General features: G+C 53.7%; 51 protein-coding genes, 2 rRNA genes, 7 pseudogenes and 1 riboswitch (1 of these 61 only partly in view). Of the genes and pseudogenes, 42 read left to right on the forward strand and 18 right to left on the reverse strand.

All coding sequences use genetic code 11. The annotated features are described in order from the left end of the window. The 4 genes from ACHHV8_RS02785 to ACHHV8_RS02800 all read left to right on the forward strand — a co-directional run. Positions 1-1,312 (forward strand): 23S ribosomal RNA (locus ACHHV8_RS02785); it begins 1,639 nt to the left of the window's first position. Between the two features lie 107 nt (positions 1,313-1,419). After that, positions 1,420-1,536 (forward strand): 5S ribosomal RNA (gene rrf, locus ACHHV8_RS02790). 377 nt (positions 1,537-1,913) lie between these two features. Beyond that, a complete protein-coding gene (locus ACHHV8_RS02795; protein WP_395156552.1) occupies positions 1,914-3,113 on the forward strand; it encodes an MFS transporter in 1,200 nt (399 codons plus the stop codon). Positions 3,114-3,116: 3 nt separating this feature from the next. After that, positions 3,117-3,242 (forward strand): hypothetical protein, encoded by a 126-nt coding sequence (locus ACHHV8_RS02800; RefSeq protein WP_395156554.1) that lies wholly within the window; start codon positions 3,117-3,119, stop codon positions 3,240-3,242. 110 nt (positions 3,243-3,352) lie between these two features. On the opposite strand, the gene ACHHV8_RS02805 is transcribed toward ACHHV8_RS02800, so the two are convergent. From ACHHV8_RS02805 to ACHHV8_RS02830, 6 genes are all read right to left on the reverse strand, one after another. Beyond that, the gene (locus tag ACHHV8_RS02805; RefSeq protein ID WP_395163407.1) at positions 3,353-4,960 is read right to left on the reverse strand and encodes an IS1182 family transposase; all 1,608 of its coding nucleotides are present in this window, start codon (positions 4,958-4,960) and stop codon (positions 3,353-3,355) included. Then, a complete protein-coding gene (locus ACHHV8_RS02810; RefSeq protein WP_395163696.1) occupies positions 4,842-5,261 on the reverse strand; it encodes a hypothetical protein in 420 nt (139 codons plus the stop codon). Before ACHHV8_RS02810 ends, ACHHV8_RS02805 begins: the two co-directional genes overlap by 119 nt. A 160-nt stretch (positions 5,262-5,421) precedes the next feature. After that, the gene (locus tag ACHHV8_RS02815) at positions 5,422-5,958 is read right to left on the reverse strand and encodes an aldo/keto reductase (protein WP_395156556.1); all 537 of its coding nucleotides are present in this window, start codon (positions 5,956-5,958) and stop codon (positions 5,422-5,424) included. Positions 5,959-5,986: 28 nt separating this feature from the next. Then, positions 5,987-6,295 carry an aldo/keto reductase gene (locus tag ACHHV8_RS02820; protein WP_395156558.1) on the reverse strand — a complete coding sequence of 103 codons (309 nt, stop codon included), beginning with the start codon at positions 6,293-6,295 and terminating at the stop codon, positions 5,987-5,989. 114 nt (positions 6,296-6,409) lie between these two features. After that, positions 6,410-7,045: a DUF2306 domain-containing protein gene (locus ACHHV8_RS02825; RefSeq protein ID WP_395156560.1), complete on the reverse strand. Its 636-nt coding sequence runs from the start codon at positions 7,043-7,045 to the stop codon at positions 6,410-6,412. A gap of 252 nt (positions 7,046-7,297) precedes the next feature. Further along, positions 7,298-8,650: an MATE family efflux transporter gene (locus ACHHV8_RS02830; protein WP_395156562.1), complete on the reverse strand. Its 1,353-nt coding sequence runs from the start codon at positions 8,648-8,650 to the stop codon at positions 7,298-7,300. A gap of 143 nt (positions 8,651-8,793) precedes the next feature. Between ACHHV8_RS02830 and ACHHV8_RS02835 the strand changes: the two are divergent. Both ACHHV8_RS02835 and ACHHV8_RS02840 read left to right on the forward strand, forming a co-directional pair. Next, positions 8,794-9,481 (forward strand): annotated as a pseudogene (locus tag ACHHV8_RS02835) (TetR/AcrR family transcriptional regulator). 186 nt (positions 9,482-9,667) lie between these two features. After that, on the forward strand, positions 9,668-10,465 hold the full coding sequence (locus ACHHV8_RS02840; RefSeq protein ID WP_395156564.1) for a TatD family hydrolase: 798 nt from the start codon (positions 9,668-9,670) through the stop codon (positions 10,463-10,465). 161 nt (positions 10,466-10,626) lie between these two features. Here the strand turns inward: ACHHV8_RS02840 and ACHHV8_RS02845 are convergent, their stop codons facing one another. Beyond that, positions 10,627-11,037, reverse strand: a complete 411-nt coding sequence (locus ACHHV8_RS02845) for a VOC family protein (RefSeq protein WP_395156566.1) — start codon at positions 11,035-11,037, stop codon at positions 10,627-10,629. 243 nt (positions 11,038-11,280) lie between these two features. Between ACHHV8_RS02845 and ACHHV8_RS02850 the strand changes: the two genes are divergently transcribed. Further along, entirely contained in the window at positions 11,281-12,207 is a 927-nt protein-coding gene (locus ACHHV8_RS02850; RefSeq protein WP_395156568.1) for a helix-turn-helix transcriptional regulator, read from the forward strand. A 72-nt stretch (positions 12,208-12,279) separates the two neighbouring features. Beyond that, a complete protein-coding gene (locus tag ACHHV8_RS02855) occupies positions 12,280-12,810 on the forward strand; it encodes a DinB family protein (protein WP_395156570.1) in 531 nt (176 codons plus the stop codon). A 141-nt stretch (positions 12,811-12,951) separates the two neighbouring features. On the opposite strand, the gene ACHHV8_RS02860 is transcribed toward ACHHV8_RS02855, so the two are convergent. Next, positions 12,952-13,251 (reverse strand): hypothetical protein, encoded by a 300-nt coding sequence (locus ACHHV8_RS02860; protein WP_395156572.1) that lies wholly within the window; start codon positions 13,249-13,251, stop codon positions 12,952-12,954. Positions 13,252-13,558: 307 nt separating this feature from the next. On the opposite strand from ACHHV8_RS02860, the gene ACHHV8_RS02865 reads away from it, so the two are divergent. Further along, positions 13,559-14,521: a GNAT family N-acetyltransferase gene (locus ACHHV8_RS02865; protein WP_395156574.1), complete on the forward strand. Its 963-nt coding sequence runs from the start codon at positions 13,559-13,561 to the stop codon at positions 14,519-14,521. A gap of 101 nt (positions 14,522-14,622) precedes the next feature. On the opposite strand, the gene ACHHV8_RS02870 is transcribed toward ACHHV8_RS02865, so the two are convergent. Genes ACHHV8_RS02870 through ACHHV8_RS02880 form a run of 3 tightly spaced genes read right to left on the reverse strand, consistent with a single transcriptional unit; the run spans position 14,623 to position 17,778 of the window. Beyond that, positions 14,623-16,323, reverse strand: coding sequence for a CotH kinase family protein (locus ACHHV8_RS02870; RefSeq protein ID WP_395156576.1), 1,701 nt, complete (start codon positions 16,321-16,323; stop codon positions 14,623-14,625). A 26-nt stretch (positions 16,324-16,349) separates the two neighbouring features. Then, positions 16,350-17,063, reverse strand: a complete 714-nt coding sequence (locus ACHHV8_RS02875; RefSeq protein WP_395156578.1) for a DUF4956 domain-containing protein — start codon at positions 17,061-17,063, stop codon at positions 16,350-16,352. Position 17,064: 1 nt separating this feature from the next. Continuing rightward, a complete protein-coding gene (locus tag ACHHV8_RS02880) occupies positions 17,065-17,778 on the reverse strand; it encodes a polyphosphate polymerase domain-containing protein (RefSeq protein ID WP_395156580.1) in 714 nt (237 codons plus the stop codon). 349 nt (positions 17,779-18,127) lie between these two features. Between ACHHV8_RS02880 and ACHHV8_RS02885 the strand changes: the two genes are divergently transcribed. From ACHHV8_RS02885 to ACHHV8_RS02915, 7 genes and pseudogenes are all read left to right on the forward strand, one after another. Further along, positions 18,128-21,544, forward strand: a complete 3,417-nt coding sequence (locus tag ACHHV8_RS02885) for a response regulator (protein ID WP_395156582.1) — start codon at positions 18,128-18,130, stop codon at positions 21,542-21,544. A 101-nt stretch (positions 21,545-21,645) separates the two neighbouring features. Further along, the gene (locus ACHHV8_RS02890) at positions 21,646-22,563 is read left to right on the forward strand and encodes a carbohydrate ABC transporter permease (protein WP_395156584.1); all 918 of its coding nucleotides are present in this window, start codon (positions 21,646-21,648) and stop codon (positions 22,561-22,563) included. Positions 22,564-22,566: 3 nt separating this feature from the next. Further along, positions 22,567-23,407 (forward strand): annotated as a pseudogene (locus ACHHV8_RS02895) (carbohydrate ABC transporter permease). A 142-nt stretch (positions 23,408-23,549) separates the two neighbouring features. Beyond that, a pseudogene (locus ACHHV8_RS02900) lies at positions 23,550-24,881 on the forward strand (ABC transporter substrate-binding protein). A 200-nt stretch (positions 24,882-25,081) separates the two neighbouring features. Beyond that, positions 25,082-26,746: an MGH1-like glycoside hydrolase domain-containing protein gene (locus tag ACHHV8_RS02905; protein ID WP_395156586.1), complete on the forward strand. Its 1,665-nt coding sequence runs from the start codon at positions 25,082-25,084 to the stop codon at positions 26,744-26,746. 111 nt (positions 26,747-26,857) lie between these two features. Continuing rightward, a pseudogene (locus tag ACHHV8_RS02910) lies at positions 26,858-27,759 on the forward strand (glycoside hydrolase family 43 protein). Positions 27,760-28,132: 373 nt separating this feature from the next. Next, on the forward strand, positions 28,133-29,245 hold the full coding sequence (locus ACHHV8_RS02915) for a metallophosphoesterase (protein WP_395156588.1): 1,113 nt from the start codon (positions 28,133-28,135) through the stop codon (positions 29,243-29,245). A 99-nt stretch (positions 29,246-29,344) separates the two neighbouring features. On the opposite strand, the gene ACHHV8_RS02920 is transcribed toward ACHHV8_RS02915, so the two are convergent. Further along, complete coding sequence (locus tag ACHHV8_RS02920; protein WP_395156590.1) at positions 29,345-30,622, reverse strand: LacI family DNA-binding transcriptional regulator; 1,278 nt, start codon at positions 30,620-30,622, stop codon at positions 29,345-29,347. A 167-nt stretch (positions 30,623-30,789) separates the two neighbouring features. Here ACHHV8_RS02920 and ACHHV8_RS02925 point away from each other — a divergent pair, with 167 nt between their 5' ends. The 11 genes and pseudogenes from ACHHV8_RS02925 (at position 30,790) to ACHHV8_RS02975 (ending at position 39,528) form a co-directional block, all read left to right on the forward strand. After that, positions 30,790-31,698 (forward strand): hypothetical protein, encoded by a 909-nt coding sequence (locus tag ACHHV8_RS02925; protein ID WP_395156592.1) that lies wholly within the window; start codon positions 30,790-30,792, stop codon positions 31,696-31,698. Between the two features lie 97 nt (positions 31,699-31,795). Continuing rightward, the gene (locus ACHHV8_RS02930; RefSeq protein WP_395156594.1) at positions 31,796-32,665 is read left to right on the forward strand and encodes a glycoside hydrolase 5 family protein; all 870 of its coding nucleotides are present in this window, start codon (positions 31,796-31,798) and stop codon (positions 32,663-32,665) included. Further along, positions 32,593-32,961: a hypothetical protein gene (locus tag ACHHV8_RS02935; protein ID WP_395156596.1), complete on the forward strand. Its 369-nt coding sequence runs from the start codon at positions 32,593-32,595 to the stop codon at positions 32,959-32,961. Before ACHHV8_RS02930 ends, ACHHV8_RS02935 begins: the two co-directional genes overlap by 73 nt. Then, on the forward strand, positions 32,903-33,943 hold the full coding sequence (locus ACHHV8_RS02940; protein ID WP_395156598.1) for a type 1 glutamine amidotransferase family protein: 1,041 nt from the start codon (positions 32,903-32,905) through the stop codon (positions 33,941-33,943). The genes ACHHV8_RS02935 and ACHHV8_RS02940 overlap by 59 nt, the downstream gene beginning before the upstream one ends. Before the next feature lie 106 nt (positions 33,944-34,049). Continuing rightward, a riboswitch (cyclic di-AMP (ydaO/yuaA leader) is annotated at positions 34,050-34,199 on the forward strand. Positions 34,200-34,309: 110 nt separating this feature from the next. Continuing rightward, on the forward strand, positions 34,310-34,477 hold the full coding sequence (locus ACHHV8_RS02945) for a hypothetical protein (RefSeq protein ID WP_395156600.1): 168 nt from the start codon (positions 34,310-34,312) through the stop codon (positions 34,475-34,477). 340 nt (positions 34,478-34,817) lie between these two features. Beyond that, positions 34,818-34,946: a cytochrome c oxidase subunit 2A gene (locus tag ACHHV8_RS02950; protein WP_395156602.1), complete on the forward strand. Its 129-nt coding sequence runs from the start codon at positions 34,818-34,820 to the stop codon at positions 34,944-34,946. Positions 34,947-34,971: 25 nt separating this feature from the next. Further along, the gene (locus tag ACHHV8_RS02955; RefSeq protein ID WP_395156604.1) at positions 34,972-35,442 is read left to right on the forward strand and encodes a cytochrome c oxidase subunit II; all 471 of its coding nucleotides are present in this window, start codon (positions 34,972-34,974) and stop codon (positions 35,440-35,442) included. Between the two features lie 27 nt (positions 35,443-35,469). Then, a complete protein-coding gene (locus ACHHV8_RS02960) occupies positions 35,470-37,122 on the forward strand; it encodes a b(o/a)3-type cytochrome-c oxidase subunit 1 (RefSeq protein WP_395156606.1) in 1,653 nt (550 codons plus the stop codon). Positions 37,123-37,250: 128 nt separating this feature from the next. Further along, a complete protein-coding gene (locus ACHHV8_RS02965; RefSeq protein ID WP_395156608.1) occupies positions 37,251-37,697 on the forward strand; it encodes a hypothetical protein in 447 nt (148 codons plus the stop codon). A gap of 48 nt (positions 37,698-37,745) precedes the next feature. Beyond that, positions 37,746-38,400: pseudogene (locus tag ACHHV8_RS02970) on the forward strand (response regulator transcription factor). Beyond that, positions 38,393-39,528 (forward strand): annotated as a pseudogene (locus ACHHV8_RS02975) (PAS domain-containing sensor histidine kinase). The pseudogenes ACHHV8_RS02970 and ACHHV8_RS02975 overlap by 8 nt, the downstream one beginning before the upstream one ends. A gap of 223 nt (positions 39,529-39,751) precedes the next feature. On the opposite strand, the gene ACHHV8_RS02980 reads toward ACHHV8_RS02975, so the two are convergent. Next, complete coding sequence (locus ACHHV8_RS02980; protein WP_395156610.1) at positions 39,752-40,492, reverse strand: Crp/Fnr family transcriptional regulator; 741 nt, start codon at positions 40,490-40,492, stop codon at positions 39,752-39,754. A 342-nt stretch (positions 40,493-40,834) separates the two neighbouring features. Here ACHHV8_RS02980 and ACHHV8_RS02985 point away from each other — a divergent pair, with 342 nt between their 5' ends. Together ACHHV8_RS02985 and ACHHV8_RS02990 are read left to right on the forward strand one after the other, a co-directional pair. After that, positions 40,835-41,380: a DoxX family protein gene (locus tag ACHHV8_RS02985; RefSeq protein WP_395156612.1), complete on the forward strand. Its 546-nt coding sequence runs from the start codon at positions 40,835-40,837 to the stop codon at positions 41,378-41,380. Between the two features lie 361 nt (positions 41,381-41,741). Beyond that, positions 41,742-42,284, forward strand: a complete 543-nt coding sequence (locus ACHHV8_RS02990; protein WP_395156614.1) for a hemerythrin domain-containing protein — start codon at positions 41,742-41,744, stop codon at positions 42,282-42,284. A 49-nt stretch (positions 42,285-42,333) separates the two neighbouring features. Here the strand turns inward: ACHHV8_RS02990 and ACHHV8_RS02995 are convergent, their stop codons facing one another. Next, positions 42,334-43,566 carry an aminopeptidase gene (locus ACHHV8_RS02995; RefSeq protein ID WP_395156616.1) on the reverse strand — a complete coding sequence of 411 codons (1,233 nt, stop codon included), beginning with the start codon at positions 43,564-43,566 and terminating at the stop codon, positions 42,334-42,336. A 325-nt stretch (positions 43,567-43,891) separates the two neighbouring features. On the opposite strand from ACHHV8_RS02995, the gene ACHHV8_RS03000 reads away from it, so the two are divergent. The 5 genes from ACHHV8_RS03000 (at position 43,892) to ACHHV8_RS03020 (ending at position 49,479) form a co-directional block, all read left to right on the forward strand. Beyond that, positions 43,892-44,449, forward strand: coding sequence for a DUF1697 domain-containing protein (locus ACHHV8_RS03000; RefSeq protein ID WP_395156618.1), 558 nt, complete (start codon positions 43,892-43,894; stop codon positions 44,447-44,449). 22 nt (positions 44,450-44,471) lie between these two features. Further along, positions 44,472-44,858, forward strand: coding sequence for a ribosomal maturation YjgA family protein (locus ACHHV8_RS03005; protein WP_395156620.1), 387 nt, complete (start codon positions 44,472-44,474; stop codon positions 44,856-44,858). Between the two features lie 234 nt (positions 44,859-45,092). Beyond that, positions 45,093-46,433 carry an MFS transporter gene (locus ACHHV8_RS03010; RefSeq protein WP_395156622.1) on the forward strand — a complete coding sequence of 447 codons (1,341 nt, stop codon included), beginning with the start codon at positions 45,093-45,095 and terminating at the stop codon, positions 46,431-46,433. A gap of 157 nt (positions 46,434-46,590) precedes the next feature. Continuing rightward, entirely contained in the window at positions 46,591-48,159 is a 1,569-nt protein-coding gene (locus ACHHV8_RS03015; protein ID WP_395163408.1) for an IS1182 family transposase, read from the forward strand. Positions 48,160-48,363: 204 nt separating this feature from the next. Then, complete coding sequence (locus ACHHV8_RS03020; RefSeq protein ID WP_405045396.1) at positions 48,364-49,479, forward strand: ATP-binding protein; 1,116 nt, start codon at positions 48,364-48,366, stop codon at positions 49,477-49,479. Between the two features lie 303 nt (positions 49,480-49,782). On the opposite strand, the gene ACHHV8_RS03025 is transcribed toward ACHHV8_RS03020, so the two are convergent. After that, a complete protein-coding gene (locus ACHHV8_RS03025; RefSeq protein WP_395156626.1) occupies positions 49,783-50,136 on the reverse strand; it encodes a hypothetical protein in 354 nt (117 codons plus the stop codon). A gap of 91 nt (positions 50,137-50,227) precedes the next feature. Then, positions 50,228-50,359: a TetR/AcrR family transcriptional regulator gene (locus ACHHV8_RS03030; RefSeq protein ID WP_395156628.1), complete on the reverse strand. Its 132-nt coding sequence runs from the start codon at positions 50,357-50,359 to the stop codon at positions 50,228-50,230. Between the two features lie 301 nt (positions 50,360-50,660). Here ACHHV8_RS03030 and ACHHV8_RS03035 point away from each other — a divergent pair, with 301 nt between their 5' ends. Genes ACHHV8_RS03035 through ACHHV8_RS03055 form a run of 5 tightly spaced genes read left to right on the forward strand, consistent with a single transcriptional unit; the run spans position 50,661 to position 53,293 of the window. Beyond that, the gene (locus ACHHV8_RS03035) at positions 50,661-51,590 is read left to right on the forward strand and encodes an MFS transporter (RefSeq protein WP_395156631.1); all 930 of its coding nucleotides are present in this window, start codon (positions 50,661-50,663) and stop codon (positions 51,588-51,590) included. Beyond that, positions 51,505-51,849 (forward strand): MFS transporter, encoded by a 345-nt coding sequence (locus tag ACHHV8_RS03040; RefSeq protein WP_395156633.1) that lies wholly within the window; start codon positions 51,505-51,507, stop codon positions 51,847-51,849. The genes ACHHV8_RS03035 and ACHHV8_RS03040 overlap by 86 nt, the downstream gene beginning before the upstream one ends. Positions 51,850-51,868: 19 nt before the next feature. Beyond that, positions 51,869-52,849, forward strand: coding sequence for an aldehyde dehydrogenase family protein (locus tag ACHHV8_RS03045; protein ID WP_395156635.1), 981 nt, complete (start codon positions 51,869-51,871; stop codon positions 52,847-52,849). Between the two features lie 13 nt (positions 52,850-52,862). Next, positions 52,863-53,030 carry an aldehyde dehydrogenase family protein gene (locus ACHHV8_RS03050; protein ID WP_395156637.1) on the forward strand — a complete coding sequence of 56 codons (168 nt, stop codon included), beginning with the start codon at positions 52,863-52,865 and terminating at the stop codon, positions 53,028-53,030. 29 nt (positions 53,031-53,059) lie between these two features. Then, positions 53,060-53,293: an aldehyde dehydrogenase family protein gene (locus ACHHV8_RS03055; RefSeq protein WP_395163409.1), complete on the forward strand. Its 234-nt coding sequence runs from the start codon at positions 53,060-53,062 to the stop codon at positions 53,291-53,293. Positions 53,294-53,358: 65 nt separating this feature from the next. Here ACHHV8_RS03055 and ACHHV8_RS03060 read toward each other — a convergent pair whose 3' ends face one another. Beyond that, positions 53,359-53,700: a hypothetical protein gene (locus tag ACHHV8_RS03060; protein WP_395156639.1), complete on the reverse strand. Its 342-nt coding sequence runs from the start codon at positions 53,698-53,700 to the stop codon at positions 53,359-53,361. Positions 53,701-53,950: 250 nt separating this feature from the next. On the opposite strand from ACHHV8_RS03060, the pseudogene ACHHV8_RS03065 reads away from it, so the two are divergent. After that, a pseudogene (locus ACHHV8_RS03065) lies at positions 53,951-54,598 on the forward strand (Type 1 glutamine amidotransferase-like domain-containing protein). A 162-nt stretch (positions 54,599-54,760) separates the two neighbouring features. On the opposite strand, the gene ACHHV8_RS03070 reads toward ACHHV8_RS03065, so the two are convergent. Continuing rightward, positions 54,761-56,110 carry an Nramp family divalent metal transporter gene (locus tag ACHHV8_RS03070; RefSeq protein WP_395156641.1) on the reverse strand — a complete coding sequence of 450 codons (1,350 nt, stop codon included), beginning with the start codon at positions 56,108-56,110 and terminating at the stop codon, positions 54,761-54,763. Between the two features lie 323 nt (positions 56,111-56,433). Here ACHHV8_RS03070 and ACHHV8_RS03075 point away from each other — a divergent pair, with 323 nt between their 5' ends. Beyond that, complete coding sequence (locus tag ACHHV8_RS03075) at positions 56,434-56,736, forward strand: antibiotic biosynthesis monooxygenase family protein (RefSeq protein ID WP_395156643.1); 303 nt, start codon at positions 56,434-56,436, stop codon at positions 56,734-56,736. A 134-nt stretch (positions 56,737-56,870) separates the two neighbouring features. Next, positions 56,871-57,134: a hypothetical protein gene (locus ACHHV8_RS03080; RefSeq protein ID WP_395156645.1), complete on the forward strand. Its 264-nt coding sequence runs from the start codon at positions 56,871-56,873 to the stop codon at positions 57,132-57,134. Positions 57,135-57,173 lie beyond the last annotated feature (39 nt).

Genomic DNA, 57,173 nt, shown 5'->3' on the forward strand with positions numbered 1-57,173 from the left:
AGAAAAGCCTCTAGCCAGGGAGAAGGTGCCCGTACCGCAAACCGACACAGGTAGGCGAGCAGAGCATGCTAAGGCGCGCGGAAGAACTCTCGTTAAGGAACTCGGCAAAATGACCCCGTAACTTCGGGAGAAGGGGTGCCTCGGTAGGGTGAATAGCCCGAGGGGGCCGCAGTGAAAAGGCCCAAGCGACTGTTTAGCAAAAACACAGGTCTGTGCGAAGCCGCAAGGCGAAGTATACGGGCTGACGCCTGCCCGGTGCTGGAAGGTTAAGGGGAGTGGTTAGGGGTTTACCCCGAAGCTATGAACCGAAGCCCCAGTAAACGGCGGCCGTAACTATAACGGTCCTAAGGTAGCGAAATTCCTTGTCAGGTAAATTCTGACCCGCACGAATGGCGTAACGACTTGGGCGCTGTCTCAACGAGAGATCCGGTGAAATTTTAATACCTGTGAAGATGCAGGTTACCCGCGACAAGACGGAAAGACCCCATGGAGCTTTACTGCAGCTTGATATTGAACTTTGGTACGATCTGTACAGGATAGGTGGGAGCCTGAGAAGCCTGAGCACCAGCTTGGGTGGAGGCGCCGTTGGGATACCACCCTGATCGTATCGGAGTTCTAACCTGGTACCGTGAACCGGTATGGGGACAGTGTCAGGTGGGCAGTTTGACTGGGGCGGTCGCCTCCTAAAAAGTAACGGAGGCGCCCCAAGGTTCCCTCAGAATGGTTGGAAATCATTCGAAGAGTGCAAAGGCATAAGGGAGCTTGACTGCGAGACGAACAGGTCGAGCAGGGACGAAAGTCGGGCTTAGTGATCCGGTGGTACCGCATGGAAGGGCCATCGCTCAACGGATAAAAGCTACCCTGGGGATAACAGGCTTATCTCCCCCAAGAGTCCACATCGACGGGGAGGTTTGGCACCTCGATGTCGGCTCATCGCATCCTGGGGCTGAAGTAGGTCCCAAGGGTTGGGCTGTTCGCCCATTAAAGCGGTACGCGAGCTGGGTTCAGAACGTCGTGAGACAGTTCGGTCCCTATCTGTCGTGGGCGCAGGAAATTTGAGAGGAGCTGTCCTTAGTACGAGAGGACCGGGATGGACGTACCGCTGGTGTACCAGTTGTTCCGCCAGGAGCACGGCTGGATAGCTACGTACGGACGGGATAAGCGCTGAAAGCATCTAAGCGTGAAGCCCCCCTCAAGATGAGATTTCCCAGTAAAGTAAGACCCCTTGAAGACGACGAGGTAGATAGGTTCGGGGTGGAAGTGCCGTAAGGTATGGAGCTGACGAATACTAATCGGTCGAGGGCTTATCCAAGAGAAAGCAAAGAAGAAGGATGTATGCTTGTTTCGTATCTAGTTTTCAAGGTGCAAGTCGCCTTGAAGCAAAGAATTCATGTTTCCTGGCAGAAACATGACACATCGTTTGGTGATGATGGCGGAGGGGAACCACGCGTTCCCATCTCGAACACGACCGTTAAGCCCTCCAGCGCCGATGGTACTTGAACCGAAGGGTTCCGGGAGAGTAGGACGTCGCCAAGCACAATAGAGACCTTTGGATTAAATTCCAAAGGTCTTTTTTGTTAACTCGGCTTTATCCGGCCGAATTCATTCAAATCTGCAGTGCCATTGGGCCGGGAATGCAACCTGACTTATCAAGGTTTTTATTCGCTTGAGAATGCTTACGTTACGCCGCGGCCGCTTTTACGGACGCCCGGTTCTGGCGTTGCATCGGGCTCTCCGGCAGGCGAGAAGCTGGTGGATGCGCTGTCTAACTGGTTATGCGGTATTTTTGCTTTCAATTCAGCTGCAAGAACAAGAAAAAAATAGAAGGACGAACCTTGGTTTGCTACAATAGATAGGGTCTGAACATCATAGATGATTTGCATAGGGAATTGATAGATGAAGGAGATTGACTCATGACGAATCTAGCATTAGGACAGACGAAAAGCCTGTCTCCGGCACTTGTTCTCTTAATGGCCGTCTCGTGCGGGCTTACCGTTGCGAATTTGTATTACAATCAGCCGCTGCTGGCCGATATCGGGCAGACGTTCGGTGTCGATGACCGGCATGCGGGCATCATATCGATGCTTACCCAGATCGGCTACGCCGCGGGCATGTTTCTTTTTATCCCCCTGGGAGATATTTACGAAAAGAGACGGCTGATCACCGCGCTGCTTTTCGCCGTCGGTGTGGCGCTGATCGGTGTCGCTGCCGCTCAAAACTTGACGTGGATCTACATAGCAAGCCTTGCGGTCGGTGTGACGACGGTAGCGCCGCAGATGATCGTGCCGCTCGTTGCGGAGCTCGCTCTCCCGCATGAACGGGGAAAAGCTATCGGCAATGTGATGAGCGGTCTGCTGATCGGCATTCTGCTTGCCAGGACCGTCGCGGGCTTGATCGGCGAGCTGTTTCATTGGCGCGTCATGTTCGGACTTGCAGCTGTGATGATGTTCGGGCTTGCGCTAATTTTGAGATCTTATTTGCCGGGGAGTCAGCAGCAGCTCAAGCTGTCTTACAAGGAACTGATCCGTTCGATGGGACATTTGATCGCAAGCCAGCGTACAATCCGCGAGGCTTCGCTGATCGGGGCGTTCATGTTCGGTTCGTTCAGCGTGTTCTGGACCTCATTGACCTTTTATCTCGAAGGTCCCACTTATCAGTACGGCAGCGCTGTGGCGGGGCTGTTCGGTTTGGTCGGTGTCGTCGGCTCCGCTGCCGCCTCCGTCATCGGACGTCTGGCCGATCGCATCAGCCCGATTCGCATGATCGGTTTTATGATCGCGGCAGCTCTGCTTTCTTATGTATCCTTCTGGCTGCTGGGAAGCATGATCTGGGGATTGGTGGCAGGGGTCATTCTGCTCGATCTAGGGATTCAAGGCGGCCAGGTTTCCAATCAGGCCCGTATTTACAGCCTGCTGCCGGAAGCGAGAAGCCGGATTAATACCATCTACATGGTCAGCTCCTTTCTCGGCGGAGCCGTAGGTTCCGCAGCGGGGGCTTATGCATGGAGCTTGTGGGCATGGGCAGGAACCTGCGCGGTGGGGGGCGGCATGGTTGCGGTCGCTTTCCTGATCTGGCTCGGGCATCGGCAGGGCGGCCGCAAGCAGGCAGCTTAAGCGATGGGAAGATCGAGCCGGCGGTGGCAGGGTTATGCAGCTCAGCGCGAGAAGCTGCACCGGTGGATGGAAGAAACCGGAGATCCTCTTCATGCGGGAGGCAAGATCCCGCGCTGCCGGCAGGAGTGATCGCGAACAAAAGAAGCTGCTTGCCTGGAAACGGACGATTTCGAGTAAGCTGTATAGGCCGGAGGAATCGGGTGTAACAGCTAGCTTGATCAAGAACAATGGCACCTACGTTACATCAGGCTGAAGCCATCACAGGAACAGGCTATGAGGATGGGAAAAAGCGCCGCTTTAGGCCGGAGCACTCCGAGTTCGTGGTGCCGGGCCAACGCCATAGAGCTCTCAAAAAGAAAGAGGCTGTCCAAAAAGTCCCCAAAATAAAAAGGTTGGACGAGAAAACGTAAGGTTTTCCGTCCAGCCTTTTTGTATGCCTGCTTTTGCAGGAATGCAGCGAAGCGGATGCCCGCCACTTTTAGTAGGTTGTGGGCCAAAGCTACAATGCCAAACTCGGTGTGAACCTTATCCAGTCCCCGCAAGAAGAACCGTCGGAACGACCGGTTGCCCTTGATGTGACCGAACACGCTTTCTACCTCGACTTTACCCCGAACATAGATGGCGGATTTCTCGTCATCCTCAAGGGCTTTTTTGGCCTTTGCTTTTAATTCTTCCCACACCGTATTCCAGTGGACCTGGCGGTTCCCCTTTGCTTTCGTGCATGCCGGCTTGAAAGGGCAGTTGCTGCAATCTTCACATTCATACACCTTGAAGCTTTGCTCCAAACCCGATGCGTTTTTCTTCGTTTGGTATTTCTTAAAACGAACGTAACGGCCATTCGGGCAAAGGAATCGATCATCCAACGCCTCGTACGTCCAGTTCGTTGCATGACGGATGTCTTTCTTGTAGCGCCGCGTTCTCTCTTTCATGTAGTTGCCATAGGGAATGAGAAAATCGAATCGCGGTTCTCTTTCTTCGCCCACCGCATACAAGTAGTTTTCCTCACTGCCATAGCCCGCATCCGCAATCACCGTTTTCGGCATCGGCAAAGAAGACGCGGCCAATCGCTCCATATGCGGAATGAAGCAGCGCGTATCCGTAGGTCGCTGATGAAGGCTGTAAAACAAAATGAACTGGTTGTCCGTGGCCATTTGCACATTGTAGCCCGGCTTCAATTGACCATTTTTCATGTGGTCTTCCTTCATCCGCATAAACGTGGCATCCGGGTCGGTTTTGGAGTAGCTGTTGCGATCGCCAAAGCACGCTTTCTGCTGCTCATACTTGGCGAGCCGGGGTAAAAAGTCCCTCCGAATTTGTTTCAGCGGCTGCTTCCAGGCACGGCGCTCTTTGCGCAAGGCTTTCCGCTCTTCACTGCCGTTGGCTTGAGCCATCTGTTCGGTTAAGGTTTCCACTCTTTTTTCCAGCGCGGTGGCTGTTTCTTCGAGCTGGCCAGGAAGCTCATCTGGATCTGCCGCAGCATATTCGCCAGCTTCTTGCTGGGTCAGTGCATGAATATGCGCAAGGGTCTCCTGTACTTTTTTCTTGAGCTTCTCCTCAAAGCGCAGCGTGGATTTTTTCCACACAAACGAATACTTGTTAGCATCAGCTTCGATCTTCGTGCCGTCGAGGAAGTAGTTCTCCATGGTGATGTAGTTATCCGCGATGAGCTTTTGGATCATCGTTTCAAACAATTCGTCCATGCACGCTTTCATGCGCACCCCACGAAATTCATTCAAGGTGCGGAAGTCCGGCTGCTGCATCGCAGCCAGCCACATCGCCGGGAGATTTTCGCGCAGTAGCTTTTCGGTACCTCGGCAAGAGTAGACCTTTTGCGAGTATCCGTACAGAATGACTTTGAGCATCATTTTGGGATGGTAGGAACTGCGGCCTCCACCTGCGGCCTCCACCCGTATAGTGAGCAAACAGCTGCTCATCCGGGATCGCTTCAATCATTTCATCAATGACACGCGCCACATGGTGAGCAGGGATGAATAGTTCCAAATCCAGAATCATCTGAGCTTGCTTATTGTCATAGACTTGAAAGGTAGGGGCCAGATTTCGTTTGGAAACTATCTTTTCTTCTAAATCCCCTAGAGGAAGTGTCAGTTGCATGGTATACTGTTGGGTAGTAGTCGTCGGATTACGCATAAAAACCGTCCTTTTTTAAATGATGGTGTGGTAACTTTCATTTACAGGAAAAGACGGTTTTTTTGTGCCTATTTTTAACATTCCATCCAATCAAAATGGGGCTGTCCAGAAAGTCAGTTTTCACTGACTTTCTGGACAGCCCTTTTCTTTTTGGCTTGTATTATTGCTTCACCGCGTCGGAAAGCAGGGCAAAATCCGCATCGCTCAATTCGATGCCCGCCGCCGCGATATTTTCCTCGACATGGGCTACGCTGGAGGTTCCCGGAATCGGCAGCATGACCTTGGAGCGCTTCAACAGCCAGGCGAGCGCCAGCTGCGATGGCTTGGCTCCATGCTGCTTGGCAAGCGAGTCCAGTGGGCCGCCTTCCTTGGCCAGGGCGCCTGTCGCGAGCGGGAACCACGGAATGAACGCGATGTTGTTCGCTTCGGCATATTCCAGCACGGGCTCTGCATCGCGCTTGGCCAGGTTGTACAAGTTTTGAACGGAGGCGATAGGAGTAATTTCATTAGCCGCTTGAAGCTGTTCCACGGTGACCTCGCTAAGGCCGATATGGCCGATTTTACCCTCCTGCTTCAAGAGCGCGAGCTCGCCAAGCTGTTCGGCCAGCGGTACTTTGGGATCGATGCGGTGCAGCTGGAACAGATCGATCCGTTCAAGCCCCAGATGCCGAAGGCTGAGCTCGGCCTGCTGGCGCAAATACTCAGGACGGCCGACCGGGCGCCAGTCATTCGGAACCGGAGCGCGTCAAGCCGGCTTTCGTCGCGATCACCAGATCTTTGGGATAAGGGTGCAGCGCTTTTTTGAGGAGCAGGTCGGCGACGAAGGGTCCGTAAGAATCGGCCGTGTCGATGAAATTGACGCCGAGCTCTACCGCCCGCTGAAGCACGCGAACCGCCTCGTCGGGATCGCGGGGGTCGCCCCATACGCCCGGGCCGGTCAGCTGCATCGTGCCGTAGCCGAGACGGTGTACGGTTAATTCTCCGCCGATAGTAAAGGTTCCGGATTGCCGTGCTGTGATAGCTTGATTCGACATGCAAAAACCTCCTCCAAATGGTTTATATGCTCATGGCTGCTATAGTCATGTTGAAGGGCTGCTCATTTCGCGTACAGCCTACATGTTGAATTATAATGATTCCGTCCTTGCGTTTCAATTTTTGCCCAGCCTATAGACCTTGCGGATCACAAGCTCGGCCAGCAGGAACAGGGCGGCTATTGCGGCATAAATGCTGATTCTATAGCTGAGCACGTAGTCCAGGCCAAGTCCATCGTTCAAGACATAAGTAAACAAATGAATGAACAGGTTTGTAAAGCAAAAGGCATAGCTGCGGACCATCCATTTCCGGTGCTTGTCCACCCGTTTTTTCCTGATCTGGACAATCGCAGCGATCGTCATGCCCAGCCACACGCTATTCAGCAGGTTGAACGCGACGCTGCTGATCTTGCCTCCAGTGGCATAAGGGGCCATGTACCCCGACGTAAGATCGACCAGCGCAACGGATATCAAATAAATATAGCCGTTGATGCGATGCCCTTTGCGGGAACGCCGTAAAAACCCCTCGTTAAAGTTGATGGCTCCCGAAGCCATGGCCAAGCAGGCAAAAAAGACATGAACATACATCACATTCAGCCAAAGCGTCAACGGGAGAGGGCGCTTCAGGTTAGTTTTATGATTGAGAAAGGCGGCGGCGTGCGGATCGTGGATGAAATTGGCGTAAACGGTATACATAATCAATCCGACGGAGAGCGTCAGCATCAGCACATAGAGCGGATTGCGTTTAAACATAGCCTAGATACCTCTGCTTGGAATGAAATGGCTTTGTCTATGGTATGTTATTCATAATGCGATAGCCATAGGCAGTTTTATTGTACCATGCCGCTGCGCACAACCTTATCCGTGAATATTACAGTCTGATGAATGGTGAACTGTACAATGAATAAAACAACTTTTTGCGGAATTCCTTGCGTATATGGATTATATAAAAAAAGACAGGATCGGGGCCCGCCCACATCCTGCCTTTTTGCATACATAGGTTTTCTACTGTACTAAACCATCCAAATCCGGCTGCAGCTTGGTTCGCAGAACATACAGCATGATGGCGCCCACAAGGAATGCGACGGCATCCGCAATAACGAGCGACCAAACTACCCCATGGAAGCCGTACATATGATTGGCGATAAACAACACGGGAATCAGAGTAACTCCTTGAATGATTGACATAATAAATGCGGCGGTTCCTTGTGCTGTTGCTTGGAAAATCCCGGTAAACAGCGTGGTCATTCCTGTAATGAACAAGGATAAGTACGTCACATGCAGAATGTAGCTGCCCATTTCAATTAATTGCCGGTCATTCGTAAACAAACCGATTAAGTGACCGGAAATCAAATAGACGATGATGCCGAACGCTACTGCTAAAGCCACAATCGCTTTGATCGTAAATCCAACGGTATGCTTCATACGTAATTTGTTCGCTGTAAAAGAGAAGGCAATCAACGGCACGACTCCCTCGCATAAGCCCATCAAAATAAATTCGGGAAATTGCAGTAAACGGGATGAAATTCCGTAAGCCGCTACGGCCTGATCCCCATATTCGACAAGAAAATGGTTAAAGATAAGCGACATGGCACCCAAAAAGATGCTCATAATAAAGACGGGAACTCCGATTTTGAATACATTGCTCAGAATGTCCTTGGAAGCCTTGAACCACTTTATGGAGACCGTTAAGAATTGACTTTTGTATTTCATATGAAAAGCGTAGAATGCACTCGCAACCAGGTTAGAAATGACCGTAGCCGACGCAACGCCGATCACGTCCCAATGGAATACGAAGATGACTAACGCATCAAGAATAATATTGACAACGACACTGAGAATCATACCGGTCATCGAAGTTATGGCCGAACCCTCCGAGCGCACGATATTCTCCAGCGTGAAGAATAAAACGACGAAGGGTGAGCCAATAAGCATAATCGTTACATAGTCCTTTGTGAATCCGAAGGAATCGGACGTTGCTCCCAGGCCATGAACGATAGGATCGATTAAAGGAAGACCCACGGCCATCACGATTAGACCGAGAACTAAACTGCTGTAAAAGGCGAATGAAGATACATGCTTTACAGCATCATATTGTTTCTCTCCTAACAAACGGGAGATGAGGGTGCCGCTGCCGATGCCAATCAAGTTGCCCAGCGCCATAATGATTGCGAATAACGGCAAGGTTAATGCGAGTGCGGTCAACATGGCAGTGTTGTGAAGCGTGCCAAGGAAATAGGCATTCAAGATGGAATAGACGACATTCATCGATGTGCCTAGCATCATAGGTACAGCGAAGTGAGCTACGGCTTTTGCGACCGGTGCTTTTTCAAAGTAATAGATGTTTTCTGCATCCATGTCGGATCACCACTTTCTTTTTTATTTATTTTAATCTTTTTATCTAACGGTGTTAGATTGAACCTTACAGTGTTAGATGATATCATGGACTTAAGAACCTGTAAAGCATAAACTTACACTGTTAGATAAAAGGGCGGATAACGATGAAAAAACAGCAGCCTCAGATTTCGGAGGATAAGATTTTGGAAGCCTCTTGGGAGCTTCTCGGAGAGGAGGGCATCGAGAAATTCAGCATGAGACGATTGGCCGACAGGCTAGGGATTCAGGCTCCCTCTCTGTACTGGTACTTCAAGAGCAAACAGAATCTATACCAGCGTCTGGCCAACCAGGTATCGAAAATAATTCTGGAGGAGTTCCACTCCGAGGGGGATTGGAAGGAGCAGCTGACGGGGCTTGCGGTAACGGTACGCAGCGTGCTCAGCCGGTATCCCTGCTCTACGCAGCTTATGATGATGACGCTGCCCCACGAACCGGACATCATCCGTTTTACCAACCGCATGCTGCTCTGCGTGGAATCGACGCCGCTTGAGCAGGAACAGAAAATGCAAGTGGTTACTACGCTTGTGAACTATGTATTCTATTTCGTACTTGACGATTATCAGCATGAGCGCAATGTCTCCGCTGTTCTTAAGGATCAGGGAGCGCTTCCGGGCGATGAGATGATTCGCCTTCTGGACTCTATGAGCGATACGGATGCGGGACTGTTTCGGAGGATGTTCACGAACGGGCTATTCGAGCTGATGGTGAACCGACCGGGCGTTCGAATTCGGCTTGAAGCTGATTCTGCTCGGGATTGAGCAGGTGATCCAGGAGCAGGAGAGCAGAATGTAAAAAAGTCACCCGCTCCTCCGGATTATCGGCGAGGCGGTTCGACGGGCCTCTGTGTGAGAGTGAGAAGAGAAAGCGGGCTCAAGGAAAGGCTATCCCGCCTATCTCGCCTGCAAGTGAGCGCAAGGATGGCCCTTGACCTGCAGCCACAGCTGGCTCGGTGAACCTGGAAATGAAAGAGAGGCTGTCATGGCAATACCTATCATCGATGCTCACCTGCATTTGGATCTATATGAACAAGAGGAGAGGGAAGCGCTATTGAACTCTCTCGGAGCCTTCGGAGTCAAAGGACTGGTAGCTGTCTCCATGCATTTGGATTCATGCCGCAGTCTGCTTGCGCTGAAGCGGCGCACGGATCAACCGATTTATCCCGCCTTTGGCTACCACCCGGAGCAGGCACTGCCCGATGCTTCGGAGGAAGAACAATTATTTCGATGGATACGAGATCACCGTGAGGAAATGTACGCAATAGGAGAAGTGGGACTGCCTTATTATGCGCGGCTTGAAGCGGAGAAGGCGGGGCGCGGCTTCGATCTGGAGCCGTATATCTGGTTGCTCGAACGGTTTATCCGGTTGGCCGCGGAGCTTGAGAAGCCCATCGTGCTCCATGCGGTCTACGAGGATGCGGATATCGCATGCGATTTGCTGGAAAAGCACGGTGTCGAGCGGGCGCATTTTCATTGGTTCAAAGGCAGCGAAGAAACACTGCAGCGGATGAAGGAGCGGGGCTATTTCATTTCCGTTACGCCGGATGTTGTGTATAAGGAGAAAATAAGGGATATTGTTCGAGCCTATCCACTAAGCCTGCTTATGGTCGAAACCGACGAACCTTGGCCGTTTCAAGGGCCGTATGAGGGGGTTCGGACGCATCCGGGGATGATTCGGGACTCGATCAGGGAGATCGCCGCGATTCACAACAGGTCCGAGGCGGAGACGGGGGAAGCGCTTTGGGCAAACACAGTCCGTTTCTACCGATTGCAGGGCTGAGCGGTTCACTGGTTCCAGTGGTTCGATCGACCGTCGTCATGCACCGAAGCACCGCGCACTGGGAGCTGCGTGCGGTGCGGCGGCCCACATCGGACCCTTGCGGACTGTATTTTGTCATCGCCTTTGACGCCGCCGGTCTTGTCTTAGCTTCAGAAAATAAATTAATTCCGGCACGCCTGCGGGTCGTCGGTAATCATCCAGGTCATGCCGAATTTGTCCTGTACTTGTCCGAACATCGCGCCCCAGAAAGCGGGCTTCAACGGTTCCTTAACAAAACCGCCCTCGGCAAGCTTGCCGAACGCATCCTGCGCTTCCGCTTCCGTAGCGAATTCCATAGACAGCAGCAGGCCGCCCCCGGGAGCCGTCGGTTCAGACACGGCATCGGACATAAACAATTGGACGCCGCCGGCAACGACGCACAGGTGCAGCACTTTATCCTTTAACGATTCATCCGCTTCCGGCAGCTCTCCGTAGGTCAGAATTGACAAAATTTCGCCCCCCAGCGCCTGCGTGTAGAACTCAGCCTGGGCTCTGGCATTCTCCGAGAAAATATAAGGGGTAAGTTTAGCCATCGTTTAACATCCTCTCCAGTTCTATTTCGTTGACAAGCTTTATACTAGCATAAAGGGCAGATAAAGATTTCTTATGGATTGCTGTGATGGGACTGACTTCGGGGGGAAAATGAGCCAAGCTGTGCCGTTCTTCTCCGGATTCCTGGCAGCGGTTTATGGTATAATGTGGTATTCCATTTGAGCCTTGAAGAGCCAAAGAAGAGGCAGAGGCCAAATGGACATGAATGCAGCGGGGGAGTAGCAATGAAGCTGGAACGTCTTATTTCGATGATCTATATGCTGTTGAATAACGAGGTGCTTTCGGCATCTGCCCTGGCCGAGAAATATAACGTATCCCAGCGGACGATTTACAGGGATATCGACGCGATCTGCGCGGCAGGCATCCCGGTTGTTTCCTACCAAGGGGTGAACGGCGGCTACGGGATTATGGAGCAGTACAAAATGGATAAAAGCCTGCTCGGCTCCTACGATGTCGAATCGTTGATTACGATTCTGCACAGCATGTCCACTGTATTCGACGACGATCGGGCAAGGGATACCATTCATAAGCTGCAGACGATTCAGCCGGACAACCAGACGCAAAGCTTGACGATGGATATCGGAAGCCAGCGGATGTATAACGATTCGCTGCGGCTGATTCGTGCTGCGATTCTGAATCGGCAGGTCATTCGGTTCGAGTATATTAATCTCAAAAACGAGCGGATGGATCGTTCCGTTGAGCCCCTACGTCTGATATATAAGTATACCGCTTGGTATTTGAAAGGCTACTGCCGTGCGCGTAAGGAGGAACGGGAATTCCGGATTTCGAGAATCGTCCGTCTGCAATCGACGCAGGAGATTTTTCAGCCGCGCGCCGAGCAGGAACGGGCAGAGTATTGGGACGATAAAATGCCGGAGCCGGGAACGGATGTCGTGCTTCATGTTAACGGGCATGCTTTGGCCAGGGCGCTGGATCATTTTTACGATGCGGAAAAGCAGTTTCATGACGACGGAACGCTCACACTGACGCTGAAGGTTCGAGATCCGGCAGCATCGGAATGGCTGACGGCCGTCCTTCTGAGCTTCGGGGAGCATTTGAAAATTATAGAGCCCGCAGAGCTTCGGAATACGTTTCGTTCCAAGCTTGCCGGCATGCTGAATATTTATTCTGAACCGGATGAAAAAGTATGACAGGATGCTGTCATACTTTTTTTATTAAGATGAATGTAACAAAACGATAGCTAACCAAGGGAGCGATGAACGATGAAGCAAGCAGAAGAAATGTATCATTACCATGTATGGGCAAATCAAACGTTGATCAACAAATTGAAGGAGCTGCCTCGCGGGGTATACGAACAGCAGGTGCAGAGTGTTTTTCCTACGGTCGCGAAGGTCATGGCGCACATTTATTTTGTTGATCTCTGCTGGTTTGAGATTTTATCAGGCCGAGAGATGCGCGACGCGTTGGAAGCCTCCCGGGCGCTGACGGAAGAAGTAGAGAGCAAGAGTCTGGAGGAGCTGGAGCAGCTGTACGTTCAATTGGCTGCACAGTACCGCGCGTTCTTGAGCGCACAGAACGATTTGGAGCGGGTCATCGTCATCGATAATCCTTATGCCGGCGTACGTCCGACCCGCCTGTCGGAAATGTTGCTTCAGATCGTTAATCACGCTACGTATCACCGCGGCAATGTTACGGCAATGCTGCACCAAATGGGGCATGCGTCGGTCATGACGGAGTACGCATTATTCTGGTATCAAGGTGCGCCGCAAGCAGCGGAGTACCAAGTGAACTAACCGGCTGTGTGCGCGGCCGCGGCAAGAAGAAAGCAAAAATCAGCAGCTCCTTGTGTGGAGCTGCTGATTTTTTCATATACATGGCCTGATCCTTCAAGCGAGGATCCGGCACGAGCCCATGAGGAAGGCTGCAGAAGCCTTTTATGGATTGACGTAATAAGCGCCGATCGGCAGAGCGATGCCGTTGTTTACCACCACAAGGCCTACGCCTCCGGGAATAAAGGCAACTCGGGATTCGCTGTTGACCACGTAAATGCCGGGCACCATCACGCCGTTCACATTCGTTTGAATGATGGACGATACGACCACCGGCCCATCCGTTGTGGAGGTTGTAGTGGTTGTGGTCGAATCGGTTGACGCGGCGCTTGCAGCGGCCGGAAGCATCAACGCGGAACATAACGCAAGAACACCAATTTTTGCCTTTACCATTTTCATCATCATGCATCGCTCCCTTTTTAAATGTTATGTAGCTTGCTATTTCCAGCTTCTGTTAGATCAAGTTAGTTAAGTATAAATAAACCGATCTCTAAGGTGTTGAATCATTCGAAACGACCTGTTTTGCAACTTTTTTTCGATTGGATGGGAGAGGCCGGGGCGGCATAGGACAGTTTATCTAAAGCTGTTTTTTCCGGACCGGGATCTGCATGCTCTGCTATGCTAGGAGTATATGTGCGGCCCTAATGTCCAATGAAGATTTTGTTGGGGGCCGGGAAGCCTATTCGCTTACCGTGAAGGAGGAGGTTTATGCATGGACAATCTAATCATCCGTTCGGAAGCCGCAGGGGATAGTTTCGCCATAGTCGGTCTGCATGCAGCCGCATTTACGTATGGAATGGGAATGGCCGAGGCTATACTTACCTGTGTACTCCGGAACCGGCAGTGCTTCGATCCGGAGCTCTCGATCGTGGCGGAGCTGGGTGGACGGGTGATCGGGCATGTTCTTTTTACACCGCAGACATTTACCGCAAAAGGCGAAGAGATCAGAGGGGATATTCTGGCTCCGATCGCTGTCCTTCCTGAATTTCAAAAGCAAGGCGTAGGAGCCCGTCTGATTCGGGAAGGTCACGCCAGAGCCGCAGCCAAAGGCTTCGTTCTATCCCTGCTGATCGGACACGCCGATTATTATCCGCGGTACGGCTACGAACAGAAGCTGTGGGGAAGGCATCAGCTGCAGATCAGGCTGGAGGATATCCCGTCCTTGCCGCAAGGTATGGAGGAACGGCGTGTGGAGGAACCGGATCTTGCGGAGCTTGAAAGGATGTGGAGCCGCTGGTTTCAGGACGCTTCGCTGGCCGTGAAGCCGGGCCCTTCTCTGACGGACTGGCTTAGTCCGGGCAGAGGGGTGCAGGCTGCCGTCGTGATGAAGGAAGGATGCAGGTGCGGCTATATTCGCTACGACAAAGCCGATCCGGGCAAGCCGCTTTGCGTCCTGGCACGGGATACGGAGGCGCTTAGCTGGATCTGCAGCTATCTGAAGAGTAAAATGGCCCCGCAGGAGAGCGGAGCCTTGCTTCTGCCTCTTCCGCTTGCTTCACGGCAGCTTCAGAATTGGGCCATCCCTTGCTCTGAGGTGTTTCATACCAGTTCGGAACGGATGCTGCACCTGCTGAATCCGCATCATCCGGCGCTCAGCGAATACCGAAGCGGCGTGCAGGCGGGTGTTGTCCTCCCCGGGCCTGTTCTGTGGCCTGTGGAATTCGATGTGTGCTGAAACGAACCGAAGAAAGAGCACCTGCCCTCAACCTGCATGTAAATCGCATGCAGATTGAAGCAAGTGCTCTTTTCCATTGGTTAACTTGGTTGGCTGAACGATTATCCTCGTTTGCGCCTATACTGCGTCACGAACACGCATGCGAGCAGCAGGACGATGACCATGCTTCCTGCGGTAAGCGCTTCGCTGATACTTCCCGCCGGCTGTGTGCCTTGGCCTTCCGGGCCGCCGCCCATGCCTCCGCCGGGCCCACCGTCCATACCGCCAGGGCCTCCACCCATACCGCCCATGCCACCACCTGGGCCGCCTTGCATTTGCCCGTTGGCGTTCGGCGCAGTTTGGCCGCCTTGAGCCTGCCCGTTGGCATTGGGCGCAGCTAGCCCGCCCTGAGCCTGCCCGCCTTGAGCCTGGCCATCGGCCGCCGCCTTAGCCTTAACGGCATTCCCTTGCTGCTTGCCGCCGTTGCGGCCCATACCTCCGCCGGGCCCGCCGCCGCTGCCGGAGCCGTCCCCGAACGACGGGGAGGTGCCGTCTAACTGCTTGGTGAAGCTCTCCACGATCTGAGCGTTGAATGCCGTCAGCTGTGTGACGCCCTGCTGGTACTGCTCGTAGGTGTAGAATGCGGTAGGATCCTTCTCCACATAGGAGGAGATCATGGCCGAAAGCTCCTGTACACGGGCTTTGAACGTATCGTCAGCCAAGTAGCCGTCCAAGGCGTCCTTCAAAATTTGATGATATTTTTCTTTATAAGCATCGACCTTGAGCAGCTTATCGATCAAAGGACGATCGGACAATGCGCCCTGTGTCGGCTCATCGATCAACAGGCTCGTTCCGCCCAGTCCGCCGAACGCCATGTTATAGTCCCACGGCAGAATGGAGAATACCCCTTTCTGCTCGTACAAATAATAGTTGTGCTTGTTGCTGCCCAAATAGCTGTCCATGTTGGCTGTGAGGACGTTCAGCGCAATAAACTTCAACGCTTCGTCCACATCGAGCACTTGGTCATAATCGGTTCCGTTGTTCAGCTCATCGACCATGTCGAGCAGAACGCTGCCGTCCGAGGATTCGGATTTCAAGTCAAGTCCCGTGTAAGACTGGATCGATTCCAGCCAATTTAACTCGCTGCCGCTGCCTCCGTTGGCTTTATATAAAGCTCCGTAGGCATCGCCGAAGTTGCGTTCCAGGTACGATTCCCCGATTTGCTCGACGGCCAGATAGAAGCCCTTCAGCTCGCCGTTTACATAAACATTGACGAACGAATATTTCGGTGTCGGCAGGCCCATTTGCTCCGCCAGCTCGTAGGCGAGAAACTCCCGCATATACGAAGCGTCGCTGTAGTTGTTGTTCAGATTGATTTTGCTGATGCCGTACAGCGTCTGACTTGAAATATATTCGTCGAACGAAATTTTGAAGCTGTACCGGTCGGAATCGGAATTGACTACGCTGCGTAAGCTGAGATTCCCCTTCGTCCGGACAGCCACATTGTCGAAATGCTTGCCGTTGTAATCGACGGAGGCGGTCTTGAATTCCTCCTTGCTGGCATTGTCCAGCATATCCTGGAAATCTTCGGCCTTCATCGTGATGTTCACATCGATGACTTTATCTTTTGGAAAGACGTCCTCGTCTATGCTTTTTTCGTTGTTTGAAACGGCCTTGTCCCCTGATGCGGCCGCTGCCGCAGTAATCCATTTAGCTGCGGCGGCTGCAGCGCTGTCCGTTCCATTCAGACTGGCCGTCGAGCAGCCTGCGGCCCCGAACAGGAGCGTGAAGCATAGAAGGAGTATGACCAGTCTTCTGCTCATTTGCAAGCACCTCCATCTATTGGCTTTTAGGATACATAATCCCCGCTGTAGCTGATCAGGACGGCGTTCTTCACGCCGGAAAGCCCGGAAATTTGGTTGACGAACTGTCCCTCGCTGTCGCACAGACGCACCTCCAGCGTGCTTTCGATATTGCCGTTAGTCACTGTTTTTTGCTTCACATTGTAGCGCTTCACCAGCTTGCTGACGAGCGCATGAACTTCTTTCTCGCTGTGATCCCCGTCGCAGTTGACGACGAGCAGGTAAGGCGTCTCAAAGGAAGAGCGTTTGATAAAGAAGAACATAATCAAGCCGACGATGACGGAGCCCAGAATAGCCAGGGTATAAAAGCCGGCGCCGGAAACGATGCCCGCAGCGGCCGCCCAGAACAGGAAGATCAGATCGGTCGGATCTTTAATCGGCGTTCTGAAACGGACGATCGAGAGGGCGCCGACCATACCGAGCGACAGCACCAGGTTGGAATTGACCGCAATAATGACCATGGCCGTCACCATCGTCATGCCGATCAGCGAAATGTTAAAGCTTTTGGAATAAAGCACGCCGCTGAACACTCTTTTATAAAGCAGGTAGATAAAAAATCCGATCAGAAAGGCGACGCCAAGCGATATAAGCATCTTGGACAAGCTGATGTCCGAGGTAAAGTTGCTGATGACCGATTTTTTCAATAAATCCGTGAAATTCGTTGTGGTTCCTGTGGTTGTAGCTGCTGCAGCTGTTTCCATATCAATAGTCCTCCCATGTATTCAATTTTAAAAATTTGCGGCAAATCACGTATTTGGATGCCGATTGTCTGTTCAAGCCTTCAAGCTGAACGGCCGTCTTGATAGCGTCCGGAATATATTCGTCGAACTTAACCTCCAGGATAATCAGATTATCGTCGATGGCCCGGACCGGATCGAGATTTTTGTTAAAGATGTCCGTTGAATGAAGGCCGGTCATTAAGTCCTTATCGAAGGTAATCCGGACATTTCCGTGATGGCATACATACGGCTCGCGGACGTAATCGACGATGACCTTGGGCCTGAGCAGGCTGTGGTTCATCTCGTTGTACAGCTCCATCAGGAGCGGTTTGTCCGGCCGGTTCAAGCATTCGAAATCGCCTGCGGCGATAGCGTCATACATGTCCCGCGTCAGCGGTTCCTTGATCTTGGCGATGTAATCGTCGCGCTTCATTTTTTTCTCGAAATGGATTACATTATCCTGGATGTTGTAGATCCGGATCCGGTATTTTACCCGGTCGCGGATGCCGCCGAGCTTCTCATGAAGCGCTTTATTGTGCATATCGTCAAAATATAAGCTGCGGATATGGTATTCGCCTGTCGGCCCTACGTTGGCATCCGGGCGCATCAAGCTTTTCAGCCGCTGGCGGATAATGTAAAACTGATGCTGATTAATAAAAAACTTAAGCTCATGCCGGTATTTCAATTGTTGATTCATTGGAGATCCCACCTCTTTCCGCCGCCGTGCTTTTTGCTGTAATTCAGTCGAATCATTGCTGTCTCACTGCTTCGTTACAAGTTGTATTCTAAGGGGCCTTCCTGAGACCCCCCTTAGGGTGAACTGAACGAACCCTGAAAGTTTACACTGGCTTTACACTACGTTAACTTTACGTTTACAATTCGGGCTGATAAGGCAGGAGACGCCGCGGAAAAGCTGCCGGATACGTTTAGTATCAAGCATGAAAGGGAACAGAGGCTTGAAAATAGCTTATAATAGACAAGCGCACGAAAGCGTTCGCATTCGGTCACGGCTTGGCTGACGCCGATGGGAAAGAGGGGACGAAGGCATGTTTTATTCCTTAAAAAACCGGTTAATCGCATTTTTCGTTGTGCTGCTCGTCATTTCGTTCGGCACGATGTTCTATCTTCTCTTCCAGGAATCGCGTTCCATCATCCGATCCTATATCGAATCCTCCGCTCTGGAAAAAATGGATGAGTACGGCTCCTTCGTTCATATGGCTCTATCGCAAATGTATGACTTGTCCTCCGTCGTATTCAACAGCGAGACGACTAAAAGATGGGATAACGCATTATCCGATCCTTCCGTGCCGGAGGGGGAGAAGATGCTGGCTAATATTGCGATGAGCCAGTTTTTGACGCAGACGACCAATAACTATTCGATCGCGTCCTCTGTGATGATCTACCGTCAGGACGGCACCCGGATCGGCGACGGCAACGAGGTATCGACGAATATTTCGTTCCAGGATGAGGAGTGGTACCAGGATTTCCGAACCCGGGGCAATCATTGGGACTCCGCGCACGCCGATCCGGTCGAGGTCAAGCGCTCCCGGCCGTACCAGGTGGTCAGCCTGATGCTGCCGATCGGCACGTTCGAGCCGAGCTTGGCCAAGAGCGTCATGAAGGTGAATGTCAGCTCGGATTTTTTTCTCGAGCCGCTGAACCGGATTCATTTGGGGGAGAACGGCACCATTTTTCTGCTGGACCAGGACGGACGGCCGATTTTATCGCAGACGGCGGAATTCGATGCGCATCCGGACCTGTCCAAGAGCGTGAGTCTCGCAAGTGCGGCTGCAGATCCGCAGGGCGTTATTTACCTGCAAAACAGCCGCGGGACCACCGACATTCTCGTATATAAAAAGCTGCAGCTGAACAACTGGATGCTGGTTGGCCTCGTGCCGGAGAAGGATTTGTTCCTGAAGCTGATCAAGCTGCGCGACAGCAGTCTGCTGGTCGCTACGCTGCTCTTGATCCTCGCTATTCTGGGAGCTTCGTGGATTTCCTACGGCATTACGAAGCCGCTGTCGCGTCTCGCCTCAGCGATGCGCCATGTGCAGAAGGGCGATTTTGCCGCCGCGGAAACCCGCATTCCCGAGGAGCAGGACGTCGCGCGCAATGAGGTCGGCTTCGTCACCTCGACGTTCCGCAACATGGTGAGGCAGCTGCGGCAGCATATTAAGGTTGAATTTGAATTGAAGCTGCTGCGGCAGCAGGCCGAATATAAGGCGCTCTTGATGCAGATCAACCCGCACTTTTTGTTTAATACCTTGGAGCTGCTGAGCAGCCTGGCCATACAGCGGCGGACCGAAGACACCGTACAGGTGATTACGTCGCTCGGCAAGATGCTGCGCTTCTCGCTGCGCATCAGCGATGATTTGGTGCCGCTTTCCGAGGAGCTTAAATATTTGCGCCACTACGAGTCGATCCTGCGCATCCGGTTCGGAGACAGACTTCAATTGTCCATCGAAGAGCAGGGGGACAGCTGGCAGCGGGAGATCGTCAAATTCATCCTGCAGCCTTTGGTGGAGAATGCCGTAAAATACAGCCTTCAAGGGTCTTCCGCGGCTAAAGTGGAGATTCGGGTATTCAATGAGGCAGGGCGTGTGAGGCTCAGCGTGGCCGACAGCGGCCCCGGCATGGCAACGGACCAGATCGAGAAGCTGCGGACCGAAACGGCGGCGGTGCCCGATCGAGCAGATTCTGAAAAGCAAGTCGCAGCAGATCGGGCTGCGCAATGTTTTGGCAAGATGCCAGCTGTATTACGGCTCGCTTTTTACCTTTACGATTCAATCGGCAGAGGGAGAAGGCACGGTAATCGAGCTGGCGCTGCCTACGACGACAGGGGGAAAACCGCAATGAAACGCGTGCTGATTGTAGATGATGAGCCGGAAATCCGTCTGGGGCTCCGGTTGAAGGTAAATTGGGAGGAGCTGGACTTGGTTGTCGCCGGGGAGGCTTCCAACGGGGCCGAAGCTTTGGAACGGCTCGCCGCGGAGCCGGTAGATATCGTCATTACCGATATGAATATGCCGGTCATGAACGGCGTATCGCTGTTGGATGCCTGCCATGCCGAATACCCGAGCCTGCGGCTGCTGGTCATTACCGGCTATGAGGATTTTCAATACGCCAAGGCGGCGATCCGCAATCAGGTCCGGGATTACCTGCTGAAGCCCGTCGCTCAGGACGAGCTGATGGAGGCGCTCGGCAAGCTGTCGCGGCAGATCGACGATGAGCGCAGGCTTCACGATCAGCAGGCCAAGGATCAATGGAGACTCTCGCAATATTATAAAGAAATGAAGGAGCACTTCTTGATTCATACGGTCAAGGGGGAGATTGAACGGGGCATGCGCGAACGCGCCAAGCTGTTCGAGCTGGAGCCTTGGGACGAGCGCAGCGTCCGCTTCATGACCGCAGGTCTGAGGGAGCGCGGCTTTACAGGGCCGCAGCAGCGGACGCCGGACAAGCTGCGGCTGCCGTTCGAAATGCTGTGCAGGGAATTCGCAGCGTCCCATCCCTCGTCCCCGCAGGTGTTCCGGGATCTGATCTATCCCGGCCTGGTTCATTTCATCGTGCCGGATGCCGGCACGGAGAACGAAGCGGCGGCTTTTGCCGGCGAGCTGCGCCAATGCGTAGAGCGTCATCTTGCGATTGAACCCGCGATTGGCGTCGGACAAACGGTCGCCGGCTTCCCGCAGTGGAAGGAGGGCTATCTGTCCTCCCTGCTGGCCTGGAACCTGTCGGAGCCGGGTGCGCGCGAGGACGCCTCCGTGAAAGACGCGCCGGATGCGAGGGCCGTGCTGACAGAGGAGAGAGTCATGCGCCTCCAGCATTATTTGAACCGCGGCGAGCTTGAGCTGTTCGAGCGGAGTGTACAGCAGGAGCTGACGGAGGCTTTTTATGTGTCGCAGACTCATTTTGTCAAAATGATCTTCCAGCTTTATCTGCTGCTGGATGCGGCGGCCCATGCGGCCGGCGCTGTGCCGGACAGCGGGGAGCAGCTGTGGCTCCGGCCCGATCTCGTCCTGGGGCTCGACACCGTGGAGAAAGCGCAGCGCTTTCTGTGCGGTCTTGCCCGCTCGATCCGCCAGCGGTCCAAGGAGGGGACGGAGCAGGCGGACACATCCGTCATTCAGGCGGTTCAGCAGTTCATTAAAGAAAATTACATGTACGACCTGAACCTGACGATGCTTGCGGACAAATTCAATTACAACTCCTCCTACTTCTCCGAGCTGTTTAAAGCGAAGGTGGGCAAGACGTTCATTCAATATTTAACCGACGTCAGGATGACGGAGGCGGTATCGCTTCTAGAGCATACGACACTCGGCCTGTGGGATATCGCCGAATTGACTGGCTTCTCCAATGCCAGCTATTTCAGCTCCAAATTTAAACGGATGTACGGCATCTCCCCGTCGGACTTCCGGCAGAAGCTACCCGAAAAATTTATAAGCGAAGACCCGAAAAAATAAAATTCATCGCGGAGCCTCCCTTTTGTATGCTTAAGGTACAGCGTACGCATACGAAAATGAACTAACCTAAGACATACATTTTTTTACAGGAGGAGGCTCCCATGCACCCATCGCGAAAATCATCCCTCTGGCGGCAAGACCGTACAGCCTACCTGTTTTTGCTGCCATGGCTTCTAGGCTTCTTCTGTCTCACGCTCGGCCCGATGCTGGGCTCCTTGTACTTATCCATGACCAAATTCAACCTGCTGACTCCGCCGCGCTGGCTGGGAGCGGACAATTACGTGGAGATTTTCAAGGGAGACGCCTCGTTCTACCATTCCTTGGCTCTGACGTTCCAATATGTTTTCTTATCCGTGCCTATTCGCCTCGTGTTCGCTCTGCTGGTTGCGCTAATTCTGAACAAGGGCATCCGGGCGCTTGGCATTTACCGCACCGTGTATTACATTCCTTCCCTGCTGGGCGGGAGTGTAGCCATTGCCATCGTGTGGAGAAAGCTGTTCGACGGCGACGGTCTGCTGAACAACTTTTTAAGCCTTTTCGGCATTGAGGGCCCGGCGTGGATCGCCAATCCGAATTACGTGCTGCACACGATCGTGACCCTGTCCGTCTGGCAGTTCGGCTCCGCTATGGTTATTTTTCTGGCCGGCTTGAAGCAGGTGCCTGCGGATTTGTATGAGGCGGCTCAGGTCGACGGTGCGGGCAAAGTACGTCAGTTTTTCCGAATCACGCTTCCGCTGCTGTCGCCGGTGCTCTTCTTTAACCTGGTGATGAGCATCATCAACTCCTTCCAGGTGTTTACGCCCGGGTTCATGATTGGCGACGGACGCGGAGAGCCGCTGGATTCCACTTTATTTTATACGCTGTACCTTTATTTGAAAGGCTTTTCATTCTTCGATATGGGTTATGCCTCTGCACTCGCATGGATTATGCTCATTATCATTGCAGTGTTCACCGGCATTGTCTTCGTCACCTCGAAATATTGGGTATTTTATGGCGACGGCAAAGAAGGGAGGGGCTAGCTTATGACACAGACGAGAAGCTTGGTGAACTTCGGAAAGCATGCCGTTATCATTCTGTTCGGTATCATTATGATGTATCCGGTGTTGTGGCTGCTCAGCAGCTCCTTCAAGCCGAACGAGCTTATATTTACCGATACCAGGCTCTGGCCGGCAGTATTCACTCTAGAGAACTACGCGAACGGGTGGAAAGGGCTTCAAGGCACCTCCTTCGGGACCTTCTTCGCCAACTCGCTGCAAATTTCCGTTCTTTCGGTGCTCGGCAATGTTGTGACGTGCTCGCTGACAGCGTTTGCGTTCGCGAGACTCGAGTTCCGGGGCAAAAAACTGTGGTTCAGCCTGATGCTGGTCACGATCATGCTGCCGTATCACGTTACGCTCGTGCCGCAGTATGTGCTGTATAACCAATTTGAATGGATCAACACCTTTTATCCGCTGATCGTGCCGAAGTGGCTGGCTCACGACTCGTTCTTCATTCTCCTGATGGTGCAGTTCATCCGCGGCATTCCGAAGGAGCTAGATGAGAGCGCGACGATCGACGGCTGCGGGCAGAGCCAGATTTATTGGCGGATCGTACTGCCGCTGCTGGTTCCCGGCGCTGATTACGACCTCCATCTTCACCTTCATCTGGACGTGGGACGATTTCTTCAGCCAGATGATTTATTTGAACAACATTAAGCTGTTTACAGTGCAGCTCGGGATCCGGTCGCTGTTCGACCCGTCCGGCCAGTCGGACTGGGGCGCGCTGCTGGCGATGTCCGTTCTGTCGCTCCTGCCGATCATGGCTATTTTTCTCACCTTCCAGAAGCATTTTATCGAGGGGATTGCCACGACAGGATTGAAGTAAGGCGGCAAATATGCCGAACAGGCATACGCTGCCCGGGCAGGTACCTTTGCGGTATCGCGATGGGAAATCCAGGCCGAGCCTGACGCTTTACGATGTATATACCTGACTTTCAATAACGGATCATACTAGGGGGATGCCTACAATGAAAAAAAGCCTTTTTGTACTGATGAGCGCATTGATGACACTGACCACGGCCTGCTCCGGCGGCACCGGCGCGAGCACGGGAGGAACTGCGGCTGCAGGTGACCAGGCGGGAGCCGGCGGGGACAAATCGGGTCCTGTCGAGCTGCGCATTATGTGGTGGGGCGATCAGAAGCGCGCCGATCTGACGAATGCGGCGCTGCGGAAGTTCGAAGAGAAGTACCCGAACATTAAGGTCGTCGGCGAATTCGCGCCAAGCTCCGGCTATTTCGATAAGCTGAACACGCAGCTTGCCTCCGGCACGGCGCCGGATGTGTTCTTCCTCGGCGGCAATATGATCGATTACGCGAACAAAGGCGTATTGCTGGATCTGGGGCCGTATGTAGGCAAGGAGCTGAACCTGAACGACATGGATAAGGGGATGGTCGAGTACGGCACGGTGAAAGGCAAGCTGCTTCACATCTCGGCGGGAGCGAATGCCCGGGGGATCGTCGTCAATACCGATCTGTTTAACAAAGCCGGTATTCCGGTGCCGAAGGACGGCTGGACATGGGACGATTACGCCAAGATCAGCAAGGAGCTGTCCGACAAGCTCGGCAAAGGCTATTACGGCACCTACGATTTCACCGTGGACGGCATGGACATTTCGCTCAAGCAGCGCGGCAAAATGCTCTATGATATGGACAACGCGAAGCTGGGCTTCGAGCAGAAGGATGCAGAGGAATGGTTCTCCTACTGGGATAAAATGCGCAAGGACGGCGGCGTCGTGACGCCGGAGCTGCAGGTATCGAACCCGCCGACCGATACGAGCAAATCGCTGATCGTAACCGGCAAAGTAGCGATGAACCTGATCGCTTCCAACCAGCTGGTGGCTCATCAGAATCTGACCAAAGATAAGCTGACCCTGGTTCAGGTTCCGCGCCGGTCCGAAAGGCACAGGCGTCGTGTTCGAATCGAGCCAAGGCCTCTCCGGCTACGCCAAAACGAAGCATCCGAAGGAAGTCGCTACACTGATGAACTACTGGATCAACGATCCCGATGCCGCCAAAATCTTGGGTAACGATCGCGGGGTCCTGTAACGGCGCCCATGCGCGAGCTGCTTAAAAAGGATGCCAATCCGATCGACCAGCTCATTTACGATTATACGAGCCGCGTCTCCGAAGCAACGACGAAGGAGCCTGTAAAAGTAAGCTACAACCCTCCGGGCTTTACGGAATATTCGAAATTGGCGGATACGACTGTACAGGAAATCGGCTTCGGCAAAAAGACGGTACAGCAAGCGGTCGCGGATTTCTATAATGGAACTTTGAAAATTTTCAATAACAACAAGTAAGCAGGCACCGGTTCAAAAAAGCATAACAAAGCTCAGTCTGTCCGAGGGCAGGCTGGGCTTTGTTTACTGTGAAGATGGAATGCGAATCGGAGAGCTTTATCTCATGTAAGAGAGCAATGACTTTAGCCGATGCTTGGGTGCTGCGATGCCGACGGGTGATCGAAGAATTTATAACTATAGAGTGGAGAGGGGTATGACGGATGAGTCACAAGCTGCTGCAGCGTCTTCGTGAAATCGATACGGATGGGAAAGTAGGGGGAGGAGGCAAGCCCTCCGACCGCGCGGTTATGGAGGAATGGCGCCGCTCCGGGGTCAAATTCGCGGCCTCGTCGGAAAAGTTCGAGGGCGTATATTACAGCGCCCTGCGCAAGCTGCTGGATTGCATCGTCCCTCCGGATGCGGCCGGGCAAGGGAAGCCGATTCTTCATGAGGGCGGGGTGTACCTGGGCTGCTGGCTGGAAAGCACAGGCACGATCAATGCCGAGCTGCTGTCGCGGTTCGTCCCTTCCGTTTCGGAGGCGAGCTATGAGCTGTTCGCCGATTATCAGCGCGCAGACGGGCTGATGCCGTACAAGATTACAGAGCAAGGCCCTTCGTACCGGCAGATTCAGCTGGTATCGCCGCTGGCGAGAAGCGTCTGGAATCATTACCGCTTGAACGGGCGGGATAAAACTTTTTTGCGCAAAATGTACGAGGCGATGTGCCGGTACGACGGCTGGCTTGCCGCGAACCGGGATACGAGAGGCACGGGCTGCGTCGAGGCGTTCAGCACGTTCGATACGGGACACGACGGCTCCCCGCGCTTCTGGCATGTGGCGGATACGCCGCATCTGGGCGATGCTTCGCAGTGTAATCCGGATTCGCCGATCCTTCCGTTCCTGGCGCCGGATTTGACGGCGAACGTCTACTGCCAGCGCATTTATTTGTCCCGGATTGCCGCTGAGCTGGGCGAAGAGGACTCCGTTTGGGAGCATAAAGCGGCAGCGAGCCTGCAGAGCCTGATGGAGCACTGCTACGATGCGGAGGACACATTCTTCTACGATAAGGACCGCAGCGGGCAGGCAGTGAAGGTACAGTCCGACGTGCTGCTCAGGGTTATGGCCTGCGAGGTTGGCGATCACGAGCTGTTCGGCGAGGTACTGCAGCGATACCTGCTGAATACGAAGAAATTTTTCGCCAAATATCCGCTGACTTCCATTGCGATGGACGATCCGCGGTTTGATCCGCTGTCCAATTATAACAGCTGGGCCGGACCGACCAACTTCCTGACGGTCATCCGGACACCGCATGCGTTCGAGCATCACGGCCGCCATGTGGAGCTGACCTGGATCCTGCTTCCGATCTTATCCGCTCTGTCACGAATGACCCGGTTCGGCCAATGCTTGAGCCCGTGGACCGGAGAAGAAGGCTACACGGAAACGTATTCTCCGGCGATGCTGTGTCTATTGGATTTTGTAGAGCGGCTGTGCGGCATTCTGCCGACGCCGGGGGGCGAGCTGTGGTTTACGGGGCTCGTGCCGTACGCGATGGACCATGGACAAGAAGTGTCGGAAGAGACGGCCTACAGCCGGAAGGTGGACGGCACGCTGTATGAGCTGGTAAATACGCGTGAGGGAGCGGAGGTTTACCGGTCCGGCGAGGCGGAACCGTACTTGCAGTTTCCGAACGGAATTCGCGCGGTGACGGACAGCAGCGGCGTGCTGAAGTCTATCGTCGGCATGACCGTTCGAACGATCGAAGGGCAGATCCGGTATAACGGGCGAACGGTTCCTTTTCACATCAAAGGCAATGAGGTGCTGGAGTTTCAGAATGGAGAATTTGTCAGCATTAGCAGCATAGGTGTTATTATTCCGACCTATTGCTGAGCGGCGGGAGAAGACCGGACCGGAGTATCACGCAGGGGTGATGGGATGCTGGGGACAGAGGAACCGCCAATTTTTTAGAAGAATAACCGTCTTAGGGAGGAGTGTAAAGGTATGCTCAAAAAAACGAATGAAATTCAGATCCGGGACCCTTATGTAGTTCCGGTAGAAGCGGAGCAAAAATATTATTTATTCGGCAGTACGGACGCGAATATATGGGGTCAAGGAACCGGCTTCGACGTATACGTCAGTTCGGATTTGGAGCAGTGGGAAGGGCCTAAGCCTGTATTTCGTCCGGAGGACGGCTTCTACTCTGAGGAAAACTTTTGGGCGCCGGAGGTATATTCGTACCAAGGCCGCTATTATATGTTCGCCACGTTCCGGCGCAAGGAGAACGGCAAGCTGGGGACGGCCGTGCTTGCATCCGAAAGTATCCTGGACCGTTCCAGCCTCACAGCCAAGGCCCTGTTACGCCGTACGACTGGAATTCGCTGGACGGCACGCTGTTTATCGACGGGGAAGGGCAGCCGTGGATGGTGTTCTGCCATGAGTGGAAGGACGTGTCGGACGGCGAAATTTGCGCGGCACGGCTCAAGGAGGATTTAAGCGAGCTTCAGGAGGAGCCGGTTACGTTATTCCGCGCCTCCGAAGCGCCATGGACGACACCGCTGCCGCTGTCCGAGAAGATCAAGACATTAGATAATTACGTAACGGACGGCCCGTTCCTGTACCGCACGGACGAAGGGGCGCTGATGATGCTGTGGGCCAGCTTCGTGCAAGGCCGCTACGCATTGGGCGTGGCGGTATCCGCCAGCGGGAGCGTGACCGGCCCTTGGGTTCAGGAGGAAGCTCCGCTCTTTCAAAGCGACGGCGGGCACGGTATGATTTTCCGCACCTTCGACGGGAGGCTGATGCTGACGATTCATACGCCGAACCGGACGCCGGAGGAACGGCCTATTTTTCTCGAGCTGGAGTTGGAGCCGAAAGATGGAAGGCTTGGCCTGAGAGAGAGATAGAGAGCGGCAGCCTGATATGTATTATCGGGAACAGAGCGAGGCTGCCTATTGTTAAACGCACGCGAATGCTGAGCATACGTTGCGGCACTGTGCGGCGGCCGGTCGAACCCGCTGCGGGGTTGTAGAAATCATCGTTTAACGGACACACTTTGCCGGTTCTGCAAGGTGTGTCTTTTTGCTTAAACGGCATCAAGAAGGAGGTAACGGCTGAAAGAGGCAGCCTGTTGATTCGTCCGGATCCTTCCTCCTTGAATCCTTTCCCTGGAGGGCTTGCGATGCGGCAGCCTTTGCAATGGCCGATTTTGACAATTGGCATGCAACATGTCAACATGGAGAGGATGTGCATCAATAGCGTATGGGGGATAGGATGCTTATGGCGTTTACACCGATTTTGCTTTTGTTTGTTCTGATCAATTTATACATCGGCGGTCACGGAGCTTATCTGCTGTCGCATTACGCGGTTCCGATTTCGCCGGTCGTCTATTGGATTCTGTTCGCGATTCTCGTGTTTTCTTATCTGATCGGCCGTTCCCGCTGGCTGAGAGGGCCTGTGGGCAGGCTTCTCAAGGTTATCGGCTCTTATTATTTTGCGGTCATGGAGTTTCTTGTGCTCTTGCTGCCTTTGGCTGATTTGACCGCATGGATCTGCTCCTTGGCAGGAGTGCCTACAAACGTATTCCTGCCTTGGATTGGCTGGAGTACGGCACTCGTCCTGCTCATCTTGCTGCTTCGCGGCTCATGGAACGCATGGATGCCGATCGTACGCACCTATGAACTGAATATAGAGAAAAAAGCCGGCGCGCTGAAGGAGCTGCGGGTCCTCGTCGCATCGGATATTCACCTGGGCAATATTGTCGGCAAAAAGCATCTGAACAAGCTCGTCCGGCAGGTGAACGAGCTGAAGCCGGATCTCATTCTGCTGCCGGGCGATGTGCTGGACGATTCGATCGAGCCATTTCTTCGCAACCGGATGGCGGAGGTGGTGCAGCATCTGAAGGCGCCTCTCGGCACATTTGCGGTGCTTGGCAATCATGAATATTACGGAGGGCATATCGAGGAGTATGTGAAGCAGATGGCTGCGATCGGCATTCGGGTGCTGCGGGATGAGCTGGTGCTCGTAAACGACGCGTTCTATGTAGCGGGCCGCAAGGACAAGACCGCGGAGAGCGCCGGGGGCCGGCTGCCCTCTGCCGAGCTTCTGGCGGCTGCCGATCTGTCGCGCCCTGTGCTGATGCTGAACCATCAGCCGTATCAATTCGATCAATCGGCGGCGGCGGGAGCCGATGTGCTGCTCTGCGGCCACACCCACCGGGGGCAGTTCGCTCCGAACCATCTCATTACCCGCAGGCTGTTCGAGCTTGACTGGGGCTATATGAGAAAAGACCGGATGCACGTGGTCGTATCCTCCGGCTTCGGTACCTGGGGGCCGCCGATCCGCTTGGCCAGCCGCTCGGAGATCGTTCAATTGCGCGTTCGATTCACATAAGTTTATAAAAAAAGCAAGCGCCATGCCTCAACGGGAGGATGGCGCTTATTTGTTATGGGGCCTGGGCCTAGCGGATGTCGGCCTTAAAACGAATAACGACTAGCCGCTTTGCCTCACGATGAGTCTTGCGGATAAAATGATTTTCTCGCTCAACGCTCCGCCGCTGCCGAGCTTGCGCTCCATCGCCTGAACGGCCCGTCGCCCGAGGGACTCCTTGGCAAGCTCCACCGTCGTCAGCGGTGGGAAAGAGCCTGCGCTCCCGGCAATGTTGTCGATGCCGGCAACGCGGCATCGTTCGGGTACCGCGATCCCTTGGGCCGCAAGCGTGTCGATGAGCTGAAGCGCCATCTGATCGTTGGCGCACAGGAAGCCGTCAGGCAGCGCCTCGCCGCCTGCGATAAGCGTGTTTAGCCGCTTAGCCAGCTGATGCTTCCATCCGGGCGAGCCGTAGGGCAGCGTCCATTTTTTCAGCTGCAGCGGCGCTTCCCGGCGGGCGGCCTTCCATTCGTCGAAGGCAAGCCGGCAGCCCCACCAGCGTTCCTTGAAGCTGACGGCGAAGCTGTCTCTGCCCGCAAAAACGATCGAGGCGCAGCCCTGGGCGAGCAGGTGATTGCAGGCCATGCGGGCCGCCTCGAGGTTGGCGTTCAGGATGGCGTCGGCCTCGATTAACGGCTCCTCGTGATCGATCAGCACCATCGGCAGGCCCAGCTGGCGCAGCGCCAGCAGCTTGGAGGCGGACGTCTTGCCGACGACGATCAGCCCGGCCAGCCCCGGTGTTGAGGCGGCCTCCGCTGCGGACAGCGGGGATGCGCCTTCCGGGGCGTGCTCCAGGAATGCGGGCGTCCAGCCGCTCTGCAGGCAGGCGGCGAGCAGACCGTCCAGCACGCGGCCCCAGAAGTCCGGCTCTTCCATGTAGCCGGGCTCCATGTAAAGGAGCAGCCTTGGCATGGCTGCTGCGGCTGTACCAGCTGCCCTGGCGGCTCCAGCGGCGGACGTCAAGCCTGCGGCGACAGAGCACAGCCCGCTGTTGTAAGACTCAGCGGTGGCGCGAGACGATTCGCCTGCCGGGGGCAGCTGCGCTGCGGCGGATGCCGGCAGCCCGCCCGAAGGGGACGCAGCGGAAGCGGCGGTGTGCAGCATCGTTGCTGCGATACCGGCTGAAGGCGAGGGTGGCTTCACAGCAGTGCCGGCAGGCAACGGCACCTCTTGGCCCTGCGGGACGGACGGCAGCTTGTAGCCCAGCGTCCGCGCCAGCTCAATGATCTGCAGGCGGACCGAATGGCTGACGCCCGGTTTGCCGGACAGCGCCTGGGATACGGTATATTTGGAAACGCCCAACCGGTCGGCGATCTGCTGCATCGAGATTTTTTTGACCATGCTCGGCTCCTTTCGATAGCGGATCAAGTGGCAAATTTTTCGTTGACATTCGTCTGCCGCAAGCGTACAGTCTTCGCGAATAAGCTAGGGATAGTACCTAACAAACCTAACAATATGCTGAGATTGTAGCAGTCATTGCGAACATTGACAAGGAGGCTTCCATCGCCATGAACCCAACGGTTGTATTCTATGATCCCTCGTTTCCTTATGCCGGCGAACGTCCGGATGCCGAGGCGCTTGCCCAGCTGCGCGAACGTTATATCGTCGCAGACGCCCTAAGCCTGGCAGAAGCGCTGCAGAGCGCGGACGCTTATGTGCATTTGCACGGGCCTTACTTTCCGAAGGCCGCCTGGCTGGCAATTCTGGCCCATGCCCGGGAGGGCAAAGGGCTGCTGTCGGTCGGCGGGGCGCCCTTTCGCATCCCGGTCGCCGAGAACCAAGGCCGCTGGGTGGCCGAGCCGGAACAGACCGGCTACCATCAGCAGCTGCAGATTCATGAAGCGCTGCCGGTCGACCCGGCGCCGATTGCAAGCCTGGCAGCCAGCCGGGAGGTGCCGCAGTTCGAAGGCCGCGAACGGCTGTTCACGATTGAACCCACGTATGGTGTGGTGCTGCATGTGACCAAAGCGGACGATCAGCCCGGGCAGCTGGGCTCGAGCGGGCCGATGGATGCCCGTCTGTATCCGCTGCTCAAGGGCATCAGCGGCTGCGGCTTGGAACGGGAAGTCGCTGCTCCTGCGGTACTGCTTGAAAATACGAAGGGCGAGTTTGCCGGCGGCCGCTGGATTTTCATAAACCAGGTTATCCGTGAGCGGTTCTGGCAGCAGGGTGGCGCGGAAGCGATAGGAGAGTGGGCGGAGTTTACGTCCGCGGGCGTTACCGAGTTTTGGCTGAAGCCGAACTATGCGTCCTATGAACCGGGAGACCGCGCCGTACTGACCCTTCAAGGTCAGCGTCTCGGGGCGAAACGCGGGGAGACGCTGGATTGGACCTATACGGTACGGTTATATAAAGCGGTTCAGACCGAGGTGCAGCAGGCCGTCCCGGGCGATTTTCAACTGCCTGGACCGCTATGAGCAGCTTTGGAAAGAGGAGGGTGGGATAGCGGCAGGCCGGGAGCTGCAGTTTACCAAAATTCGCATTCCTCTCGAGCTGGAGGCTGGCTTTTACTACGTGGAGTGCGAGGTCACGGCAGCGTCGGGCGAACGCCGAACGCTTCAGCAGGGCTTCTGGGGCCTGGATGCCGAGCTGTTGAAAAAGGGTGAAATGCTTTCTTGCGACCGCGATTATTTCCGCAAAAACGGCAAGCCGTTTCCCGTTGTCGGCATGACCTACATGACGAGCGACGTGGCGCGCAAATTTCTGAACTTGCCGAATGCCGCGGTATGGGACCGGGATATGGCCCAGATGAAGCGGGCGGGCATTAATATGATCCGTACCGGCATCTGGACGGCATGGCGGCACCTCATGTTTGTGGACGGCCATGCGGTGGAAGAGACGATGCGGGCCATCGACGCTTTCCTGCTGACGGCGAAGCGGTATGATCTGGAGGTCACGTTCAATTTCTTCGCGTTTACTCCGGAGGCGTGGGAGGGCGTCAATCCTTATCTCGATCCGCGCAGCGTAGAAGCTCAGAAGCGGTTTATAGCCTCGATCGTCTCCCGTCATGCCAAAACGGCGCATGTGCACTGGGATCTCATCAACGAGCCTTCGATGTTCGATCCGAAACGGATTTTCTCGGTTCCGCGTTCGGCGCAGGACCGTTTTGAGAAGGAGGCCTTTGCGGAATGGCTGAAGGAGCGCCACGGTTGCATAAGCAAACTTCAGGAGCGCTGGAACATGACGCCGGAGGAGCTGCCTTCATTCGAAGCGGCAAAGCTGCCGGAGCCGCAGGATGTCAACTTCAACACGAGTATCAATGTGCCGAAAAAAGCGGACCGCTGCTGGATTACACGCTGTTTACGATGGATATGCACAACCGCTGGGCCGCTCAGCTTATTGAGACGATCCGCTCGATTCAGCCGAAGCAGCTGGTCACCGTAGGACAGGACGAGGGCCTGGGCGGGCAGCGCCCGTCGCCTTTTTTCTACGCGGAGGCGGTAGATTATACGACGGTGCATTCCTGGTGGAGGATGGACGATCTTGTCTGGGACGGCGTATTTACGAAGGATGCGTTCAAGCCGAATCTGATTCAGGAGACCGGCATTATGTATGTGGAAACGCCGGACGGCCGGGCCAAGCGGAGCGAAGCCGAGCTGCGCAATATTTTGGAGCGCAAATATGCTTACGCCTTCTCGACGGGAGGGGCCGGCGCCGGTCCAGTGGATCTGGAACATTAATTTCTACATGAACAACGTCAATGAATCGAATATCGGGGCGCTGCGGGCCGACGGGACGGAGAAGCCGGAAGCGGCCGTTTCGTATGATTTCGGCGCTTTTATGGCCGAAATCGGCTACTTGTTCGAGGGGCGAGAGCTGGAGGACGTCGCTGTCGTTTTCCCTTACTCCAACGACTTCTCCACGCGCAAGCTTGCCTATGAAGGGACGACCCGAGCCGTCCGCACGCTGTCTTACGAGCTGAACGTGCATGCAAGGGGGCTCGGCGAGTACCACCTCGATTCGCTTGCAGCTTATCCGCCCAAGCTGATCCTCGTGCCGAGCCCGCATAACTTCAGCAGCGCAGCGCTGGAGCGCCTGACGGCTCACGTGAAACAGCATGGCGGCACGCTGCTGTTCACGGGCCCGGTCGGCCTGGACGCTTACTGGCGTCCGGCGGAGCGGCTGACCGCCGAGCTGGGCGCAGGCGCGGTCGTGAATTTGCTGCGCGAGGAAGCGCTGGAGCTGGACGGCTGCATGCTGCCGGTATCGTTCGGCGGCGCCCGCATTGCCGACAGCGCGAAGCAGCGGGTGCAGGGCCGGGATGCGGCGCAGGAGCCTGGCCTGGTGGAGGCGGAGCTGGGAGCGGGACGCCTCCTCTGGTCCCCGCTGCCGCTGGAGCTGAACCAGCGCACGGAGACGCTGCGGGCCGTTTACGCTCACGCGCTGAAGCGTGCGGGCGTGCAGCCGGAGCTGGAATGGCTTGCGGGCGGCGAGCTGCCGGGCATCTATGGCCGCAAGCTGACGTTCGGTCAAGGCGAGCTGTTCCTGTTCGTCTCGGAATACGGCCTGCCGGCGGAAATTTCTGTCCGCAATCCGGCGACGGGGAAGGTCTACACCTTCACCGTCGAGAGCGAGCGGACGGTCATGTTCGCGGCCGATAAGGCCGGTAAGCTCCTTGCGGTCTATCGTCCGGGGGAGATTTCCGTTTCGGTCACGGAATAAATTCATCCATCGGCGGCCCGCTCCGCCGGTGTCCCGAAGCCATGCGGATAATATTGGGCTTTACAAGCAGCTTGTCAGCGAGGTAAAATATAGTACAACTAAATATTTCATTATGACGCTGAGTTTTCTTTTCTGAGAAAAACGGGGGAACCAAGTACCATGGGGTGAATCGACGCGCAGCCTGCTGCACGTTGTAGGGCGATTTCTCACTGCCCGAATCCGACAGCTAACCTCGTAAGCGAAGTGGGAAGGATAGATTTGCTTAGTAAACTAAGCACAAGGTCTAGCCTTGTGCTTTTTGTGTTCCCTCGAAGCAAAAAAATCTTTCCGTCTCGACTGTCGTTCAAATTGAGAGGAGGATTTCTAATGGTATGCAAAGAAAAACTGCTGCATTTGTTGGATGGGTTAACAGAAGGAGACCAGAAGACAGCTTACGAATTTATTCAATTTTTGGCACACCGCAATGGTCACAAGGCGGAGGACAAGGAAGTCGTTAATTTATATGGCAAAAATTATTTCGTCGTCCCGGATTGATCGGCCGCTCCGTGCGTCCGAGTTCGTGCTTCATACAGAAGGTCCAATTTCCCTCAAGGAGATTGGGCCTTTTTTAACCTACTTTATAAATTTTGGGGGTCCCCGCAAAGTACCTGAGTCCGCTTCGAAGCAAAGGCCTCACTTTGTGGGGTTGTTTTTGTGGGGTTATTTTCTACCTTCCCTTGTGAAATAGATCACAGCGATCTGTGTTCGCCTTCTCTTATAATGAACCCATAAAAGCTTGCCGAATCGATTGGAGGAGTTGCTATGAGTATCGGTTTGCACAACACGGATAAGGATCGTTCGCTGCCGTCCCGCTCTCACGGACCAAACGGCAGGAATGCCAAAGAAACAGGAGCAGAAGAAGGAGCCCGCGCTGAGGGGCACTTTCGCCAGCGTCATGCTGCTCGGCGCCTTTATTGTGGTTACCTGGGCTGCGGTGTTCGTGTTATTTCTGGTTCGACAATAAGAGATGGGGAAAGAAGGGGCAGTAGATGCATATTCATCGACTGGAGAAAATTTGGCTGGGCTTCGGATTGGCCATGCTGTTCGTATTTTTGGGGATTCTGGGGGTTTCGGCATTCGCCATGGGCGTGCAGCCGCCCAGCGAGCATCATCATATGATCGATCCGACGAAGGTTTCCGAAACCGCGCCTTTCGATCAGCCGGGAATCAAGCAGGTGGCGGATAAGGAATACGAAGCGGTTATGGTCGCTTTTGCTTTCGGCTATACGCCGGAGAAGCTGGAGGTGCCGGCAGGCTCCACCGTCCATTTTACCGTGACGAGCCAGGACGTTATTCACGGCTTTGAAATTCCGGGAACGAACGTCAATATGATGATCATTCCGGGCGAAGTGAGCCAGGTTTCGCATCAGTTTACGAAGCCGGGCGAATATTTGATTTTGTGCAACGAGTACTGCGGCGGTGCGCACGAATATATGATGACGAAAATTATCGTGAAATAATTTTCCGAAGAAAAGGAAGTAGTGACTATGGATACGACTCAACCGAAAGCCTTTGATCGTAAAGACGGGGCGCTCGTGATGGCCCATATCTTGTTTGCTTTTTTTGCCCTGCTGCTGGGCGGGATTGCGGGCTTGCTGCAAAGCGTAGTCCGCGGCGGGAATGTTACCCTGCCCGGAGGGATCGGCTATTACCAGCTGCTCACCGCGCACGGGGTGCTGATGGCGTTAGTATTCACCACGTATTTTATTATCGGATTTCTGTATTCAGGAGCTTCCTTGACGCTCGGCGGCCATCTGCTGCCGCGGGTAAAACGGCTGGGCTGGGCGGGGTATGGCCTTATGACGGTTGGCGGGCTGCTGGCGCTCGCGATGATTCTGCTGAACAAGGCGAGCGTGCTGTATACCTTTTATGCGCCGCTGAAGGCTTCGCCTTATTTTTACATCGGTATGGCCCTCGTCGTGATCGGAAGCTGGCTGAGCGGCTTCGGTCTCTTCTACCAGTACCGCTATTGGAAAAAAACGAATCAAGGTAAGCTGTCGCCTTTATTCGGCTTCATGGCCGTGTGCACGATGCTGTTATGGCAGATTGCGACGATCGGCGTGGCGATTGAGGTCGTCGTGCAGCTTATTCCGTGGTCGTTCGGCTGGACGGAGCGGATTAACATTATGCTGAGCCGTACGCTGTTCTGGTACTTCGGACATCCGCTCGTTTATTTCTGGCTGCTGCCTGCCTACATGTGCTGGTATGTCATTATTCCGAAATTGATCGGCGGCAAAATTTACAGCGACGCGCTGGCCCGCTTGTCCTTTATTCTGCTGCTGCTGTTCTCGGTGCCTGTCGGCTTCCACCATCAGCTGATGGAGCCGGGAATCAGCCCATTATGGAAATATATTCAGGTCGCTTTAACCTTCATGGTTGTTGTGCCTTCGCTGATGACGGCGTTCTCGCTGTTTGCGACGTTTGAAACGAACGGCCGCGCCAAAGGCGCAACGGGCCTGTTCGGCTGGCTGAAGGTGCTGCCTTGGAAGGATGTGCGTTTCTTTGCGCCTTTCGTCGGGATGCTGGCTTTTATTCCGGCGGGAGCGGGAGGAATTATCAATGCGAGTAACCAGATGAACGAGGTCGTTCATAACACGCTGTGGGTAACGGGCCACTTTCATTTGACGGTCGCCACGAGCGTGGCGCTGACTTTCTTCGGCATTACCTATTGGCTGATTCCGGTCATTACCGGACGGGTGCTGACCCCGCGGGTCAATAAGCTTGGTCTGCTGCAGACGATTATCTGGTGCATAGGCATGTTCTTTATGTCCGGTTCGATGCATGTGGTCGGACTGCTCGGATCGCCGAGACGGACGGCTTATACCACGTATGGAGACCATCCGGACGCTATTCTGTGGATGCCGTACCATGTCGCTATGGCGATAGGCGGAACGATCCTGTTCATCGGCCTGCTGCTGATGATCTATAACGTTATCGCGCTTATGCGCTGCCCGAAAGGCGTGACGGAATATCCGATCGGCGAAGCCATGGAAGCGGAGGAATCGACGCCGCGCTATCTTGAACGGTGGGGTGTGTGGATCGGATTGACCGTCGTGCTCATCCTGTTCGCTTATACGATTCCGGTGATGGATATGTTCGGACCGATGCAGACCGGCTCGCCGGGCTATAAAACATGGTAAGCTTACAGTCATTTATATAAACAGAGATCATAACGGGATGGCCGTTAACCCGCCAAGGGTTGGCGGCTTTGCCGTACATGAGAGGGGGGGCCGCTGTCGTGCGGCAAACCTGAAGGAGACGATGAAAGATGGGCATGCTGCAGGAAGGAATCATAATAGTACAACTGGAGCACATCCGGGTGCGCACGCACAGCGATTTTGCCGCGATGGCCCTCCCTCTGGGACAAGGAAGCGGTCTGCTTCATTGGAGCTGTGCCGCAGGCAACACGAACCGGCGTTACGAGCAGATGAAGGTGAAGCGGGGAAGGGGGCTAGCCGGGCTTGCCCTTCAGATCGGACGGCTGCTGACGTGGGACGCTGCATCAGGGGATGCCGCGAAGCTGCACGGCATGTATAGGGATTGCCCGGTGCTGATGGCCGAGGGGCTTCAGGCGGCGGCGGCTGTGCCGCTGCATTCCTCTTTGCTCCCCGATGCAGGCTTGCTGCTGGTCGGCAGAAGACAGCCGAACGCTTATTCGGCAGCCGAGCTGCTCGACGTTCAGACTTGCGCAGAGGCTTTAGGCGATTTATTATAAGAGCAAGTTCAGAGGAACGGTAACGACCGGAAGGGGAGTGAAGCGCTGGTGATCAAACTGGCGGTTGTGGACGATCATGCCGTGGTTCGGTTCGGGGCTCATGATGCTGTTGAATACAAAAGACGATATGAACGTTATCGGGGAGGCCTCCGAGGGGGATGAAGCGATCGAAATGGCGCTCGAGAAACGCCCGGACGTCATCCTGATGGATTTGAACATGCCTCACGGGAAAGACGGGCTGACCGCTACAAAGGAGATTAAGGAGAAGCTCCCCGAAGCGGCCATTCTTATTCTGACGATGCACGACGACGAAGAATATTTGTTTCAGGCGATTCATGCGGGGGCCTCGGGCTACATATTGAAAAGCGCGCCGCATGAAGAGCTGATGACGGCGATCCGGACCGTTGCGTCCGGCGACGCCTATCTGTATCCGTCAGCCACGAAGCGGCTGATGGGCGAATATTCGGACCAGCTGCGCAGCGGCAGCGTGAAGGAGCGGCCCGACCTGCTCTCGGACCGGGAGAAGGAAATCGTTTCGCTGGTCGCGATGGGCTACAGCAATAAGGAGATTGCCGAGCAGTTAATTATCAGTGTAAAGACGGTGGAGACCCATAAGTCGCATGTGATGGAGAAGCTGGGGTTCAAATCGCGTCCGGAGCTGGTCAAATATGCGATGAAGAAGGGGCTGCTGCAATTTGAATAATCCGGAGCGGGAATGCTTTGAGGCGATCGGCGAACAGGCCGACGCTTTAATATCCAAGCTGGAGTCGCACATTTCGGATGAAAAGGTGCGGGCGGATTTAAGGCATTCGCTGCAGCAGCTGGCGGATCTTAAATTCGCGCTGGACGAATCCTCGATTGTAGCCGTTACGGACCGGCACGGGGCTATCCGGTATGTGAACGATAAATTTTGCGAAATATCCAAGTATGAGCGGGAAGAGCTGCTTGGCAGGGATCATAAGATCATTAACTCGGGCTATCATGACAAAGCCTTTATGAGAGGGCTGTGGCAGACGATCACTGCGGGGAACATATGGCGGGGGGATATCCGCAACCGCGCGAAGGACGGCAGCAGCTATTGGGTCAATACCACGATTGTGCCGTTCGTCGATGAGCACGGAAAGCCGTACCAGTATTTGGCGATCCGCAATGAGGTGACCGAGCTGAAGCGGGTCGAAGAAGAGCTTCAGCTGATGATGAAGCAGGTCATGAACATCCAGGAGGAGGAGCGCAAAAGATTCTCGCGCGAGCTGCACGACGGCATCGGACAGAGCCTGTTCTCTCTGCTTATACAGATCGACCGGCTCATTCTGGATAACGTTCATCCTGATTTGCAGGCGGTCCGCGATCACATCTCCCATATTATGGAGGACGTTCGGGGACTGGCCTGGGAGCTCAGGCCCTCGGTGCTTGACGATCTGGGCGTCGTGCCTGCAATTCGGACCTATATCGAGAATTACTCCGCCCATTATGGTATCCGCGTCCGGCTCGATACGAATTTGCGCAGGCGGTTAGGCGCGCAGGAGGAGACGACGGTGTACCGGACGATCCAGGAAGCGCTGACGAATATCAGCAAATACGCCGACGTCGACGAAGCCACCGTCAGCGTTCAGGATCTGCCCGACCGCGTCGAGGTGCGCATTGCGACCAGGGCCGCGGCTTCATGCGCGATCCCGGCACGGCAGGAGTCGGGCTGTTCAGCATGGAGGAGCGGGCCCGCACGGTCGGCGGCCAGCTGACGATCCGCTCCGGCATAGGGAGCGGCACGGAGATCGTGCTGACGCTGCCGCATGCGAAGCCAGCGGCAGAGCAGCCGCGGGACGGCGCGTAGGCAGAGCAATGCGTTTGGAGCTGCGCTCCCGGCCGGGCCGGAGAGGCCGCGGCTTCGCTCAAGCACGCACCGCGCTTCGCCCGCGCCTGAGCTGCTACGCTGCCGGCCGAAGCGGCGGCAGTGCGGAGCCGAAAAAGAGGCTGACCGCGGCAAATGCCGGTCAACCTCTTTCACAGCAAGCGCAGCTTACCGCGCCGCGGCTTTTATATTTCCACTGCCGCTGCTATACCCGGCAAATTTCCTTCGGGCAGTTTTCACAGTGACAGATGTCGCGCAAATAGTCGATATCCTTGATCACGATCGTTCCTTGCTCCACGGCGATCGCTTCTTCCTTCTTCATATCCGCGAGCATCCGGTTCACGCTTTCCCGCGTGGCGCCGATCAGCTCGGCCATGTCGCTGTGCGTCATCTTCTTCCCAATCCGGATGTCGCTGCCCTGAGCGATGCCGTAAGAATTGCTGAGACGGATCAGCAGCGAACACAGCGCGCCCGGCTTGCCGTACATAATCAGGTCGCGGAGCTTGGTTTGGGTGATCCGGTGCATCATCCCCATCCATTTCATCAGCTCGAAAGCCAGCTCTCCATGCTGCTTCAACAGCGATTCCAGATCTTTTCGGTGGATGACCCCGATGACCGCATCCTCGGTAACCTCCGCATCATACGGTTGCGGGCCGTCTTGAAACGGATCGAGGGAGCCCAGCAAATCCCCGGCATGGTGCAGGTAGAGCGTAATTTTGCTTCCGCCGTCCGTGCTTTTAGTAATTTTGACGCTGCCTTTCTCAACATAGTACAGCGCTTCGGTTCTTTCGCCTTCCCAAAACAAATACGCGCCTGCCGAAAAGCTTTTGAATCTCATGATGCTTTGTAGAAGCTGAAGATTCGAAGGCGAGAATAAGGCTGCCATCCCCCCGCCAGTTGTTGTTCTATTTAAACAGCAGTCCGCTTTATATTCCCCTATTGCCATTTCGAATCTCCCTTTCTTTCCTAAACCGTTATTTGTAACTTTATCTTAACTTACCGGGGAGCTGCTGCATATCGGGGAACCCCCTGATCTTTGGAGGGAGAATTCACTGATTCACCCTATCCGTAAAATAGGCGAGAGGTTGTGATTTTAGTCACAGCTGCTTTGCGGAGGGTATGGTAAATTATAGCCATGGAGAGGAAAACAAACGCTCCGCACCAAGCAAGCAGGAAAGGGGAATGGATACCATGTATACACCCAAAATAAAACAACGATCTCGCAGCTGCTGCTTTTTTTACTAAATATATGTGAAAAAAATCACAAAAAAATGAGGAGTGAATTATCATGATGAAATGGTTGAGAGAGAATGTATATGCTGCCGGTTTGATGCTCGTATTGCGGATTTACCTTGGCTGGGAATGGATTACCGGAGGCTGGCACAAGCTGACGGAAGGCTTCGACGCTACAGGCTTTATTAAGGGCGCAGTCACGAAACCGATTGTCGATAAGGCGACCAACGAGCTGGTGTACCCGACGTTTACCGCGTTCCTGGAGCATTTTGCACTGCCGCATACGAACTGGTTTAATATTCTGGTTCCGTTAGGCGAATTTTGCGTAGGCTTAGGGCTGATCCTTGGAGCATTGACGACGGCCGCCGCATTCTTCGGAATGATGATGAACTTCATGTTCCTGATGGCGGGTACGGTAAGCACTAACCCTTGGCTGATCCTGCTCGGCACGATCGTGTTCATGGCAGGGACGAATGCCGGTAAATTCGGTGTCGACTACTACCTGATGCCGATCCTTCGCAAAGCGTTGAATAAAATGAGACATCGCGGAGACCACACCAACACTACAGCAGGAGGAACGCATACGCCGCTGCACGCCTGACATTAGCCGGGAACGTTGAGCAGGGAGGCGGAAGGCGCCGGAGGTTTTGAGGAAAGCGGCACAGCCGGTTTGGCAGCGAAGCTCCTTGAGGCTTCCGGAAGCAGGGTACGGCAGCATTAAACGGGTAAGGCTGGTCATAAGCCCCAGGGCTTGAGATCAGCCTTCCTTGTGTTTTGCGGTACGTAGAAAAGCGTCCGTCCGGTTTCCATCAGACAGCAGGCAGCCCCGGCTGCAGCAAGCAGGCGCAGGCTGAGCGGCAAAAAAAGAAACGGGCCGGTGTGACAAATCGCACATACAAACAGGGGGTACCGTAGTAATCTGTAAGGTGTAGGTATGAAACGTTCGCTGGAGGTGGGGAACCATGAATATGCCTTTCAAAAAACCGCAGGCCGATCCGGGTACCGCTCATATAACAGAGTTATCGGTACGGATGGAACGATTAAAGCAGGAGCACGAGGAGTTAAAGCAGGTGCTGGCGGAAATGGAACTGCAATCCGTTCAGGCCGAACAGGAAATCGACAAGCATCGGGCGCTGGGGCAGCTGCTTCATTTGAGACTGTGGACGCTGGCATTCAAGGAGGAGCTCGACCGCCATTCCGAATGGGAAGAGAAGGAGCTGTTTCCTTTTCTGAACACCTATTTTCACAGGTCAAGCCTGCCGGCCGTTACGCCGTCGTTCTGGAGTCTGGAAAAAGAGCATGAGCTCGCTATGAGCTATATGCAGTCATTTCTAAGATCGGTGCATGCGCTGAGATCCGATGCGGACGCGATGCGGATGAAGCAGGCGGCTGCCTATTTGTCTCATGCGTGTAGGATGCTGAAAGCTCATTTGGAAAAAGAAGAGCAGGTCGTCATTCCTATGACGGAAAAAGTACTCACGGATATGGATTCTTTATTCTCATAGCACATGAATAGCAAGAGGGGACTGCCTGCCGGCAATCCCCTCTTTTTTGTTAAAACGCCCAGTTGCCCTTATGGAAAATAGGCTCCTCGGTTCCGTCGGCGGTGACGCCCTTAATGTCCATTTCAGCGGAGCCGATCATGAAGTCTACGTGCGCGATACTTGTATTAAGGCCGCGGGCCTTTAATTCATCCTGCGACAATCCTTTGCCGCCCTCCAGGCAGAAAGCGTAGGCGCTGCCGATGGCCAGATGGTTCGAAGCATTCTCATCGAATAAGGTATTGTAGTACAGAATGTTCGAATCGGAGATCGGCGAACGGTGCGGCACAAGCGCGACCTCGCCTAAATAATGGGAGCCTTCATCCATTTCGACCAGGCCCTTCAAGGTTTCCTCGCCCTTCTCGGCCGTGATGCCGACGATGCGTCCGTTCTCAAACGTAAGCGTGAAGCCGTCGATAATATTGCCTCCGTAGCTGAGAGGCTTGGTGCTCGACACTTTGCCGTTTACGCCTCCGGCCAGCGGAGCTGTAAACACTTCCTCGGTCGGCATATTGGCGACAAAGGCGCTGCCCTGCTCGTTGATGCTGTCGGCTGCAACCCAGATGTGGCCTTCGGGCAGCTCGATCGTCAGATCGGTGCCTGGCGCGAGGTAGTGCAGCTTTTTGTACTTTTTAGCGTTAAGATAATCCGATTTGGCGTTCAGGGTAGAGATATGGTCCTTCCATGCGCTGGTCGGATCGGGCTGATCGACGCGCACGGTTTTGAAAATAGCGTCCCACAGCTTGGCAACCTGCTCTTCCTCCGGCAGGCCGGGGAATACCTTAGCCGCCCAAGCCTTGGACGGCGTCGCAATGACGCACCAGCTGAACTTGTCGGACTGCATGTACTGGCGGTACTTGGCCATAGCTTTGCCATAGGTTTTCTGATGATTGACGATCCGCTCTTGGGCAACGCCCTTGAGCAGGTCCAGGTCGGAGGAGACGACGCTGATGATGGCGAAGCCCTTCTCAGCCAGCTCGGTCATTTCCCCGGCATACCATTTGGGCTCCTCCAGAAACGATTCCTCCGGAGCGAGGTCATAGCGAAGGCGGGCTACCGTATCGTCGGTCCAGTTGACCTTGACCAGATAGGCGCCGGACTCGTAAGCCTTCTTCACGAGCAGCCGGACGAGCTCGGCTGAATCGATGGCGGCGTTAATGACCAGCGTCTGTCCTTTCTGAATGTTGACACCTACTTTGACGACGATGTCGGCGTACTTGGACAACAGCTCTTCGAAATTGGGCATCTGGGTTCTCCTTGGAAAAGTTTTTCTTTTTATTGTAACAAATTTACTCCGCTTTTAGTAATGCTATGCAGCAGATGAAGGGACAGGATGAAAAATATTTTGCTCCGGAAACAAGCCTCTAATGCTGGAATAAGGAGAATGTCAATCGCAAGCATGGGCTGCGGCGCTGCGCGGCGGCCGGCCGAACCCGCTCGAACGGTACGGGCTTGAAGGTCTGGCAGATTCCGGATGCCCGAATAAGGTATAATCAGGGGAGCGGCCTGTTACCGCTCACTCGATCCGTACAGGCGGGAACGTATTTTTTTCTATTCAGGAGGTTAAAGCGATGACGGTTTATATCGCCCTGCTGCGGGGGATTAATGTAGGCGGCAAAAACAAGATCAAAATGGCCGAGCTGAAAAGCGTACTGGAGGCAATGGGCCTCGAACGCGTGCAAACGTATATTCAAAGCGGCAACGTCCTGTTGGCATCGGACGAGGAGGAAGAGCCGCTGCGCATGCGGCTGGAGCAGGGCATTGAGGGGGCTTTGGGCTTCCCGGTGCCGGTGATGTTAAGAACGGCGGAGGAGCTGGAGCGGACTGCCGCGAGCTGTCCGTTTACGGAGGAGGAAGTGAAAGCGGCGGAGGCCTCGTCCGAAGCGGAAAGCCTATACGTGGCGTTTCTGCCGGCCCCGCCTTCTGAAGCGGGCATTGCCCGGCTGGAGCCGTACAAGCAGGAAAACGAGGCGTACCGGATCGAAGGCCGCGAGGTTTTCCTGTTATTTCATAACAGCGTGCGCAATTCCAAGCTGGCTGTCCATCTGTCTAAGCTCGGGGTTCCTTCAACGGTACGCAATTGGAAGACGGTGAACAAGCTGGCCGCTCTCGCCCGGGAGATGAGCTGAGCGGGTGAAGGGGCGGGAGCGCATGCGCTTTTCACGGATCACCTATGCGGCAGCCGTTATGGTCTGCATCGCCCTTGGCCTGGGTTCCAGGAAGTATGCCGGTCTGCTTCCTTCCTGGGTGGCCGAGCATGCCGGGGACGTGCTGTGGGCCAGCATGGTTTACTTTGGTTTTCGGCTTTGCTTTATAGCCAAAGGACCGAAATGGGCCGCTGCTGCCGGCATTCTGTTCAGCTTCGGCATCGAATGCAGCCAGTTATATCAGGCGGCATGGATCGTTGCGATACGAAATACCGTCCTTGGCTCTCTGGTGCTGGGAAGAGGCTTTCTTGCCGTGGATTTGGTTCGCTATGCATTGGGGATTCTACTCGCATACGGAGTGGACAAGGTTTGGCTGGCTTACAGAAAGTAGAATAAGCAGTGCTGTCGAAGCCGTATTCAGAAGCGCATCCGAAGGAGCGGGATGGGCTTCTTTGGCGCTGCATCCTAGCTGTGCGGCTGCGCTTTGAGCAGCGGCTGATTGTTTCCAGCCGGGCTCCATTACCATGGTTGAGCAAAACTGAGGTATAATAGAGGCTGTTGCCATGATACGGATGCTTCATTTGGAAACAAGCGGCAAGACCAAACAGACAGGAAGGGACAAACTATGAATGACAAAATTGTCATGCCGGTCTGGATGTTCGGCGTGTTCATCGTCATTATGAATACGACGATGTTTAACGTGTCCATCCCCGGCATTATTAATGATTTTCACATTACGGCCGATCTGGGCGCATGGATTATTTCCAGCTACTCGATCGGCTATGCACTGTCGACCGTTATTTACAGCAGGCTGTCCGACAGCGTGCCGATGCGCAGACTGCTGACGGTAGGGCTGTTGATTCTGGGACTATCTTCGGTGCTGGGCATCTTTGCCCGAGATTTTAATACGCTGTTAGCCGTGCGGATTCTGCAATCGGCGGGAGCAGGGGCGATGGCCGGGCTGGGCTTGGTCATGGCGAGCCGGTACATCCCGTATGAACGCCGGGGGAGAGCTATTGCGATGATTTCGGCGGGCAGCGCGATGGCCTTCGGTTTCGGACCTATCGTCGGGGGCGTCATCAGCGAGTATTTCGGGTTCAACGGTTTATTTGCCGTCACCTGCTGCATTCTCGTTGTGCTTCCCGTGCTCCTTCGCCTGCTGCCTAAAGAAGAAGCGAAGCCGTTCAAGTTTGATGTCGTGGGGGCCGTGCTCATTATTCTAAACGCAGGCACCCTTCTGATTGCGGTGATGCAGCGCTCTCTCGTCTGGTTCGCCGGAAGCCTGCTTTCGTTTGCGGTGCACGCCTGGCATTTGAAAAGAGCGAAGGAGACTTTCATCAACCCGGAGCTGCTGAGTAAAAAAGATTACCGGAAGCTGACGGCGATCGGATTCTGCGTCTTGGTGTTGAACCTGGGCAACCTGTTCCTTATGCCGCTCGCGCTGGCCAATCTGGCAGGCGAATCGGCGATAGCCATCGGGCTGACGATCGCGCCGGGTGCGATTTTATCGGCCTTTCTGACCCGGTTCGTGGGGCAGTGGATTGACCGCTACGGCAACGTGCGGTTTCTGCTGATCGGACACGCCGTATTGGCGGCCGTGCTGGCTTTGTTTTCTTTTGCCGTAGAGGCATCGCCTATCGTCATCCTGTGCGGGTATTTGTGCTTCTCTCCTTCGTTCTCGGCTACGTTGGCGTCGCTGAACAACGAGACGTCGCGCATCCTGCCGAAGCAGATGATCGGCTCCGGCATGGGCTTGATGCAGCTGGTTCAATTTTTTGGCGGCTCCTTCTCCGTGGCGGTTTGCGGACTGATTCTGGCTATGCAGAAGAGTATTCCGTTAGGCTTGGCCTATGAGAATGTGTACCGTGTGCTGCTTGCGGTATGCTTGGTTTCTCTCGGCATCCTGCTCTGGTATAAGCAGGCCGCAGCGAAGCAAACAGCAGATGCGCTCCCGACGGCCGGCTGATGGCTTGGGCATTGTTTAATCAATGGAAGGAAATAGAGGGTGTCCCATAAGTCATTAAATGACTGAGGGACGCCCTCTCATTTTGTACAACAAAAAGAAACCTACCTTTGGTAAAATGGAAGTACCACCCACCATTCACATAAAGGAGAGGTTTCTTTTGTACATTCAATATACCATGGATCAACTTTGCCTGCCAATGGATTTAGAAGAGGACATTCCAGCAAACCACCTCGTTCGCGTTGTAAACACTGCCGTCAATCGTCTCGACGACGCTATCTTCGACGCCGCTTACCCCGGAGGCGGACGAGATAGCTATCACCCCAAGATGTTAACCAAAGTCATCATTTATGCCTACACACAACGCATCTACTCCTCTCGCCAGATTGCCAAGGCTGTCCGTGAAAACATCATGTTTATGTGGATCGCAGGCAGGCAGCGCCCAGACTTTCGTACCATCAACCGCTTTCGTTCGGAACGAATGAAAACTGTACTGGAGACTGTGTTTACGGCCGTTCTTCAATTCCTCGCAGAGGAGAACTATGTGCAGTTGGAGCATTACTTTGTGGACGGCACGAAGATCGAAGCCAATGCCAACCGCTATACGTTTGTTTGGGGAAAGGCTGTCGTGAAGCACAAGGCCAAGCTCCAGGAGAAAGTCCAGACCTTGTTCGCCGCCATTGAAGAAGCTGAGAGGCAAGAAGAAGGAGCACATGAGGGCAGGGATCTTCACGAGCTGGGAGAGTCATCTGCCATCACAAGTGAAAAGCTGGAACATGCCGTCAAGCAGTTGGAAGAGCGCCTGCAGGAGAAGCCTAAAGATAAACCGCTAAAGAAGGCGGTGCGTGCGCTCCGCAAGGACTTGCTTCCGCGGCTCCAAAAGTATGAGACACATGAGATCATCTTAGGAAATCGAAACAGCTACAGCAAAACGGACCATGACGCCACATTTATGCGAATGAAAGAAGACCACATGCGAAATGGCCAGCTCAAGCCGGGTTACAACGTACAGATTGGCACTGAAAATCAATTCATTCTCGGCTACAGCGTTCACCAGCGGCCGACCGATACGCGCTGCCTCATCCCTCATCTGGAGAAAATAAAATCACAGTTCGGCAAGCTGCCACACACCGTCATCGCTGATGCGGGCTATGGCGGTGAGGAGAATTATGACTATTTGGAGCAGAACAAAGTCGAAGCCATTGTAAAGTACAGCACGTACCATCGCGAAAAAAGCAAGGCATGGCAAAAGGACATCAGTAAGATCGACAACTGGACCTACAACAGCGAGCAAGACACGTGGACATGCGCAGCCGGACAACCGCTCCATTTTCGTCGGGTAAGTAAGGAAAAAACAGAAAGTGGGTATGAAATCGAACACAGGCATTACCGAAGCACCAGCTGTGAGGAATGCCCGCTGAAACCACAGTGTACGAAGGCCCAAGGTAACCGTGAGATCAAAGTCAGCATGAAGTATTTGCGGCTAAAGGGCCAAGCAAGGCAAAAGCTCCGCAGTGAAGAGGGTTATGCCCTGGCAGTGAGGCGCATGATCGAGCCGGAGCCTGTGTTTGGTGATATGAAAAACAACAGAGGATTTAGAAGATTTCTGCTTCGTGGCTTACCAAAAGTAAGTCTGGAGGTCGGGTGGCTTTCCCTTGCCCACAATCTACTTAAGAAAGCTGCAATAGATACCAAAAACCAAGGAGCTAAGCGAGAACAGATCGCATAGCTCCTTGGTTTTTTCGAATGTCATCTTATTTTGTTCCAGAGGGTGTCTCCAAATTTACTTTTGGGACAGCCCCTTTTCTTTTTCACTAAAACAGCTTTACAATTTTAACTGATTAAAATATAATATACGTAAACACGTAATTACGTAATTGAATAATATTCATCCAAGCGTGTTATCTCATTCTATGAGGAGATGTGAGCCATGGTGGAACGGGATTATGGAGCTGAATTGGATACACTGCAAACGCAGGTGAAGGAGCTCGACAAGCTTGTTCGTCAGATGATGGGCCTGGAAGTTGGCCTTTCCGAGGCAAGACGAACGAATCGGCAGGAGAAAGAACTGCTCTCGCAGGAAGAGACTTTCGAAGCATGCGCGATTTATTTCTCTGGCTACTACCGCAGCGGCGATGAGATTGTGCGCTGCGAGCCGCAGGAAAGACATGCGAATGAGCTCCTTAGTCTGCAAAGGGACAAAGCAGCCAAAGTACTTTCTGCGTTAGGGCATAAGCAGCGTCTGGAGCTGCTTCTCGAGGTATGGCGCGAGCCGCTGACGGGTGCCGAACTAGTGGAACGGTTGAACATGGGAACGACCGGCCAGCTGTACCATCATTTGAAGGCTTTAACCGGAGCGGATCTGTTGAAGCAGGAAGAGCGGGGGGGACGTTATACGATTCCGGATCACCGCCGGTTTCCCATGCTGTTTCTGTTATCGGCGCTTTTGGATCTCATTGATACCAGCGATTATATCGATATGTCGGAAGCACGCAACGAACCCCATAGTTATCTTGGTACACCAGCGAAGGAGGGATATGATCTTCATCAGCTTTTGTGGGCTGTCGTCAGCAATTGTATTGCTGAGCATCAGGCAGGCTACTGCACGGAGGTCGGGATTTATTTGCATGACGACGGCAGCGTAACGGTGGCGGATAACGGACGGGGCATTCCGACCCGGCAGCTGCCGCAAACCGGTGCTCCCGCAGTGCAGTCCGTCATGACCAAATTGGATTTGTTCAACGACTCAAAGCATTCTTTTATTGCTCCCGGTGCTGAAAAAGGGATTAGTATCGCAGTGGTCAACGCTTTATCTCGAACCTTAAACGTAGAAATTCGCAGAGACGGGGGCATTTACCGGCAGGAATACCGGCACGGCATTCCCCAATCCGGACTGACGACCGTAGGTGAAACGAATGAGACCGGGACGTCCGTTACTTTCAAAGCCGAGCCGGAGCTGTTCCCTGGCAGATTCAATCGGGAGGAAATTAACGCACGGACCCTGGAGCTGGTCGAGGCTTATCCCGGGCTTCGAATTAAAGTGCAATAGGAATCTCCCTCCAAAATGAGAAAAGCAGACAAAAGCTCGTACCGAGCCGTTGTCTGCTTTCATTTTTAAAATAAGTCTTTATTTTTCTTCACAAAAATCCATACCGCCACAAACATGCTTATCATTAACAGATGCACGCCGATGAGCATTGTCCATATACCGAAGGAAGTTCCCATGCTTAATCACCTGTTTCTTTATTATGTCCCCGGGATGTCATTAAGTCTACCGGATGGAGGAGAGGCTGTAACCAGCCAATTCCGCGGTTGTTATCCCATCCAATAACGGGGGAACTCGCTTGCTTTTTTACAGGCTTCGGTTAAATTTCTCAACCACATGGTCGATAATCGGTCCGATTTTCGAATCGTCGACGAGCGCCATCTTGTCCGGCTTGAATAATTGAATTTTTTTTAAATGATAGTAATCGTACAGAGCCTGCTGAATGGAAACCTGATTATAAATCAAATATTTCACGTTCGTGATCTCCCGCAGGAGCAGGTCGTCCTGAAGCAGAATGAACTTTTCGTTGATCTGATTGAAAATCCCTTTGCCTTTTCCATCCTGATAAAACTGCAGCGCCTGCTGCTCCCGTTTGTTTAAGGTGCTTTTCAGCGTGTCGTACAGCTCCGGATATACAATTTGCAGCTCTTTTAGAAACACATCGGTGAGCTTCCCTACGAGCGATATCGACTGCTCAAACAACTGCTGAAACCAAACTCCGAACGATGCTTCATCGTCTTCCAGCGTCCGGTCACTCCAGCTTTTCTATAAAATCTACAAACATGCGTACAACGCCCTCTACCACATCCTCCTTGGAAGAAAAATGCTTGTACATCGTGGCGCGGCTTACGTCCATATATTTGGCGATGTCGTCCATCTTCATTTGCTGAAAGCCCTCCTTCATGACGAAGGGGAGCAGTTTCTTTAGCAGCTTGTTCCTTGCCTTATCCTGTGGATTCTCTATTTGCATATGCGTCAGTCATCTCTGCAGACTCTCCCTTTTATTATACATAACCGCGAGGAGAATAAATACGTTTAATACAAAATAGACAAAATACATATAAAATGTTTACTTTGTTTATATCCCGTGCTATTATCTATTCAGCCGCAGGAGAAAAAGGAGGAGACGCTATGGAGGTAAAGCCGGCTGAGGTAACAAATGCAGCAGCAAAAGGAGGCTTAACATGAATGTGAGATCCAGCATCGCTTTATTATGCTTGGCTGTAACCGCGACGTTCGGCACCATGATCGCAGCTCCTGCAGTCAAGCTGTTAGCTGTCGCTTTTCCCGATACGGATGCACTGCTCGTCCAGTGGGTGGTCACCTTATCTTCTCTCTTTATTCTGCCCAGTTTATTTATGGCGGGGTATTTATCGAGAAGGTTCCCCCGCAAAAATATACTGATTGCCGGGCTGCTGCTTTATCTGCTCGGCGGCGTAGGCCCCGCTCTTTCCGACTCGCTTTCCGTTATCTTTGTATTTCGGGCGGTTCTCGGTCTCGGTGTCGGACTTATTTCGCCAACGTTCAACTCCTTGATCGCCGAAAATTTTCAAGGTAAAGAGAGAGCGCGGATGAACGGCTTCGTTACTGCGATTAACGGTATCGGAGGGGCTGTCTTCTTATCCATCGGAGGGATGATTGCCGCCTTCGGCTGGCGGGCCGTATTTATTACCTACCTATATGCCGTCATTCTGCTCATTCTCGTTGTGTTATTTCTTCCTGCCTTTCCTCCCGTCCGGCATGAGCAGGATGCCAAAGCTTCCCGGAAGCTGCCGCCTTTCTTCTATGCGGTGGTGATCGCCGGGGGAACACATACGATGCTGTATTTTCTCATCCCAACGAATCTGTCGCTGTATTTGGCGGATAACGGGATAGGCACCGTTTCTACCGTCGGTTACTTGTCCGCGCTTTCGCTCATCGGTACTTTTGCTGCAGGCACGGCCCTGACGGTTATGGCGCGGCTGCTCGGAAGGCTGATGGTTCCCTTGGCCCTGCTGTTGATGTCTCTCGGTTTTTCGAGCCATAGCTATGGCTCACGAGGTGTGGACGGCAGCCGCAGCAGTATGCCTGATCGGCTTTGCAGAAGGGGTGCTTTTTCCGGCTACGTTCAATAAAGCGGCTGAGGTGGTTCCAAGAGCCAGCCTGACGGCAGCCATTTCCCTGCTGCTTTCCTGTATCTATACCTTCCAATTCCTCAGTCCTTTATTTATGAAGGGAATCCAGCTGCTGTTTCATTTCCATTCTACGAGAGAAGTTTTTATGCTGGTTGCTTGTGGACTTGGCCTAGCCGCCATCGCATATTTGCCGTTGATGAGAACGAGAAAAACGCAGGAGCCGCAGGGCCCGCAAGCAGCAAGTCACTCAAGAGGATAATAAGGAGGATGTTTTAGACATGATAAATATCGACCGGATTTATATCAATGGACAATTCGTCAAGCCTGAGGGTACGGATGTACAAGAGCTGATCAATCCTTCAACCCGGGAGGCGATCGGCCGTGTGACGCTGGGCAATGAAGAAGACGCGAGGAAAGCGGTCGGCGCAGCCAAAGCTGCATTCGCTGCCTTCTCCCGAGCTACGGTGGACGAGCGAAGCCGCATGCTGAGCCGTCTGTACGAAGCGGTGACTGCGCGATCGGACGCTTTGATCGAGGCGAACATAGAGGAATACGGCGCTCCCAAGCGGGCGGCCATAGGACGAGTGAAGCTGGCGGCACAGAACTTTCTGGATATGAAAGAGGCTTTGGAATCATTCGAATTTATTCAATATATCGGCAAGGCGAAGGTGGTTTCGGAGCCGGTTGGCATCGTCGGTATTATTACGCCATGGAATGCAAGCTATTCGCAGATTACGGCCAAACTGGCTTCCGCCATCGCGGCCGGATGCCCGATTGTAATCAAACCGAGTGAGCTTAGCGCCATTCAGACACAGCTGCTGACGGAATGCTTCCATGAGGCGGACCTGCCCCCAGGCGTCATTAATGTGGTCAACGGGCTCGGTCAGACGGTGGGTGCGGAAATGACCCGGCATCCCGACATAGCGCTAATTTCCTTCACGGGCTCCACGCGAGTCGGTAAGGAAATACGCAGAGGCGCTGTGGATACGATGAAGCGGGTGACGCTGGAATTGGGCGGCAAATCGCCTAATATTATTTTGGATGATGCGGATATGGCGTCAGCGATTCCTAGAGCCGTCCAGCAATGCTTTATGAACAACGGTCAATCCTGCGTTGCCGGAACCCGGCTGATCGTTCCGGAGCATCGTCTGGAAGAAGTGAAGAAGCTGGCCAAGGAAGCCGCGCAATCCATGAAAGTCGGGAACCCGCAGGAAGAGGACACGGTGCTCGGTCCGAATCATCAACGAGAAGCAGTATAACCATGTTCAACGCTTGATCAGGTCCGGTATAGAGGAGGGCGCTGAATTGGTAACCGGAGGAGAAGGGCACCCGGAAGGGCTGGAACAAGGATATTTTGTAAAACCGACCATATTTGCACGGGCTGCGGAAGAGATGACAATCGCAAGAGAGGAAATATTGGTTCGGTTTTATGTATTCTGACCTACCGGACAGAAGATGAAGCCGTTGAAATAGCCAATCGGACGGACTATGGGTTAGGAGCTTATATCAGCTCCGCTAATGTCGAGAAAGCCAATGAGCTTGCTTCCCGTATTGCAGCAGGCGTTATTCTTATTAACGGGGCGGGGGTGGAAATGAAAGCTCCGTTCGGAGGCTTCAAGCAGTCAGGGCTCGGCAGGGAATATGGCGTTTACGGCTTGGAGGAGTGCTTGGAAACGAAAACGATCACAGGCTATGAACCATGATAGATTCGTATGTATTAAGAGCAGGGCGACGCCCTGCTCAACCGCTCCGAATCGTCGGGATGCGGTTACAGCTTAGTAATAAATGCGAAAGTCGTTGTCAGGGACGTATTTAAGCCATTATTGACGATGACTACCCAGTTGTTGCCTTGAGGGAAGCTCAATACGGTGTAAGGGAGACCACGGACATTCGACCAGCCTGCGCTGATGGTTTTTCGGCTGCCGGCGATAAATGTAAATCTAAAGATCGTGTTGGCCGGAACGACCCGCGTAAACTCGAATCTTTCAAATCCATTGCCTAAATCTACGGTGGCACGCGCTCTTTTACGAGAAGCGGCGACACTTTTAACCGTTTGATTTTTTTGGATTTCAAGCTTTTTGCCTGCTACGATCACCGTTTTTTTATTCATCAACCCATCCTCCTTTAATGGTAAATCTAGTAATAAGATATTGAGAGGATGAGAGATTGGATTGGACCATTGTATGGTTAATTTCATTATATTTGAGCGGCTTCAGCTTGGTAGGATAATTAGAACAAGGACACGTCCGTCATATCACCGCCATGACTGGCAGGTACGATTCATGTGCGAGTCTGGCACGGGACATCCGCGGTGAGTATAATTATAGAATGGAGCGGAGGAGTGAGAGGCGATGAAGCTGATGTTAACTTCGGACGGCATTTGCCGTGCCGCGCTGGAGCAAGGACTGGTAAAGCTGCTGGAGGGGGAACTGTCGAACGCGGCGGCCTGCATCCTGACGACAGCTTCGTCGCATAAAGAGCAAAGCAGAGGGGCGGTACAAACCAGAGAGCTGTTCCAAAGGCTGGGCTTCGCCCGGACGGGTTTTATAGATATTGAGTTTGAAGCGGCGGAGAAGCTGAAGGATTACGACGTTATTTATTTGAACGGGGGAAACCCGTTTTATTTGTTATATTGGCTGAGAAGCAGCAGGGCCGTACCCATCCTGAGATAGCTGGCGGAGATGAATAGGGTCATCATCGGTACCAGCGCCGGAGCCATGGTGCTGGGTCCGTCCATTGAACACGTAACGGAGCTGAACCGGATTGCCGGGTACGAGCCGATGGCCGACATGCTGGATGACGACTATCAGGCCGCAGGCTTAACGGATATCACCGTTGTTCCGCATTATAATCGCTTTGCGGATAAGGATGCCGAATTTGAAACCAAGCTTCAAAAGCTTGAAGCGGAAAAGAATCTGGTTTTTCGGCGAATAAAGGACGGGGAAGCCATCCTTCTAGACGGGGAGACGGATACAGCGGTTCATATGCGAGAAAGAAACTGCGAATAGTGGGGATAGATGCGTATAAAGAGACGAGGGGGGCGCTTTACGAGCGGAGGAAGACGGGCGGCGGGTAACGGAAGAAGAACCATTTGTAATACAACTATTGTGTGACGCAAAAAAACACAGACTAGCGGCCGCCGCTGTCTGTGTTTTTATTATAATGCAGCATTATCCGAAGAAGGTTCCGTACAGCAGGTAGACGTTCAAGACGGCTATGACGATGCCTATGATCCAGGCCAGCGTGCTCAGCCATGCTGGGGCTACGAACGGCCCCATTTTCTTTTTGTCGCTCGTAAACATAACAAGAGGAATGACTGCAAAAGATAACTGCAAAGACAAAATAACCTGGCTGAAGATGAGCAAGTCGCCTGTGCCTTTTTCTCCATAGATTCCGATGACGATCACGGCTGGAACGATTGCGATCAGGCGGGTAATCAGGCGCCGAATCCAAGGCTTCAACCGGATATTCAGGAAGCCCTCCATAACAATCTGTCCGGCCAGCGTACCGGTTAACGTAGAATTTTGCCCGGAAGCCAGCAGAGCGACGGCGAATAAAACACTGGCCAAGCCGGTACCCAGAAGCGGAGCAAGCAGCCGGTAGGCGTCCTGAATTTCGGCTACCTCCGTGTGTCCCGTCGAATGGAACGCGGCAGCGGACAAAATCAGGATCGCTGCGTTAACGAATAAGGCCAGCATTAAGGCGATCGTCGAGTCGATAGTAGCGAACTTAATGGCGGACCGCTTGCCTTCCGTCGTTTCCTCAAATCTTCTCGTTTGAACGATGGACGAGTGCAGATATAAGTTGTGCGGCATGACGGTAGCTCCGAGAATCCCAAGTGCGATATACAGCATTTCGGGGTTCTTCACAATTTCCGCGCTTGGAACAAAACCTGTAAAAATCCCTCCGATATCCGGCTTCGAAAGGAACATTTCTAAGCCGAAGCAAAGCGCAATGGTCGCCATCAACGAGATGACGATCGCTTCAATGTAGCGGAAGCCTTTGTTTTGCAGCAGCAGCACAAGCAGAACGTCGATAGAGGTAAGCAGAACGCCGGCCAGAAGCGGGAGGCCGAACAACAGCTGCAGCGCGATGGCGGAGCCGATCACCTCGGCCAAATCGCAGGCGGCTATGGCCAGCTCGCACAGCACCCAGAGAGCGAAGTTTACCGGCTTGCTGAAATGATCCCTGCATGCCTGCGCCAGATCCCGTCCGGTGGCAATGCCGAGCCGGGCGGTCAGAGCTTGAAGCAGAATAGCCATCAAGTTGGAGATCAGAATAACGGAGAGCAGAGAGTAATTAAAAAGCGCGCCGCCTGCAAGATCCGTCGCCCAGTTCCCGGGGTCCATATACCCTACCGCCACGAGGTAGCCTGGTCCTATGAAAGCAAGCAGCTTACGGAAAAAGCCTCCCTTGGCCGGTACCGCCATCGACTTATGCACTTCGGGCAGGCTTGGCGCGTCGCGGTCCTTTCTCCAACCGGAGGAGGCTGCCGACTGTTGTTTTTTGGCCAAATCCATAATAAACCCTTCTTTCTTTAGCAGAATTCATATCTGTTGAAATATTTAAATGGAAAATGTTTTCGGATCATTTGTTTAGCTTGATATTAACTTAGCACAAAAGAATTGCATTCGCAACAAAAAGTTTGCCTAATGCAAAACTTGTGGGAAAGCTTAACATTAGCGTGTTCACAGCAAGGCAGCCATCCGAATTTGCCGAAAATAAATACGGTAACGGCGCATTATGTTATAGTGGTGTTTAAGATAATGCCGGAAGAAATACGCCGGTGGATGCAGAGGAAAAGCAAGTTGAACATTCAAGCTGGGGCAGAAGGAGGCGCGCGATGATTCTCGAAGCCGTTATGCTGCAAGTCAAGGAAGGGTCGGAAAACGATTATGAGGAAAGCTTTCGCAAGGCATCGTCTATCATTTCCTCTATGAACGGGTATATCAGCCACGAGCTGCACAGATGCATGGAAGCGAAGGGGAAATATCTGCTTTTGGTGAAATGGGAAACGCTCGAAGATCATACGGTCGGGTTCCGCGAGTCGACGGAATATCAGGAGTGGAAAAGACTGCTGCATCCGTACTATGATCCGTTTCCGACCGTCGAGCACTTTGAACGCGTAGATATCTTTCGGGCGTAACAAACGGAGAATGAGGGCCAAGCCGGGAGCGGAAAAAGCCGAGCCTCCGGTCAAGCTGTCCATACCCGAAACGTAACCTTGGAATAGTATGTATGGATTGTACTACCGTGGGAACGGAAATGGAGGGCGGCGCTATGAGAAATGCACGATCGGCCAGGGTGGAAAACCAGGTCTACTCCAATCGTGTCGCGAGGTCGGAGTTCGATGGAAACTGGAGCACGTCTATAACTAGAAGCGGATACGTTATCTATACAGCTACCCGCAATCGCGCAAGAGTAACGGTGCTGTTGAATAACGGCCAAAGCAAGCTGCTTATTTTTAACAAAGGCGGAAGAGTGCTTGTCGGCTCCGGCGGGGTCAGCCACTACAGCAAGCCTCATATTGCAAGAGACCTTTAACCTGCCGGGATAGGTTAATTTGCATCTGTTGGATGGGGC

It is taken from the genome of Paenibacillus sp. TAB_01 (genome assembly GCF_043945595.1).
GTDB lineage: Bacteria > Bacillota > Bacilli > Paenibacillales > NBRC-103111 > Paenibacillus_S.

Coding starts and splice junctions, on each gene's coding strand:
- ACHHV8_RS02795 (WP_395156552.1), top strand. CDS start 1,914: ATGACGAATCTAGCATTAGGACAGACGAAAAGCCTGTCTCCGGCACTT.
- ACHHV8_RS02800 (WP_395156554.1), top strand. CDS start 3,117: ATGGGAAGATCGAGCCGGCGGTGGCAGGGTTATGCAGCTCAGCGCGAG.
- ACHHV8_RS02810 (WP_395163696.1), bottom strand. CDS start 5,261: ATGCGTAATCCGACGACTACTACCCAACAGTATACCATGCAACTGACA.
- ACHHV8_RS02820 (WP_395156558.1), bottom strand. CDS start 6,295: ATGTCGAATCAAGCTATCACAGCACGGCAATCCGGAACCTTTACTATC.
- ACHHV8_RS02825 (WP_395156560.1), bottom strand. CDS start 7,045: ATGTTTAAACGCAATCCGCTCTATGTGCTGATGCTGACGCTCTCCGTC.
- ACHHV8_RS02830 (WP_395156562.1), bottom strand. CDS start 8,650: ATGGATGCAGAAAACATCTATTACTTTGAAAAAGCACCGGTCGCAAAA.
- ACHHV8_RS02840 (WP_395156564.1), top strand. CDS start 9,668: ATGGCAATACCTATCATCGATGCTCACCTGCATTTGGATCTATATGAA.
- ACHHV8_RS02845 (WP_395156566.1), bottom strand. CDS start 11,037: ATGGCTAAACTTACCCCTTATATTTTCTCGGAGAATGCCAGAGCCCAG.
- ACHHV8_RS02850 (WP_395156568.1), top strand. CDS start 11,281: ATGAAGCTGGAACGTCTTATTTCGATGATCTATATGCTGTTGAATAAC.
- ACHHV8_RS02855 (WP_395156570.1), top strand. CDS start 12,280: ATGAAGCAAGCAGAAGAAATGTATCATTACCATGTATGGGCAAATCAA.
- ACHHV8_RS02860 (WP_395156572.1), bottom strand. CDS start 13,251: ATGATGATGAAAATGGTAAAGGCAAAAATTGGTGTTCTTGCGTTATGT.
- ACHHV8_RS02865 (WP_395156574.1), top strand. CDS start 13,559: ATGGACAATCTAATCATCCGTTCGGAAGCCGCAGGGGATAGTTTCGCC.
- ACHHV8_RS02870 (WP_395156576.1), bottom strand. CDS start 16,323: ATGAGCAGAAGACTGGTCATACTCCTTCTATGCTTCACGCTCCTGTTC.
- ACHHV8_RS02875 (WP_395156578.1), bottom strand. CDS start 17,063: ATGGAAACAGCTGCAGCAGCTACAACCACAGGAACCACAACGAATTTC.
- ACHHV8_RS02880 (WP_395156580.1), bottom strand. CDS start 17,778: ATGAATCAACAATTGAAATACCGGCATGAGCTTAAGTTTTTTATTAAT.
- ACHHV8_RS02885 (WP_395156582.1), top strand. CDS start 18,128: ATGTTTTATTCCTTAAAAAACCGGTTAATCGCATTTTTCGTTGTGCTG.
- ACHHV8_RS02890 (WP_395156584.1), top strand. CDS start 21,646: ATGCACCCATCGCGAAAATCATCCCTCTGGCGGCAAGACCGTACAGCC.
- ACHHV8_RS02905 (WP_395156586.1), top strand. CDS start 25,082: ATGAGTCACAAGCTGCTGCAGCGTCTTCGTGAAATCGATACGGATGGG.
- ACHHV8_RS02915 (WP_395156588.1), top strand. CDS start 28,133: ATGGCGTTTACACCGATTTTGCTTTTGTTTGTTCTGATCAATTTATAC.
- ACHHV8_RS02920 (WP_395156590.1), bottom strand. CDS start 30,622: ATGGTCAAAAAAATCTCGATGCAGCAGATCGCCGACCGGTTGGGCGTT.
- ACHHV8_RS02925 (WP_395156592.1), top strand. CDS start 30,790: ATGAACCCAACGGTTGTATTCTATGATCCCTCGTTTCCTTATGCCGGC.
- ACHHV8_RS02935 (WP_395156596.1), top strand. CDS start 32,593: ATGCACAACCGCTGGGCCGCTCAGCTTATTGAGACGATCCGCTCGATT.
- ACHHV8_RS02940 (WP_395156598.1), top strand. CDS start 32,903: ATGCTTACGCCTTCTCGACGGGAGGGGCCGGCGCCGGTCCAGTGGATC.
- ACHHV8_RS02945 (WP_395156600.1), top strand. CDS start 34,310: ATGGTATGCAAAGAAAAACTGCTGCATTTGTTGGATGGGTTAACAGAA.
- ACHHV8_RS02950 (WP_395156602.1), top strand. CDS start 34,818: ATGCCAAAGAAACAGGAGCAGAAGAAGGAGCCCGCGCTGAGGGGCACT.
- ACHHV8_RS02955 (WP_395156604.1), top strand. CDS start 34,972: ATGCATATTCATCGACTGGAGAAAATTTGGCTGGGCTTCGGATTGGCC.
- ACHHV8_RS02960 (WP_395156606.1), top strand. CDS start 35,470: ATGGATACGACTCAACCGAAAGCCTTTGATCGTAAAGACGGGGCGCTC.
- ACHHV8_RS02965 (WP_395156608.1), top strand. CDS start 37,251: ATGGGCATGCTGCAGGAAGGAATCATAATAGTACAACTGGAGCACATC.
- ACHHV8_RS02980 (WP_395156610.1), bottom strand. CDS start 40,492: ATGGCAATAGGGGAATATAAAGCGGACTGCTGTTTAAATAGAACAACA.
- ACHHV8_RS02985 (WP_395156612.1), top strand. CDS start 40,835: ATGATGAAATGGTTGAGAGAGAATGTATATGCTGCCGGTTTGATGCTC.
- ACHHV8_RS02990 (WP_395156614.1), top strand. CDS start 41,742: ATGAATATGCCTTTCAAAAAACCGCAGGCCGATCCGGGTACCGCTCAT.
- ACHHV8_RS02995 (WP_395156616.1), bottom strand. CDS start 43,566: ATGCCCAATTTCGAAGAGCTGTTGTCCAAGTACGCCGACATCGTCGTC.
- ACHHV8_RS03000 (WP_395156618.1), top strand. CDS start 43,892: ATGACGGTTTATATCGCCCTGCTGCGGGGGATTAATGTAGGCGGCAAA.
- ACHHV8_RS03005 (WP_395156620.1), top strand. CDS start 44,472: ATGCGCTTTTCACGGATCACCTATGCGGCAGCCGTTATGGTCTGCATC.
- ACHHV8_RS03010 (WP_395156622.1), top strand. CDS start 45,093: ATGAATGACAAAATTGTCATGCCGGTCTGGATGTTCGGCGTGTTCATC.
- ACHHV8_RS03030 (WP_395156628.1), bottom strand. CDS start 50,359: ATGAAGATGGACGACATCGCCAAATATATGGACGTAAGCCGCGCCACG.
- ACHHV8_RS03035 (WP_395156631.1), top strand. CDS start 50,661: ATGAATGTGAGATCCAGCATCGCTTTATTATGCTTGGCTGTAACCGCG.
- ACHHV8_RS03040 (WP_395156633.1), top strand. CDS start 51,505: ATGGCTCACGAGGTGTGGACGGCAGCCGCAGCAGTATGCCTGATCGGC.
- ACHHV8_RS03045 (WP_395156635.1), top strand. CDS start 51,869: ATGATAAATATCGACCGGATTTATATCAATGGACAATTCGTCAAGCCT.
- ACHHV8_RS03060 (WP_395156639.1), bottom strand. CDS start 53,700: ATGAATAAAAAAACGGTGATCGTAGCAGGCAAAAAGCTTGAAATCCAA.
- ACHHV8_RS03070 (WP_395156641.1), bottom strand. CDS start 56,110: ATGGATTTGGCCAAAAAACAACAGTCGGCAGCCTCCTCCGGTTGGAGA.
- ACHHV8_RS03075 (WP_395156643.1), top strand. CDS start 56,434: ATGATTCTCGAAGCCGTTATGCTGCAAGTCAAGGAAGGGTCGGAAAAC.
- ACHHV8_RS03080 (WP_395156645.1), top strand. CDS start 56,871: ATGAGAAATGCACGATCGGCCAGGGTGGAAAACCAGGTCTACTCCAAT.